The sequence below is a fragment of the Mycolicibacter sp. MU0083 genome, assembly GCF_963378075.1.
Classification (GTDB): Bacteria; Actinomycetota; Actinomycetes; order Mycobacteriales; family Mycobacteriaceae; genus Mycobacterium; species Mycobacterium kokjensenii.
This window is the reverse complement of the sequence record NZ_OY726394.1, coordinates 342903-399902: the sequence shown is the minus strand read 5'-3', so window position 1 is coordinate 399902 and position 57000 is coordinate 342903. Positions and strand designations below refer to the sequence as shown.

Genomic DNA, 57000 nt, shown 5'->3' with positions numbered 1-57000 from the left:
CCATGGCCTCGGCGATCAGGTCGCCGATGGTCTGGTCGCCCGCGGAGATACCGGCGGTGGCAGCGATCTGCTCCTTGGTCTCGACCTCCTTGGCGGTGGCCAGCAGACCCTCGGTGATCTTCTGCACGGCCTTCTCGATGCCGCGCTTCAGACCGAGCGGGTTGGCGCCGGCGGCCACGTTGCGCAGGCCTTCCTTGACCAGGGCCTGGGCCAGCACGGTGGCGGTGGTGGTGCCGTCACCCGCGACGTCGTCGGTCTTCTTGGCGACCTCTTTGACCAGCTCGGCGCCGATCTTCTCGTACGGGTCCTCCAGCTCGATCTCCTTGGCGATGGACACACCATCGTTGGTGATCGTGGGGGCGCCCCACTTCTTCTCCAGGACGACGTTGCGGCCCTTGGGGCCCAGCGTCACCTTGACCGCGTCGGCGAGGGCGTTCAGGCCCCGCTCGAGGCCGCGACGGGCCTCTTCGTCATACGCAATTTGCTTAGCCATTGCGAAGTGATTCCTCCGGTTAGGGGGTGCACGTCTTGTCGGTCGGGTGCAGTGCCCGCGACGGACGGCGTTGGGTGTGCTCCGCAGGTGCGGCCCCGTGCCTCACCGTCCCGACCTAGCACTCACCGGTCGCGAGTGCCAACGTCATTTTTAGCACTCGCCTATGGAGAGTGCAAGGTCGATCGCGGTGCCCGGTCCGTATAGTCACGCCCAATCCCGGCGATCGCCGTCGTTTCCCCCCAGGGCAGCTCAGGAGTGTTCCGTGGCCACGTGGACTACCAGCGACATCCCCGACCAGAGCGGCCGGGTCGCCGTCGTCACCGGGGCCAACACCGGCCTGGGTTTCGAGACGGCCGCCGCCCTGGCCGCGCACGGCGCCCGGGTGGTGTTGGCGGTACGCGACCCGGATCGCGGCCGGCAGGCCGAGTCCCTCATCCGTCGTCGCAACCCGGACGCCGACGTGTCGGTGCAGCGACTCGACCTGGCGTCGCTGGCCTCCATCCGAGACGCCGCCGCACAGATACGGTCCGCTCATGAGCGCATCGACCTGCTGATCAACAACGCCGGGGTGATGTTCCCGCCCAAGTCGACGACGGTCGACGGGTTCGAGTTGCAGTTCGGCACCAACCATCTGGGGCATTTCGCGCTCACCGGGCTGCTGCTGGACCGGCTGCTGCCGGTCGCCGGCTCCCGGGTGGTGACCGTCAGCAGCATCGGTCACCGATTCCGCGCCGACATCCACTTCGACGACCTGCAGTGGGAGCGCCGCTACAACCGCTTCGAGGCCTACGGGCAGTCCAAGCTGGCCAACCTGCTGTTCACCTACGAACTGCAGCGGCGGCTGGCACCGCACGCGACGACGATCGCGGTGGCCGCGCACCCCGGCGGCTCGAACACCGAGTTGATGCGTCACCTGCCGCGCTGGGCGGCGGCCGGCTATCCGCTGATCGCGCCGCTGTTCCAGGATCCGGCGATGGGCGCCCTGCCGACACTGCGCGCGGCCGCCGACCCGGCGGCGCTCGGCGGGCGGTACTTCGGGCCGGACGGCTTCGCCCAGGGCCGCGGCTACCCGAAGGTGGTGGGCTCCAGCCGCCGGTCGCACGACGTCGCACGGCAACGTCGACTCTGGGCGGTCTCCGAGGAGCTGACCGGCGTGCGCTACCCGGTCGGCTGATCCGGGCCGCTCACACGTCGAGCAGTTGCTCGTAGAACCCGCCGAACCCGCGTTCGGTGTCGGCCAGGTGTATCTCGAGGATCCAGTGGCAGACCCGGCCGGTGGGATCGGTGCGGCGCATCGGCTCGTCGGATCCGGGCGCGACGTAGAAGCGGGCGTCGTCGCCGGAGATCTTCTTGTGCGGGAACTCCCCCAGCAGATGCCCGGCGATCGGCGCGCCGAACCGGTAGCCCTCATCGCGGGCCAGCCCCACGACGTGGTCGTAGAGCTGGGCGCCGGTGACATCCGGGTGCGCCTCGAAGAACTCCCGGCCGCCGTGCCAGACCCGCGGCAGCGCGTCGCGCAGCGCGCACTTGGCCGGGTCGTCGCCGAGCACGAAGGTGCGGCCGAAGTCGGCTTCCCAGTCGGCGAAGATCGGCCCCAGATCCAGGTAGGCGATGTCGTTGTCGACCAGCACCCGGTCCGGCGGGTCGGCGTGGAACGGCAGCAGTGAGTTCTCCCCGGCCCGCACCACCCGCTTATGCCAGTGCCGGGTCACCCCGAACATGTCGGCGGCCAGATCACGGATCTCGTCGGAGAGCGCACGCTCGCCGACCCCCGGACGGACCAGCCCGCGGCGCTCGATCTCGTCGAACAGCGCGGCGGCCTTGGCCTCCGCATCGCGGAGGCGCTCGACGCGGACGGATTCCGGCTCACCCGGGGTGGACACACCGACGATGCTAGCGGCTTGCCCTAGACTCACAGACCGATCAGATAGGAGACCGGGTGCGGGCTGAAGCAGCGCCCAGCACCCGGGCTTTGCGGGGCTGGCAACGCCGGGCTCTGGTGCGGTATCTCACCGCCAAGCCACGAGATTTCCTGATGGTGGCCACCCCCGGCGCCGGTAAGACGACGTTCGCGCTGCGGATCGTCGCCGAACTGCTGGCCGATCGCACCGTCGAGCGGATCACGATCGTGGTGCCCACCGAACACCTCAAGGTGCAGTGGGCGTCGGCGGCCGCGGCGCAGGGCATCGCGCTGGATCCGCGGTTCTCCAACTCCGACTCACAGACCAGTTCGGAGTACCACGGAGTCGTGGTCACCTACGCCCAGGTCGCCAGCCACCCGTCACGGCACCGGGTGCGCACCGAGGCGGCCAAGACACTGGTGATCTTCGACGAGATCCACCACGGCGGCGACGCCAAGAGTTGGGGCGACGGCATCCGGGAGGCGTTCGACGACGCCACCCGGCGGCTGGCGCTGACCGGCACCCCGTTCCGCAGCGACGACAGCCCCATCCCGTTCGTCAACTACGAACCCGACGGCACCGGCCATCTGCGCTCGGTGGCCGACGACAGCTACGGCTACACCGATGCGCTGGCCGACGGCGTGGTGCGCCCGGTGGTGTTCATGGCCTATTCCGGCGAGGCCCGTTGGCGCGACAGTGCCGGCGAGGAGTACTCGGCCCGGCTCGGCGAGCCGCTGACCGCCGAGCACACCGCCCGGGCGTGGCGCACCGCGCTCGACCCGAACGGTGAGTGGATGCCGGCGGTGATCACCGCCGCCGACACCCGGCTGCGGCAGCTGCGCGATGGCGGCATGTCCGACGCGGGCGGCATGATCATCGCCTCGGATCAGAAGACGGCGCGGGCCTACGCCAAACTGCTGACCACCCTCACCGGCGAGGAACCCACCGTGGTGCTCTCCGACGATCCGACCGCCTCGGACAAGATCGAGCAGTTCTCCAAGGCCACCAGTCGCTGGCTGGTGGCGGTGCGGATGGTCTCCGAAGGCGTCGACGTGCCGCGGCTGGCGGTCGGGGTCTACGCCACCAGTGCGTCCACCCCATTGTTTTTCGCCCAGGCCATCGGCCGGTTCGTGCGGTCGCGGCGCCCCGGCGAGACCGCGAGCATCTTCCTGCCGTCGGTGCCGTCACTGCTGGGCCTGGCCAGTGAACTCGAGCAGCAGCGCAATCACGTGCTCGGCAAGCCGCATCGGGAGTCCGAGCGCGATGAATTCGCCGAAGCCGAGCGCCGGCGCGACGAGCCGTCGGAGATGGAGAACGGCTTCGAGTCGCTGGGCGCCGACGCCGAATTGGACCAGGTGATCTTCGACGGCGCCTCGTTCGGCACCGCGACCCCGGCCGGCAGCGAGGAGGAGGCCGACTACCTTGGCATCCCCGGGCTGCTCGACGCCGATCAGATGCGAGATCTGTTGCGGCGCCGCCAGGAAGAGCAGCTGGACCGGCGATCGAAGGCCGTCGCGTCCGGTGGGGCCGGTCCGAACCCGGCGCCGGTGACCACGCACGGACAGTTGCGTGCACTGCGCCATGAGCTCAACGCGCTGGTGTCGGCGGCACACCATCGGCTCGGCAAGCCGCACGGCTGGATTCACAACGAGCTGCGCCGGATCTGCGGCGGTCCGCCGGTGGCCGCGGCCACCTCCGATCAGCTCAAGGCCCGCATCGAGGCGATCCGGCAGCTGTAACCGGTATCGCTCGTTACTGGGAGCTTGTTACCAAACGGCTGCGATGACGCTCCGGGCCCGGATTTAACGGACCAAACATCGTTAAAGTCTCGGGCGGTCAGCTGATCGCATCCGAAAGGGCCTGGGAGATGGCTTTGCCCACCACACCGAATTCGACCGAGCCCCGCCACGTCGCGATGCTCACCCCCGCCCAGATGGCCCAGGCGGCCGAGGACGCGCTGTTCGCCAAGGCCACCTACCCGCCGCACAAGTCGTTCCTGTTGGGACTGACCGCCGGCGGCTACATCGCGCTGGGCTTCATCTTCTACGTCACCAGTCAAGTCGGCGCCGAGACGCTGCCGTGGGGAGTCGCCAAGGTGCTGGGCGGTTTCGTCTTCGCTACCGGCCTGGCCCTGGTGGTGCTCACCGGGGCGGACCTGTTCACCTCCTCGACCATGACACTGACCGCGCGGGCCAGCGGCCGGATCAACACGCGCCAACTGTTGACGAACTGGGTGGTGGTGTACTTCGCGAACTTCCTCGGCGCGCTGACCATGGTCGCGCTGGTCTACTTCGGCGGGAGCTGGCACAACGCGAAGGGCGCCTGGGGTGCGGTGGTGCTCAACACCGCGCTGACCAAACTGCATCACACCTGGCTCGAGGCGTTCTGTCTCGGCGTGCTGTGCAACCTGATGGTCTGCCTGGCGGTGTGGGTGGCCTACGGGGGACGCACCACCACCGACAAGGTGCTGGCGGTGACGATGCCGATCGCGCTGTTCGTGGCCTGCGGATTCGAGCACTGCGTGGCCAACATGTTCATGGTCCCGCTGGGCATCGCGATCCGCGGCGGCGCCGGCGCTGATTTCTGGGCGGCCACCGAGTTGGACCCGGCGAAGTTCGCCGGCCTCACCTGGTCGAATTTCGTCACCGAGAACCTGATCCCGGTGACGCTGGGCAATATCGTCGGCGGCGGGCTGATGATCGGCATCCTGTACTGGACCATCTTCTCGTTCCCGGCCCGCCGAACCCCCGACGCGCCCTAGCCGAAGCGCGCGTCGGGGTTCGGCGTGCCACCCGCGGGTCAGGGCTGGCCGGGTGTTCCGGCCTGCCCCGCGGTGCCGTCGGCGCCATGTGCCCCGGCGGTGCCGTCGGCACCGTCGGCGCCGTCGGCGACAATCGCACCGCTGGGACTGCCCGCGGTCCCGCCGGATCCGCCCGATCCTGCGGCGCCGCCCGCCGCGCCGGCGCCGGCCGTGCCCGCACTTCCGCCGTCACCCGCGGTACCGGCGCCGTCGGCACCGGTGCCGGCGATCCCGCCGTTACCACCGTCGCCGCCATCACCGCCGTCGCCGCCGGCACCGCCATCGCCGCCATCACCGCCGTCACCGCCGATGGACGTCTCGCCGTTGCTGGCAATGCCGCCGCTGCCCCCGTTGCCGCCGACACCGCCGACGTCACCGTCCGCGCCGTTGCCGCCGTCGCCGCCGATCCCGCCGTTGCCGCCGACACCGCTCACCGTTCCGCCGGCACCTCCGGCACCCCCGGCGCCGCCGTTGCTGCCGCCGGTTCCGCTGGCGCCGTCCCCGCCGTTACCGCCTTGGCCGCCGGCCCCGCCCAAGGCATCGCCGACGCCGGAGGTGTCGCCGTAGCCGCCGTCACCGCCGTTTCCACCGGCGGCCCCGGTACCGCCGTTACCGCCGTTACCGCCCGCACCGCCGGTACCGTCACCGCCGGCGCCGACGTCGCCGTTGCCACCGTTGCCACCGTTACCGCCGACGCCGCCGGCACCACCGTCACCGCCGTCACCGCCGATCCCACCGGTGCCGTTGACCCCCGGCTCGCCGTCGAACACCGTGCCACCGAAGCCGCCGTGGCCACCGGCGGCGCCGAGACCACCGTCGCCGCCGTCACCACCGTTGCCACCGATGGCGTCGTCGGTCGGCCCGAAGAACGTGCCACCACTGCCGCCGCGGCCGCCGGCCTGCCCGGGGGTGGCCCCATTGCTGCCGTCACCGCCGTCGGCTCCGATACCGCCGGGCTCCCCCTCACTGGCGGGCACGTCGGTACCGGCGTCGGCGGCCGGCGGGATGTTCTGCGCCGGCGGGTTGCCGCCGGTTCCGTCGACGCCGCGCCCCCCGTTGCCGCCGTTACCGCCGTCGCCGACCAAGCCGGCCGACCCGCCGGCGCCACCGTTGCCGCCGTCCTGGGCGATCGCGCCGTCCTCGGTGTCGACGACCTGACCGTTCGCGCCGTCACCACCGTTGCCGCCGTTGCCGACTGCGGTGGCGGCGGCACCCGCCGCCCCGTCCGCAGCGGTGCTGCTGCCGTCACCGCTGACCCCACCACTGCCGCCGCTGCCGGCGGTACCGGCGTCGCCCGCATTGCCGCCGTCACCACCGTTGCCGGCGGTGTCCGCTGTGCCGCCGGCCGCACCCGCGCCGCCGTCGCCGCCGTCGCCGGCATTACCCGCGGCGCCGCCGTCGCCGCCCCGGCCGCCCGCGCCGGCCGCACCGTCGCTGTACCCGTCGGCCTGGGCCACGCCACCGGCACCACCGTTGCCGCCGGCCGCACCGGTGCCACCGTTGCCGCCGCTGCCGCCGTCGGTGCCGTTGCCGCCGTCGCCACCGGTTCCCGCGTCGGCGTCGGCGCCGTCGGTGCCCTCTACACCGTCGCCACCGGCACCACCGCTACCGCCGTTGCCGCCCGCGCCGCCGGCCCCCGCGTTACCGGCGCCGGCCCCGCCGGCACCGCCGTCACCGCCGCTGCCGCCGCGGCCGCCGTCGGTGCCGTTCCCGCCGTCGATGTCGGTCGCGGTTCCCGCGCTGCCCGCGGCGCCGTCGGCACCGCTGCCGCCGGCGCCACCGTTACCGCCGTCGCCGTACTCACCGCCGTCACCGCCGGCCCCACCGTTGCCACCGATCGCGCCGGCCGCCGCGTCGGCGTCGGTCGCCGCGTCGTAGCCGTCACCGCCGTTGCCGCCGTTACCGCCGCCGCCGCGGGTTCCGTCGCTACCGCCGGCGCCGAACAGGGTCGCTCCAGTGCCCCCGGCGCCCCCGGTGCCGGGGGCCGCGCCGCTGCCGCCGTTGCCGCCGTTGATGTTCGTCGCCGTCCCCGCTGCTCCCGCACCGCCGTTGCCCGCCGCCCCACCGGCACCGCCGTTGCCACCGATGCCCAACAGCGACGAGCCGGCGCCACCGTTGCCGCCGTTGCCGCCGTTGGTTCCGTTGCCGCCGTTGCCGTCTCCGTTGGTGAAGGACCCGGCGGCTCCGGTGTAGCCCGCGCCGCCGATGCCGCCGTCGCCGCCGTTGCCCACCGCTCCCATACCGAAGAAGTCCTGGGCCTGACCCGACGAACCGCCGTCGCCGCCGTTGCCGGCCGCCAGGGTCGCGGTGGCAGCACCGCCGTCGCCGCCGCGGCCGCCGTGACCCCACATCTCGCCGCCGTGACCGCCGTTGCCGCCGTCGGCGCCCAGGCCGCCGGCACCGCCGTCACCGCCGTTGCCCCAACCACCGGCATGACCGCCGTTACCGCCGGCCACCCCCTCGACGTCCGAGGTCCAGCCGTTGCCGCCGTCGCCGAACCACAGCCCACCGGTCTGGCCGTCGACGCTGTCCTCGGTGCCGTCGGCACCGTTGCAGATCAGGCCGCACGCTCCCTCGGTCAGCGGCGCGAACAGCGCATTGATCACGCCGTTGACCTGGGCCCCGAAGTCGGAGTTGATCCAATCCTGCAGGCTGTCGTGCAGGGGCGTGTAGAAGTAGGTGTCCCACATCTGGGCCAGTTCCGCTCCGGATTCGTCGGCGGCGCCGGCGATCCCGTCGGAGTCGCCGAACAGGGCGTCGAACCCGCCGGACGGCGCGCTCCAGGAAGTGGGGTCCAGCAGATCGGTCAGGAAGTCGTCGATGTCGGCCTGTGCCACCGGCGCCGCGCTCAACGGCATCAGGCCGAACGCCAGGAACGCCCCCGCCGACGCGGCGGCACCCATGGCCCGTTCCCGTCGACCCGCCCCCGCCCGGCCGGACCGCACTTCACGCCGAGAACCACTCATCCCTGCACCCCTATCTGCGATAGAAAACTCAGCCAAATATTAGTTAGGGACCATAAATGATGTTATGCCGACCCCGGGTCGCTTTGCCGAATTCAGCCCGTCGCCGCTTGGCGCCGGCCCCGCCCGAGGCGCGCTCCGGCGCACTGTTAGCGCCAAAAGTGCTTGAGTCGAACAACATTGACGCGACACGCGCCGCACGAAATCTGCCGCTTCGCCCGAGTCCGCGGGTAGCCTCTTTGCGCTTCAGTGCCCCCAGGCGAATTTAACGTGCACGCCGATTTACTATGCGATTCTCAGATTCCGCCTTAGCGCATAATCTTCCACGAAGGGCCTTCGATTGGCCCGATCCGGCGCCGCGTCGCTAGCGCACCCAGTGACTGCCCGCCACCCACGGCGAGGCTTCGGCCGCCACCGACCAGGCCCACTCCGCGGGCACGTCGATCACCCGGTAGGCCTTGACGCCCGCGGCGGTCGCCGCGATCAGGGTGGCCACCCCGGCCCGGCGCTGAAACCAGCTCTGTCGGACCGTCCAGCCGACGATGCCCGCGGTTTCGATGCAGTACCGGCGCTGCTCCCAACTGCCGGTACGGGCGGTCAGCCACCGCGAGTCGACCCGATGCCCCAGGGCTCGCACCCGGTCGGCGGCCAGCAGCGCCGCGCCCACCGTCAATGCCGCCCACGTCGGCCAACCCCAGGACGGGGCCACTCCGACCACCTGCGCGACGAGCAGACCGATCCCTGCCGCCGCCGGCAGCAGCAGGGCCCGGGTCCAGCGCCTACGGGTGGCCGCCGGGCCGTGCCGGCGCAGTGGGCCGGCGACCACCACCCGATCTCCCACCAATCCGGTCAGCACCTCCTCGGCGGTGGCGCGGGGACAGGGCGGCAACAGGATCGAGGACTCGCCTTCACCGTTGACACCGGTCATCGCCGCATCCAGCCGGGCGCCGCCGAACAGACGCACCAGCAGCGGTCGACGCAGGGTGCCGCCACGCAGCCGACGCATGTCGTAGTTGTGCTCGCGCACCCGCAGCATGCCGTAGCTCAGCGCCAGCACGTCGCCGTGCGCACCGGAACGCCTGGACAGCACCAGGTTTCCGTAGGTCACCAACGAGCGCAGCACGGCCAACAGCATCGAGATCACCACCAGCAGGGCGGCCAGCACCGCGATGCCCTGCTGGACGCCGAACCGTTCGGCGGCCAGCACCCAGGAGCCGGTCACCGGCGAATCCTGCAGGGCCGCCCAGACTCCGCTCTGCAGCAGCGCGCCCACCGCCGCGGCGACCATCACCAGCCCGGACAGGCTCAGCGGGCTGTAACGCAGCCACGACGGCTGCCACCGGGCCAGCACCTTCGAGCGCGCCGGCGCCGCCGTGCGCTCGGGCTGTCCGGTGTGCGCCAGCAGCGCCGCACGCAATACCGGCACCTGGGTGCTGTCGACCGCGTTGAGTTCGAAGGCGCCGTCACCGGCGGCGTGTTGGCCGGTGCTGACCCGCAGCACCGTCAGACCCAGCAGCCGGTGCAACAGCCGGGCGTCGGTCTCCACCGAGCGAATCCGGTTGCGCGGCACCGAGAGCACCTTGCGGCCCAACAAGCCCGTCCGCAACTGCACCCGGCCTTCGGGGTCGGGGTCGATGCGGTAGCTGGTGGTGAACCAGCGCGTCACACCCACGACGGCGATCACGCCGATCACCACCGGCAGCCAGAACCTGTTATCGGTCGCCGAGCCGAACACCACCACCGCGATCAGCAGCGGCAGTTCGCGCAGCGCCTCGTGCAGCGGATGCACCAGCAGCATCCGCGGGCTCAGCCGCAGCCAGCCCGGCTCCCGGGCCATCAGGTGGCGTCCTCGATGCCCAGGGCGGCGCTGTCGGTCAACTGCGCCACCACCCAGTCGGCGACCGCGGTGTCCAACGCCACGATGTGCACCGCGCCCGCCGACGACGCGGTGGTCACCCGCACGTTGGCCAACCCCAACAGGCGGTCCAGCGGTCCCCGGTAGGTGTCGACGGTCTGTACCCGCGAGATCGGTGCGATCCGGCGCTCCTGCACCAGCCAGCCGGTGCGGGTGTAGACCGCCTGATCGCTGATGTCCCAGCGGTGTACGCGATAACGCCACAGCGGCGCGACCACCGTCGAGACCACCAGTCCCAGTGCGGTGACGACGAGCGCGCCGACGTGCAGCCAGGCGAACCGCTCGTCGGCGACCGCCCAACCCAGTTGCAGCACGGCCAGGATCAGCCAGGGCACCGCGCCGATCATCGCCCAGACCAGCGGGGCACGGGAACTGGGAGGATTGGTGGGATCGACCAGGGTGATCGCCGTCGGGCGGTCTGCGTGCTCGGCCATGTAGGAGAGGATGTCAGGACTCGGGACGGACCGCATCGTCGCGGGCGTGCGTATCGTTTGATGCATGGGTGTCCGGAGCAGGTGGACGGCTTCCGACGTACCGGATCAGACCGGCCGCGTCGCGGTAATCACCGGCTCCAATACCGGAATCGGCTATCCCACCGCCCTCGCACTCGCCAAGCACGGTGCGACGGTGGTGCTGGCGGTGCGGGACGCCGACAAGGGCGCCGCGGCAGCCGACCGGATCAGGCGATCCTGCCCGCAGGCAGCGGTGGAAGTGCAGCCACTGGATCTGAGTTCACTGGAGTCGGTCCGCGCCGCCGCTGCCGCACTGAAAAGCGCCCACCGGCGCATCGACCTGCTGATCAACAACGCCGGCGTCATGTACACCCCCAAGCAGACCACCGTCGACGGGTTCGAATTGCAGTTCGGCACCAATCATTTGGGACATTTCGCGCTGACCGGACTGTTGCTACCGCAGCTGATCCGGGTCAAGGGTTCCCGGGTGGTGACGGTCAGCAGCATGGCGCATCGGATCATGGCGGCGATCCACTTCGACGACCTGCAGTGGGAGAACGGCTACAACCGGATCGCGGCCTACGGGCAGTCCAAACTGGCCAATCTGATGTTCACCTACGAGCTGCAGCGGCGGCTGGCCGCCAAGCGCAAGCCGACCATCGCGGTGGCGGCGCATCCCGGCACCGCCAACACCGAGCTGACCCGCTATCTGCCGCCGTTCTTCCGGCCCGCCGACCGACTGCTGATGCCGTTGGTCATCCAGAGCGCCGCCATGGGCGCGCTGCCGACGTTGCGGGCCGCCACCGATCCCGAGGTCACCGGCGGCCAGTATTACGGCCCGGGCGGCATCGGCGAGCAGCGCGGACATCCCAAACCGGTCGAAGCGAGCAGGCAGGCGCACGACATCGAGTTGCAGCAGCGACTCTGGGCGGTCTCGCAGGAGCTGACAGGAATCCGTTTCCCCGTCTAGGCCAGACTGTCGACATGCGTTCCGTCGAAGAGCACCAGCGGGCCGTCGCCGACCTGATCCAGGGCCGCCCGCCGATCACGGTCCCCCTGTCCGACGCCGAGGGCCTGGTGCTGGCCGCCGACGTGATCGCTCCGATCTCACTGCCGGTCTTCGACAACTCCGGCATGGACGGTTACGCGGTGCTGGCCGACGACATCGCCTCGGCAACTCCCGAAGCGCCGGTGCGGTTGCCGGTGACCGAGGACATCCCGGCCGGGCGCACCGACATCCCGACGCTGACGCCGGGCACCGCGCACCGCATCATGACCGGCGCACCGCTGCCCTACGGCGCGGACGGGGTGATCCCGGTCGAGTCCACCGACGGCGGTGTGGACACCGTGGCGATCAGCGCCGCCACCGCCCGGGGTCGCCACATCCGCCGGGCCGGCGGCGACGTCGCCGAGGGCTCGACGGTGCTGTGGGCCGGGCAACGGGTCAGCGCGCCAGCCGCCGGGCTGGTCTCGGCGCTGGGCCTGGCCGAACTCACCGTGCGTCCCCGGCAGCGGGTGCTGGTCATCTCCACCGGCACCGAGCTGATCAAGCCGGGCACACCGCTGCAACCGGGCCAGATCTACGAATCCAACGGGGTGATGCTGGCCGCCGCGGTCCGCGAGGCCGGCGCCGAGGTGGTGGGCGCGGTCACCGTCGCCGACGACACCGCCGCGTTCACCGGGGTGCTGGACCGTTACGGCGTGCGCGACGGCGCGGTGGATCTGATCATCACCAGCGGCGGGGTCAGCGCCGGCGCCTACGAGGTGGTCAAGGACGTCTTCGGCCGTGACGGCGACCAGGGCGTGCACTTCGTCAAGGTGGCGATGCAGCCCGGCATGCCGCAGGGCATCGGTCGGGTCGGGCATGCCGCGATCGTGACGCTGCCCGGCAACCCGGTCAGCGCCCAGGTGTCCTTCGAGGTCTTCGTGCGGCCGGCGCTGCGCCGCGCCATGGATCTCCCCCATCCGGAGCGCCCGCGCCGCACCGCGGTGCTCAGCGAGAAGCTGGTGTCGCCGGCCGGCAAGCGGCAGTTCCGTCGCGGCCTGCTCGACTACGAGACCGGGACGGTCACCAACTACGGCCCGCCGGCCTCCCATCACCTGCGGTACCTGGCGTCGGCGAACTGTCTGCTGGACATCGCCGACGAAGTGACCGAATTGCCGCCGGGGACCGAGGTGGAGGTCTGGGACCTGACCGGGTGAGTCCGACGCTGACCCCGCCGGGTGTCACCGGCAGCTTCTAAGATGGCCCAATGGCCCGACGCCCCCGCGCAGCAGATGATCCCGGCGGCCTTCGACATCTGATCGAGCTGGTGCGCTCGACGGTGCCGCCGATGCACCCCGCCGGTCTGCCGTTCGTCGGCGGAGCGCTGGGGCTGGCATTGGTGGGTCACCGGCTGCCGTGGCTGCGTGGCGCCGGTCTGGTGGCCGCGGGTGCCTGCGCGGGATTCTTCCGGCATCCGCATCGGGTGCCGCCGACGCGTCCCGGCGTGGTGGTCGCGCCCGCGGACGGCGTGGTCTGCCTGGTCGATACCGCTCCTCCGCCCCCGGAACTGGACCTGCCCGACGCACCGCTGCAGCGCATCAGCATCTTCATGTCGGTCTTCGACGCGCACGTGCAGCGCGCCCCGGTCGGCGGCGAGGTGCTCGAGGTGCTGCACCGGGCCGGCCGGTTCGGGTCGGCGGACCGCCCCGAGGCCACCGAGGACAACGAACGCAACAGTGTGCGCATCCGCACCGCCGGCGGCGCCGAGGTGATCGCCGTGCAGGTCGCGGGATTGGTCGCGCGCCGCATCCGCTGCGATATCCGGCCCGGCGATCATCTGGCGATCGGTGACACCTACGGCTTGATCCGGTTCGGGTCGCGACTGGACGTCTACCTGCCGGTGGGCACCCGGCCGCTGGTCGGTATCGGCCAGCGCATGGTTGCCGGCGAGACCGTGTTGGCCGAGCTGTCATGACGAAGTCAGCCCTCCCGGACCGCGCCACGGACCGCCCCCGGGTGGGGCTGCACATCCTGCCCAGTTCCATGACGGTGCTGGCGATCTGCGCCGGCCTGACCTCGATCAAGTACGCCCTGGACGGGCAGCCGCACCTGGCGATGGCCCTGATCGCGGCGGCGGCCATCCTCGACGGCCTGGACGGGCGGGTGGCGCGGATCCTCGACGCCGAGTCCCGGATGGGCGCCGAGATCGATTCGCTGGCCGACGCGGTCGACTTCGGGGTGGCGCCGGCGGTGGTGATCTATGTGACGCTGCTGTCCACGCAGCCGGCGGGCTGGATCGTGGTGCTGCTGTATGCGGTCTGTGTGGTGCTGCGCCTGGCCCGCTTCAACACGCTGCTCGACGACGCCACCCTGCCCGCCTACACCCGGGAGTTCTTCGTCGGGATGCCGGCGCCGGCCGGGGCGATCACGCTGCTGGGCCTGCTGGCCGCCAAGCTGCAGTTCGGCGAGGGTTGGTGGACGTCGCAGTGGTTCACCTGCGCCTGGGTGGTGGGGACCTCGATGATGCTGGTCAGCCGGATCCCGATGCGCAAGATGCACGCGGTGGCGGTGCCGCCGCATCTGGCGGCGGTGCTGCTGGCGGTGCTGGCCCTGGTGGCGGCCGCGGCGTTCCTGTTCCCCTACGTGCTGGTGCTGGTGCTGATCGTGGCCTACCTGTGCACCATTCCGTTCTCGATCCGCAGCCAGCGCTGGGTGGCGGCGCATCCGGAGGCCTGGGAGGACGCCCCCAAAGAACGACGCGCCGCCCGGCGGGCGATCCGCCGGGCGCAGCCGAGTCGCCGTCCCGGGGTACGGCGCATCCGGCGGCCCAACGGGCAGTCGATGGCCCGGCTGCGGCTGCGCAAACCCGGGCGGTAGCGGCGCGGTCAGCGCGGGCAGTAGTCCCGCGTCGCCGCGGACAGCGCCTGCCGGTAGAACTCCTCGAGATGATGTGCGTCGCCGACGGTTCGGGTCGCGGCGTCCAGTTCGGCGGCGCAGTCCGCGGAGTGCAGCAGCTCCCAGTGTGCCCCGATCTGGGCGAGCATGGCCCGGTTGAATCCGTCGATGCGGGCCCGGGAGTCCGCCAGTTCGGGGCCGGTCTGCGGGGCGGCGTCGGGATCCCGGGTCCACTGGTCGAATCGGTGGTGCTCGGCGGCTTCGGTCGCCGCGATCTGGTCGGTGAAGATCCGCCGCACATAGTCGGGGTCCAGGCCCGCGCCGGCGGCGTCGGCGGTCAGCGCCTCCAGTTGTCGGGCGACCCGGGCCGGATCCTCGATGGCGGCTCCGGTCCGCCATTTGACGGCCGCCACGTCGTCGGCGACCAGTAGCCGTTGGGCGGCGGCGTCGACGAGTTCGGTCAGTGGCGGCGGGTCGTCGGCGCGGGCCGCCGGTACCGCGGCGAGCAGGGCGACCACGCCGATCGCCGACGTCAGCCCCGCTGCGTATGTCGATAATGACCGCATGGGTTCTATTGAAGAGCACCGGAACGGCGACGCTTCCCGGGCCTCCTCCCGGCACCTGACGCTGATCGCCCGGCTCAACACCTCCGCCGTCGACGCCCGTCGCGGCGTGGTACGGCTGCACCCCGAAGCCGTTGCGGCCCTGGGCATCCGGGAATGGGATGCGGTGTCGCTGACCGGTTCCCGTACGACGTCGGCGGTGGCCGGCCTGACCGGACCCGACGCTCCTGCCGGAGTGGCGCTGCTCGACGACGTGACGTTGTCCAACGCCGGACTGCGGGACGGGACCGAGGTGGTGGTGTCCGCGGTGACGGTCTACGGCGCCCGGTCGGTGACCCTGAGCGGTTCGGCGCTGGCCGCCCAGACCCTGTCGCCGACCACGCTGCGCCAGGCCCTGCTGGGCAAGGTGATGACCGTCGGCGACGCGGTGTCCCTGCTGCCGCGCGATCTGGGCCCGGGCACCTCGACGTCGGCGGCCACCTCGGCGTTGGCATCGGCGGTGGGCATCAGCTGGACCTCGGAGTTGTTGACGGTCACCGGGGTGGACCCGGCCGGCCCGGTCAGTGTGCAACCGAATTCGCTGGTGACCTTCGGCGACGGCAGTCCGGCACCGGTGGCGACGACCGCCAAGTCCGTCGCTCCGGCCCGGATCGCCATCGACGAGCTCAAGGGCTGCGAGGCGCAGGCGGCCAAGCTCGCCGAATGGCTCAAGCTGGCCCTCGACGAACCGCAACTGCTCAAGACCCTGCAGGCCGGGACGAATCTGGGGGTGTTGGTGTCGGGTCCGGCCGGTGTCGGCAAGACCACGCTGGTGCGTGCGGTCTGCGAGGGGCGCCGTCTGATCGAGTTAGACGGCCCCGAGGTCGGGGCGCTGGGCGCCGATGACCGGCTGGCCGCGGTCCGTGCGGCGGCCGGGCGGGTCTGCGACGGCGGCGGGGTGCTGCTGATCGCCGATGTGGACACCCTGCTGCCCGAGCCGGCCGAGCCGGTGGCGACGCTGATCCTGGCCGAGTTGCGCAACGTGGTGGCCACCGAGGGGGTGGCGTTCGTTGCGACCTCGGCGCTGCCGGATCGCGTCGATCCGCGGTTGCGGGCACCGGAGCTGTGCGATCGGGAGATCCGGTTGAGCCTGCCCGACGGCGCGACCCGGGCGGCCCTGCTGACCACCTTGCTCGTCTCGGTGCCCACCGCGGAGCTGAGTTTGAGCGAGATCGCTGAGCGCACACCGGGTTTCGTTGCCGCGGACCTTGCCGCCCTGGTGCGGGAGGCGGCGTTGCGGGCGGCATCGCGGGCCAGCGACACCGAGGAGGAGCCTCAGCTCACCCAGGAAGACCTGGTCGGGGCACTCAGCGTCATCCGCCCGCTGTCCCGCTCGGCGGCCGCCGAGGTGTCGGTCGGTTCGGTCACCCTCGACGACGTGGGCGACATGGTGGCCACCAAACAGGCGTTGACCGAGGCGGTGCTGTGGCCGTTGCAGCACCCGGACACGTTCACCCGGCTCGGCGTCGAGCCGCCGCACGGGGTGCTGCTCTACGGCCCGCCCGGATGCGGCAAGACCTTCGTGGTGCGCGCCCTGGCCGGGTCCGGCCGGGTCAGCGTGCATGCCGTCAAAGGCGCGGAGTTGATGGACAAGTGGGTGGGTAGCAGCGAACGCGCGGTGCGGGATCTGTTTCAGCGGGCCCGCGACTCCGCGCCGTCGCTGGTGTTCCTCGACGAGATCGACGCGCTGGCGCCGCGGCGCGGGCAGAGCTTCGACTCGGGCGTGACCGACCGGGTGGTGGCGGCGCTGCTCACCGAACTCGACGGCGCCAACCCGCTGCGTGACGTGGTGGTGGTGGGCGCCACCAACCGTCCCGATCTGATCGATCCGGCGCTGACCCGGCCGGGCCGGCTGGAGAAGCTGGTGTTCGTCGAACCGCCGGACGCCGATGCCCGCCGGGCGATCTTGAAGGTGGCCGGGAAATCGGTGCCGCTGCATGCCGACGTCGATCTCGACGCGCTGGCCGCCGACCTGGACGGCTACAGCGCCGCGGACTGTGTGGCACTGTTGCGCGAGGCTGCGCTGACCGCGATGCGTCGCGATATCGACGCCGCCGACGTCACCACCGGAGACGTCGCCGCTGCCCGCGAAAACGTGCGCCCCTCACTGGATCCCGAGCAGGTCGACGCGCTGCGCGCCTTCGCCGACAACCGGTAGCGTCGCGGCCGTCAGGAGATCTCGGCCAGGGTGGCCAGCCGCGACAGTGACGCGGCAAGCGTTGCGGCCGTGGTGGCCTGCGCCCGCGGCAGCCGGTTCGGGTCGGTCAGCGCCGACCAGTCGTAGATGTGGGTGACCCGGGTGCGCGCCGGCCCCACCGGTTCGAGCTCCCACCGCCACAGGTGCCCGGCCGGCGGACGGCCGGGATCGGCGGGACGCCAGGCGATGCGGCGGGCCTCCTCGAATTCGACGACGTGGTTCTCCCGGATCCCGCCGGTCGTCAGCTCCATCGTGAAGACGTCGCCGACGGCATGAACCCGTTGTCCCGGTGCGGCTTCGGCGAGGTTGGCGTTGCCGTCCCAGCGCGGCTGCCACGCCGGGTCGGCGATGTAGCCGAAGATCCGTTTCGCCGACGCTCCGATCACCCGAGTGGAACTGACAACCTTGACCGGCAGCGGCGAGCCGACCCGGTGCAGGGTGCCCTCGGGATCGACATAGCCGAACTCCCTGAGCCGGTAGTCGGTGTCGGCCGGTTCGATGAAATATCCCGGAACCCCCGAGGCCGTCCACTCCGCGAAGAGCGCATCGGCATCGTCGACGTAGATGTAGACGCTGGCGGCGGTGCGTTTCGGATCATGTTCGGCCCATTCGGAGATGTGCAGCGACACCGCGCCACGATCGGCGAATCCGTATCGCGCCGGACCGTTGTAGGCCCGGACGGTGAAGCCCAGCAGTTCGTAGCGCTGCAGCGTGCCGTCAAGGTCTCGCACTCCGATGATCGGGGCGACCGAGGTGAACTCGATGTCGGCCATAACGCCAGGTTACGTCGGTTCGCCACGGGTCAATCGCCGGTGTCCCGACCGTATGCCTCGGTGAGCCGGTACACCGCCCGTTCCAGGCTGGGCAGTACCTCGGTGATGGCGATCTCGCCGGCGACGAACCGCGCGGACAGCCCATAGACCAGGTTGGTGATGATGATGTCCAGGTCGGCGATGAAGGCGTCGTCGACGTCGGCGAGCAGCGCCTGCGCGGCCGGCACCACCACATCGAAGCCACGCCGGGCCAACTGTTCGCCGCCCGGCGCCGAGCGGGCCCGCACATAGGCGGCCAGGATCGCCGGATGGCGTTCCCACGGCTCGAAGATGGTGCGGTACAAGCGCATCAGCGCCGCATACACCGATTCGCCGGGCTCGCGGGCATGCGGTGCGATCCCGGAGTAGCGATGCCGGGCCATCCAGGTGTCCAGGGCGGCCAGGATCAGCTCGTCGCGGGTGGCGTAGCGCTTGTAGATGGTCGCCAGGGACACCCGGGCCCGTCGGGCGACTTCCCGCAGTTGCACCGCGTCGTAGCCCTGCGATTCAAGGATCTCGACGACGATGCCCAGAATCCGTTCTTCCGGCCCGTCCAATGAACCCCCTTGTCGACGTTGAGTAACACGGTTACTGTACCCGCATGGGTTCACTCGACGGGAAAGTCGCGTTCATCACCGGGGTGGCGCGCGGCCAGGGCCGCAGCCATGCGGTGCGCCTGGCCGCCGACGGCGCCGACATCATCGGCGTGGACATCTGCGCCGACATCACCTCCAACGGGTATCCGATGGCGACCCGCGAGGAACTCGACGAGACCGTCGCCCTGGTGGAGGCCGCGGGCGGCAAGATGGTGGCCTCGGTCGCCGACGTCCGCGACTTCGCGGCGCTCAAGACGGCACTGGACGCCGGGGTCGAGCGGTTCGGCCGCCTCGACATCGTCTGCGCCAACGCCGGTATCGCCGCGATGGCGTTCCGCGAACTCACCGACGACGAAGACCTGCAGATGTGGACCGACGTGATCGACGTGAACCTGGTCGGTTCGTTCCACACCGCCAAGGCCGCCATCGGCCACCTGATCGCCGGGGGCCGCGGCGGGTCGATCGTGTTCACCAGTTCGACCGCCGGGCTGAAAGGCTTCGGCGGCCTGCAGGGCGGCGGCCTGGGTTATGCCGCCTCCAAGCACGGCATCGTCGGCCTGATGCGCACCCTGGCCAACGCCCTTGCACCCCATAGCATCCGGGTCAACACAGTGCACCCGACAGCGGTCAACACCATGATGGCGGTCAACCCCGCGATGACGTCCTTCCTGGAGAACTACCCGGATGGCGGTCCGCATCTGCAGAACCCGATGCCGGTCGGGATGCTCGAACCCGAGGACATCAGCGCGGCGATCTCCTACCTGGTCTCCGACGCCGCCCAGTACGTCACCGGGGTCACCTTCCCCGTCGACGCCGGCTTCTGCAACAAGCTATGACCGGGCGGGTATCGGGCAAGCGGGTGCTGGTGACCGGCGCCGCCCGCGGGATGGGCCGCAGCCACGCCGTCCGCCTGGCCGAAGAAGGCGCCGATCTGATCCTGGTCGACATCTGCGCATCGCTGCCGGAGATCGACTATCCGCTGGCCGGCACCGAAGACCTCGACGAGACCGCGGACCTGGTGCGGCAGTTGGGTCGCCGCGCGGTCACCCACGTCGTCGACGTCCGGGACGCGGCCGCGCTCACCGCGGCGGTCGAGGACGGAGTGGCGCAACTGGGCGGGCTGGACGCCTCGGTCGCCAACGCCGGGGTGATCACCGGCGGCACCTGGGACACCACCACCGGCGAGCAGTGGCGCACCGTGGTCGACGTCAACCTGATCGGCACCTGGAACACCTGCGCTGCGGCGTTGCCCCATCTGGTCGACCACGGCGGCAGCCTGGTCAATATCAGTTCGGTCGCCGGGATCAAGGGCAGCCCGTTGCACACCCCCTACACCGCGTCCAAGCACGGCGTGGTCGGCATGAGCCGGGCGCTGGCCAATGAGCTTGCCGGGGTGAACGTCCGGGTCAACACGGTGCATCCGACCGGGGTGGAGACCGGGATGCGACCGGACGCGCTGCACGCCCTGCTGCACGGGTCGCGGTCCGACCTGGGCCCGATCTTCCAGAACGCTCTGCCGATCGTGATGACCGAGGCCCGCGACGTCAGCAACGCGGTGTTGTTCCTGGTCTCCGACGAGTCCCGGCATGTGACCGGGCTGGAGTTCAAGGTGGATGCCGGTGTCACCATCCGATGAGCCCGGGCGCGGCGCCCGCGCCTTCGCCGAATTGATGGGCAGGCCCGCACCCGGTGCGGCCGGCGCCGCGGCGGGGACCCTGCTGGATTTCGTCTTCGCCGAGGTCTGGCGACGCCCCGGGTTGAGCCGCCGCGATCGGTGGTTCGTGGCGCTGCCCTGCGTCGCGGCGGCCGACACCGAAGTGCCGTTACGCGAGCACATCCATGCCGCGCTGGTCGGCGGCGACCTGACCATCGACGAAATGCGGGAGACCGTCCTGCATTTCGCGGTCTACTCCGGCTGGCCCAAGGCCTCGCAGTTCAGCATGACCGTCGACGAGGTGTGGGCGCGCATCCACACCGAGCGCGGCGATCCCGTCCCGCCCCCGACGCCACTGCTGCCGTTGACCACCCCCAGCGATCCCGAAGAACGGCTGCGTACCGGCGAGCAGGCCTTCCGTGACGTCAACTGCCTGCCCTTCGTCCCGACCCGCGACGACCCGTATTCGGGCGCGGGCATCTTGAATTTCGTCTTCGGGGAGATGTGGCTGCGCCCGGGGCTCGGCATGAAGGAGCGCCGGCTGATCACCGTGGCGTGTGTGGCGTTTCAGGACGCGCCGTACCCGATCATGAGCCACGTCTATGCCGCCCTGAAGAGCCGAGACGTATCGTTCGACGAGATCGACGAGGTGGCCCTGCATTTCGGCGCCTACTACGGATGGGCGAAGGCGTCCCGGCTGATGGAATCCATCGAGGAGCAGAAGCAGCGAGTCGCCGCCGAGTGGGCCGCCGAAAGCACCCCATGACACTGCCCCGCGAACCGGTCGGACTGCTGATCGGCGATGCCCGGATCACCGCATCGTCGGCGTCATCACATGCACACATCTATCCGGCAACCGGCCGACCGAACGCCACCGTCACGCTGGCGGGCCACGCCGAGATCGACCATGCGGTACGCGTCGCCGGCGAAGCACAGCGGGAATGGATTGCGCTGACGGTCGACCGGCGTCGCGACCTGCTGATCGACCTCGCCGATGCGGTGCACCAGCACCTCGAGGAACTCGCGGTGCTCAACGTCCACGACTACGCGGTTCCGATGTCGTTCGCCGGGAACGCGATCCTGCTGGAGCGATTCCTGCGCCACTTCGCCGGCTACGTCGACAAGCCGCACGGTTCGAGCACGCCGGTGGACGGCTCTTTCGACGTCAACCTGGTCGAACGCGAGCCGTACGGCGTGGTCGGTGTCATCGCCCCGTGGAACGGTGCGCTGGTGGTCGCCGGATCGTGCGTCGCCCCCGCGCTGGCTGCCGGAAACGCGGTGGTGTTCAAGCCTTCTGAGCTGGCACCGCTGGCCGCGCTGCGTTTCGGTGAGCTGTGCCTGAAGGTGGGCCTACCGCCCGGCCTGGTCAACGTGGTGCCGGCCGCCGCGGAAGGCGGTGACGCACTGGTGCGCCATCCCGGGATCGGCAAAATCCATTTCACGGGCGGGGATGCGACCGCTCGCGCGGTGCTGCAGGCCGCCGCGGCCAACCTCACCCCGGTGGTCACCGAACTCGGCGGCAAGTCCGCGAACATCGTCTTCGCCGACGCCGATCTGGATGCGGCGGCCGTCATGGCCGCACACCAGGGGCCGCTGATGCAATCCGGGCAGAGTTGCGCCTGCGCCAGCCGAATCCTGGTACACCACTCGATCTATGACGCTTTCGCCGCGAAATTCCTGGCGGTGATCGGCCATACCCACATCGGCGACCCGTTCGATCCGGAAGTGACGTTCGGTCCGGTCGTCAGCGAGCCCGCGGCCGACCGCATCCTCGGCATGGTCGAGCGCGCTGCCGCCGATGGCAGCGGCGAACTGCTGACCGGCGGCCGGCGACTCGGCGGTGATCTCGCGGCCGGTTACTACATCGAGCCGACGGTCTTCGGCGACGTCGACAACTCCGCACCGCTGGCCCAGAACGAGACGTTCGGCCCGGTGGTGTCGCTGATCAGGTTCGGCGACGACACCGACGCGGTGCGTATCGCCAACGACAGCCGATACGGGCTCAACGCGTTCGTGCACACCCGAGATCTGCAGCGCGCCCACCGGGTCGCCCGGCAACTGGAGGCCGGCTCGGTGTGGGTCAACACCTTCAGCGATATCGCGCCGCAGGGCCCCTACGGCGGTTACAAGCGGAGCGGATTCGGGCGTACCGGCGGTGTCGAAGGACTGCACGAATTCCTGCGGGTCAAGAACATTCGTATCGGGATAGGCTGAACAGCAGCTACAGCTGCGTGTACACCGATTTGGTCTGCAGGAAGCTCTCCACGCCGTCGCGACCCCACTCGTGGCCCCACCCGGACTGCTTGTAGCCGCCGAAGGGCACCGAGTGGTCGAAGATCATCTGGCAGTTCAGCGAGACGGTTCCCGCCCGCAGTCGCTTGGCCAGCCGGTGGGCGCGGCCCAGGTCATTGGTCCACGCGGTGGCGGCCAGGCCGTACTCGGAATCGTTGGCCAGCGCGACGGCTTCGTCGTCGTCCTCGAACGGCAGCACCGTGACCACCGGCCCGAAGATCTCTTCCTGATACAGCCGCATGCCGGGGTCGACGTCGGCCAGCACGGTCGGGTGTACGAAATAGCCGCGGCGATCCAAGCGGTGCCCGCCGGTGATGACCTCGACCCTGTCGCGCTTGCCCTCGTCGATGAATCCCATCACCCGGTTGAGCTGCTTCTCGCTGATCAGCGGTCCTATGACGGCACCGTCATCCTTCGGCCCACCCAACTGAAGATTGTTGGCCACCATGGCGATTCCCTCGACCACTTGGTCGTAGACGCCGCGCTGCACAAAGATCCGCGACCCACAGATACACCCCTGGCCGGAGTGGATGAAGATGCCCATCGCGGCCGTCGTGATAGCCGTGTTCAGGTCGGCGTCGTCGTAGATCAACACCGGCGACTTACCGCCGAGTTCGAGGCTGACACGCTTGAGGTTTCCCGCCGACGCCGTAACGATCCGCCTGCCGACCTCGGTGGACCCGGTGAAGGCGATCTTCTCGACGCCCGTGTGTTCGACCAACGCCGCGCCCGCGGTGTGTCCGTAGCCGGTGACCAGGTTGACGACGCCGTCGGGAACCCCCGCCTCGGTGAGCAGCCGGTCCAGCACTAACGCCGACAGTGGCGTCTCTTCAGCGGGTTTGGCGACGCTGCTGCATCCGGCGGCCAGCGCCGGCGCCAACTTGGTGCAGGCGTTGAACACCGGGCCGTTCCACGGGAAGATCAGTCCGACCACCCCGTAGGGCTCTTTGAGGGTGTAGGCGTGCAAGTCGGCGTGCGCGCCGGAGATGCCACCGGTCATCTGCACCTGGTAGGCCTCGCCGTTGAGTTTGGTGCACCAACCGGCGTAATAACGGAAGATCTCGGCGCAGGTCGGGGCGATCATCTGGGCCTGCATCAGCGGCATCCCGGTGTTGGCCGAGTCGATCTGGGCAAGCTCGCCGGCGTGCTGATCGATGAGATCTGCTATCCGCCACAAGACCTTGGCGCGTTCCCGGGCCGGGATATCGCTCCAGACACCCGATTCGAAGGACGACCGGGCGCGCTCGACCGCGGCATCGACGGCCTCGGCACCCCCATCGTTGAATTCGCCGATCTGTTCCTCGGTGGCCGGATCGATGATGGGTATCACCTCACCGGATCCGGGACGCATCCGCAGTTCATCCAGGACGGAGCTGACAGACATCGGGATCCTTTCAATCTGCCGGATAGGCGTTACCCCTCGACGGGGTCGAATTCGATATGCAGCTCGGTCAGCCCACGTAGCAGGAAGGTCGGCTCGTAGGTGTAGCGGCGCGCCCCGGCCGGGCCGTGGTGGTCCTCGCTGATCCGGATGTCGCGCATCCGCTCGAGCATCCGCTGAACGGTGATCCGCCCCTCCACCCGGGCCAGCGGGGCCCCGGCGCAGGTGTGGATACCGCGACCGAACGCGATGTGCTCACGGACGTTCTTGCGGTCCAGCCGGAACTCGTCGGGGTCGGCGAACTTGCGCGGATCCCGATTCGCCGCGCCCAGGCACAGCATCAGCACGGTGCCGGCCTTGATCGGTACCCCGCCCAGCGTGGTGGTCTTGCGGGCGAGGCGGAAGTCGATCTTGGTGGGGCTCTGGATGCGCAGCGCCTCCTCGATGAAGGCGGGGATCAGTTCGGGGCGCGCACGCAGCGTCTGCTGCAGTTCGGGCCGCTCCCCGAGGGTCTGCACCGCCGCCCCCAGCAGTTTGGTGACGGTCTCCTGGCCCGCGCCGAACAGGAACGTGGCCGGGTGGACCACCTCGAGCAGTTCCGGCGTGGAGCCGTCGGGGTAGGTGGCGGCGGCCAGGCTGCTCAGCACGTCGCCGCGCGGCTCGCGTCGCCGCTCGGTGAGGTAGCCGCTGAACTTCTCGTCGAGGTATTCCAGCGGGTTGAGCGCAACCGGTGTCCCGTCCAGGGATCCGACGTGCTGGCCCTCGTGATACCCGGCGCCCAGCGCCCTGCGGAATTCCGCGCGGTCCTCCTCGGGCACACCGAGCAGGTCGGTGATCGCCAGGGTCGCATAGGGTTTCGCGTAGTCGAACAGGAATTCACAGCGCCCGGTCCCGATGAACTCGTCGAGCTGGGTATCGGTCAGCCGCCAGATGAACTCCTCGTTCTCCTTCAGTCGTTTCGGAGTGAGCAGCCCGGTCAGCAGTGACCGGGCCCGGGTGTGCGCGGGCGGGTCCATGACGACGACGTGCTCGAAGATCGGGAACTGGTGCCGGTGTGCCTCGATCTGCTCGGTGATGTCGTCACCTTCGGGCTCGAACGGCAACGGGGGGAACGGTCCGCCGATGGCGTTGACCGCCGAGAAGCAATCGTGGTTCTTGAACGCGGCCAGCACCTCGTCATATCCGGTGACGGCGACGACGCCGTGATGCGGCTCGGCGAACACCGGCCCGTTGGCCCGCAGGTATTCGTAGTAGGCGTAGGGATCCTGGGTGACGGCTGCATCGGAGAAGTAGTCCACCGTCGCGAGATCCGTCATGCTCCGAACACATCCTTCGCTCGTGCCACAGCCTGGCTGTGTTGATCGATCGATCAAATTGCTAGAATGCGTCATGCCTACCACGCGCGGCGCACGCCGGTCAAGCATTCAGCGGCCCGGGACGGCCTGAATGAGCGCGCCGCGCAAGGCCAAATCCACCGACAACGCCACCCGGCGGCGCCTGATCGAGGCGACGGCGCGACTGGTGCGCGACGAGGGCTACGCCTCGGCGACATCGCGGCGCGTCGCCGCCGAGGCCGGCGTGAAGCAGGCCCTGGTTTACTACTACTTCCCCACCATGGACGACCTGTTCGTCGAGGTGCTGCGCGCCGGCGCCGACGTCGCACTGGAGCGGATGCGGGCCGCCCTGACCGCCGACGACCCGCTGCGCGCCCTGTGGACCATCAACAACGACGACCGGATGACCAGCCTGAATACCGAGTTCATGGCGTTGGCCAACCACCGCAAGGCAATCCGCACAGAGCTGAGGACCTACGCCGAGCGCGTTCGTGACATCGAGACCGCAGCCGTCACGGTGGCGCTGCGGGCCAATGGTGTCGACCTCGAGGAGTTCCCGCCGGTGGCGATCTCGATGCTGATCGCCCAGACCGCCCGCAACCTGGGCAACGAGAGCTCCGTCGGGGTCACGCGCGGACACGAGGAACTGCGGGCACTGATCGATCGCCAACTCGACCGCCTGGCACCGCCCGCCGACGCGCCCTGACCCCGATTCGGCGCCGACGGTTGACAACCGCACCGACCCGGTGCCACCGTTACCTCCATTGCTGATCGATCGATCAATTTCACGGAGGTGCGCAGATGAGCGGAAGAGTCGAGGGCAAGGTCGCCTTCATCACCGGTGCGGCACGGGGCCAGGGCCGCAGTCACGCCCGACGCCTGGCACAGGAGGGTGCCGACATCATCGCCGTCGACCTCTGCGGGCCGGTCAGCGCCAATAGCCCGATCGCACCGTCGACCCCCGACGATCTGGCCGAAACCGTGGACCTGGTCAAGGGTTTGGGGCGGCGCATCGTCGCCGAACAGGTCGACGTACGCGATTTCGACGCGCTCACCGCGGCGGTGGACGGCGGCGTCGAGCAGTTGGGCCGCCTGGACATCGTCGTCGCCAACGCCGGGATCGGCAACGGCGGGGCGACACTGGACAAGACCTCCGAATCGGACTGGACCGACATGATCGACGTCAACCTCTCCGGTGTGTGGAAGACGGTGAAAGCCGCGGTGCCGCATCTTCTTTCCGGCGGACGGGGCGGATCAATCATCCTGACCAGTTCGGTGGGCGGACTGAAGGCCTACCCGCACACCGGTCACTACATCGCCGCCAAGCACGGCGTGGTCGGGTTGATGCGCAGCTTCGCCGTCGAACTCGGCCAGCATTCGATCCGGGTGAACTCGGTGCATCCCACCAACGTGAACACGCCGATGTTCATGAACAACGGGACGATGAAACTGTTCCGGCCCGACCTGGAGAACCCCGGCCCCGATGACCTGAAGGTCGTCGCGCAGCTCATGCACACCCTGCCGGTGGGTTGGGTGGAGCCGGAGGACATCAGCAACGCGGTGCTGTTCCTGGCCTCGGACGAGGCCCGCTACATCACCGGGCTCCCGGTCACCGTCGATGCCGGCAGCATGCTCAAGTAACACCCCGCCCGACCGTTGACATTGCGCTGGGGCGACGTCAGCGGGATGTGCCGAAGTCGAGCCGCGCCGACACCGTCTCGATCCCCTCGTACACCGCTGCCATCCGCTCGGCCAACGACGGCGCCGACAGCACCGCATACCGGTCGGCCTCGCCCATCGGCACCCGGCAGGCCAGCGAGTACAGCCGCTGCTCGGGGTCCAGTGAGCGCAGTCGCCGGCCACCCGCCAGGCTGCCGCGGCCCGGCAACGTCCAGCGGCGACCGGCCTGGGCCATCCGCTTGTGCAACAACACGATGCGGTCTTCCAACTCACGAAAGGCGTTGTCGTCGACAGGTTCTCCCGGCTCGTCCGGCCACGCCTGCACGATCGCCCGCGGATAGGGGTCATCGGCCAGCCATTCGCGGACCCGGATCCGCTCCCCGGTCAGGCAGCGCAACGCATACCGGCCCGCCCCGAGTTCGTCGCAGTGGGTGATGCGGGCCATCGCGCCGACGTCGTTGCGCTGCTCGCCGCCGCCGACCTCACGTCCGCGCGCGATCAGCACCACCCCGAATCGGGGGTCGCCGCTGCGCATCAGGTCGCCGACCAGCACCGTGTACCGCAACTCGAAGATCCGCAGGGCCAGTTCCTCGCCGGGCAGCAACACCCACTCCAGCGGAAACATCGGCAGTTCGGTCACGAGATGTTGAGCTCCGCCACCAGCGCATCGACCACGGCACGCAGATCGCCGTCGTGTTCCTCGGCGACCCGGCGTTGCCGCTGATACGACGCACCCGTCCGATAGATGTCGGAGACGGCGGCCAGTTCGTCGGCGCAGTTCAGCCGCGCGGCGACCGGTTCCATCCGGTTCAGCAGGTCATCGAGGTCGTCGGTGACCAACCGTTCGTTGCTGTCGGCGTCCAGGATGATCTCGGCGTCCAGACCGTAGCGGGCGGCCCGCCATTTGTTCTCCTGCACATGCCAGGGCGGCATCGTGGGCAACGGCTGGTCGGCTTCCAGCCGCCGGTCCAGATCGACGATCAGGCAATGCGTCAACGCCACCAGCGCGCCCAGTTCCCGCAGATTCGAGACCCCGTCGCAGACGCGTACCTCGATGGTGCCCAGATGCGGCGACGGCCGGATGTCCCAACGGATCTCGGTGGTGTGATCGATGATTCCGGTCTTCTTCTGGTCGTAGACGAAACCCTCGAACTCCGCCCAGGTCTGGAACTGGAACGGCAGGCCCGCGGTGGGCAGTTGCTGGAACATCATCGCGCGGTTGCTGGCGTAGCCGGTGTCGTGGCCGCCCCACCACGGCGACGACGCCGACAGTGCCAGCAGGTGCGGGTAGTACTGCAGCAGCGACGAGATGATCGGCATCACCTTGTAGGCCGACGAGATACCGACGTGGACGTGCACCCCCCAGATCAGCATCTGGCGGCCCCACCACTGGGTACGTTTGATCAGCTCGGCGTAGCGCGGCGCATCGGTGAGTTGCTGCGCCGACCACTGCGCGAACGGGTGCGTACCCGCGCCGAACAGTTCCATCCCGCGCCCGCGCACGATGGGTTGGGTGGCGGCCAGGGTCTGACGCAGGTCCTCGATGGCCTCGCCGGTGTCCGCACAGACGCCCGTGACGAGCTCGACGGTGTTGCGCAGCAGTTCCTGGTGCACGCGCGGGTTCTCACCCAGCTCGGATAAGACCGCGCTGGCCTCGTTGCTCAGATCCCGGGTGCCGGCGTCGACGAGCGCCAGTTCCCATTCCACACCGATGGTGGGCCGCGCGCTGTGGGCGAACTCGATTCGGCTGGCGGCCCGGCTGTTCAGCGAACTATCCGGCGCGGATGACACCACATGCAATCCGCTTTCCGGCGTCTCCGGTGGTCAGCGTGGTCTGGTCGGGACCGGGGGTGCCGTTGACCTGGGTGTAGCGATCCGCCGGGATGTTGGCGAAGTTGTCGTCGTCGGCGTGGATGATCAGGGCCGTGCCCTCGCCGTCCAGCAGCTCCTGCTTGGTGAACGCGTCGGTGGTGGTCACCAGCAGCCCGCTGCCGTCGGAACGCACCTGCAACGAGGTCAGATCCCCGCTCTGCGGGTGCTGGTCGTGGCCGGGGGCCTGGAAGTGCCCGCCCGCGGACAGGAACGCGCCGGGCGCGCCGCCGCCGGGTGCCACCGACTCGGCCTCACACTTGCCGACCCCGTGGATGTGCATGCCGTGGAAACCGGGCGTGAGCACACCGCTGGCGGTGGTGCGCACGGTCACCGTGGCGAACTCCTTGCCGCCGGCCTTGCCGAACTCGAACGTCGCGGTGGCGACCTGCTCGCCGCCGGGGCTGGTCAGCGTCGCGACCAGGTTCTCCGAATTGCCCGACTCACCCGACTCGGCGGTCTCGCCGGACGGGGCCGGCGCGCCGGTCCAGACCGACGGCGTGGTGCCCGGTGCATCGGACGGCACCTCGTTGGGAGGACTGCACGCCGCCAGCAGCAGTGCCGGGGTGGCGAAGACGACGGCGGTAAGAGCTCTGCGGTGACCTGTGACCATGCGAGGAGCTTAACCCGCGACGACTACGACGATGCCCGGTGGCTGGTCGGCCACGTCGGGAATACGCGGCTCCACGACGGCACCCAGCACCTCGGCGACGGCGTGCGCCGAGTCCTGCTCGCCCTCGGCGTCGGTGAAGTACACCGTGCTCTGGGTGACTTCGGGGATCTCGAGGTTGCCGACCTCGACCACGTTCCAGCCGGCTTCCCGCAGTCGGTCGGCGGTCTGCCCGGCCAATCCGGCCACCTCGGAGATGTTGAAGACCCGTACCTCGGCCTTGTGCGGGGGCCGTTCGGCGCTGGTCGGCGCCGACGTGGTGACGGCCGGTTTGGCGGCCGGCGAGTGTGCGGTGTCGTCGTCGCCACCGGACGACCCGAGGGCTTGAAACCCGACCAGCAGAAAGACGATGCCCAGGAACAGCAGCACCATCACCATGGCCCGCAGCGGGAGCCGGGAGGAGTCGGGAACGTGGTCGTTCATTGCGCCAACTGTATCGAGGTACCGGCCGATGCCGGCAAACGCCCGGCAAACACCGTGGTCAGCGGATCAGGTGATCTCGAAACCGAGACGGCGTGCGGCACGCGCCTTCTGCCGACTGGACCGCAGCCTGCGGAGCCGCTTGACCAGCATCGGGTCGGCGGCCAGCGCTTCGGGACGGTCCACCAGTGCGTTGAGAACCTGGTAGTAACGGGTCGCCGACAGCGCGAAGCGCTCCTTGATGGCTTCTTCCTTGGCGCCCGCGTACTTCCACCAGTCCCGTTCGAAGGCCAGAATGTCGTGTTCGCGACGGCTCAGGCCGTCGGTGGGTTCCGAATCGTCCCCTGAGCGATTCGCCTGCGCCATGGCGCCGTCCATATCGTTTCCTGGACCCTTCCGGAAAGTTTTCTCGCTGCAAACGTTCGTGTGTTTTCGGCGGCGTGTTCTGAGCGAATATTGAATCACGCCAGACCGGGTGAATCCGGGAGCCCGCCCCGCGAGTCGCCGTGGCCACCGCAGTCGGCCGTTGCGGGACGCCTAAGATTTGCGGTCATGGCCGTCCTCCCCATTCGCATCGTCGGTGATCCCGTCCTGCACACACCGACCAGCCCTGTTCCGGTCGCCGATGACGGCTCACTGCCCGCCGACGTCCGCGAGCTGATCACCTCGATGTACGAGACCATGGATGCCGCGAACGGGGTCGGGTTGGCTGCCAACCAGGTGGGCGTGGGCCTGCGACTGTTCGTCTACGACTGCGCCGACGACCGCCACTCGAGCAGCCCGCGCCGCCGCGGCGTGGTGGTCAACCCGGTGCTGGAGACCTCCGAGCGACCCGAGACCATGCCCGATCCGGACAACGACGACGAAGGCTGCCTGTCGGTGCCCGGCGAATCGTTCCCGACCGGGCGGGCCGACTGGGCGCGGGTCACCGGACTGGATGCCGACGGCAAGCCGATCACGCTGGAGGGCACCGGACTGTTCGCCCGGATGCTGCAGCACGAGACCGGACACCTGGACGGCTTGCTCTACCTGGACATGCTGGTGGGACGGCATGTACGGGCCGCCAAGCGGATGGTGAAGTCCAACGGCTGGGGGGTTCCGGACCTGTCGTGGATGCCGGGAGACGTACCCGACCCGTTCGGCCACTGATCGCACCGGCGGCGACGCGGTGACCGACCGACCACCCGAACTACCCGAGATCGGGGTCCGGGTCAGCCTGCGCTACCTCCGGCCGCCCGGATCCGAACCGCCGATGGGCGACGTGGTGGGACATCTGGTGCAGTCCGGGCCGCTGGTGCGGATCCGCTCGGCCGACGGCGTGGTGCACGAATGCCGACACGCCGACGTGCTCTACGTGCGGCGCCTGACCGACCGGCCGGTGAAGAACTCCGCGATCCGCTCCGTCGAGCACGCCGCCGCCCTGGCCTGCACCGGTGATGACCACCTCTGGCTCGACGGCTGGCTGCTGCGCGCCGCACCCGGCGCCGGGCCGGCCGCCAACTCGGCCATTCCGCTGGACATGTTCGCCCACGTGAACACGGTTCCGGCGATCATCGACTGGTACGCCCACCGCGGGCTGCCGCCGTATCTGGCGGTGCCCGAACGCCTGCTCCGGCTACCGGAGGACCTTCCGGTGATGCACGAGACCCGCACCCTGGTGTGCGATCTCGGCCCCGGGACCGCGCCCGACGGTGTGGTGGTGACCTCCGACGGCGACGTCTGCGAGGCCTCGATACCCGGGGCGGCGTCGGGACGCGGCGCGGTCACCGACGGTTCCGACGGCACCCGGTGGCTGGGGCTGACACAGATCGAGGTGGCCGCCGAACACCGCGGGCGGGGCTGCGGCCGCCGGATCTGCACCGCGTTGCGGGTCTGGGGCACCGAGCGCGGAGCCACCCGCGCTTACGCACAGGTGCCCAGCACCGAGACCGGGGCGTTCGCGTTCTTCGAGGCGGTGGGGTTCGCCGGTCAGCACCGCACCCGCTACCTCGACGCACGGGCTCTAGGGTGGCTTGCGTGACTGCGCTGCGACTGGCCACCTGGAACGTCAACTCCATCCGCACCCGCGTGGACCGGGTGACCGACTGGCTGGCCCGCGCCGACGTCGACGTGCTGGCGATGCAGGAGACCAAGTGCACCGACGCACAGTTTCCGGCGCTGCCGTTTCACGAGTTGGGCTACGAGGTGGCCCATGTCGGCCTGAACCAGTGGAACGGGGTGGCGATCGCGTCGCGGGTCGGCCTGGCCGACGTCGAGATCGGTTTCCCCGGGCAGCCGGCGTGGGCCAAGGCCGACGCCGACCCGGTGGTGGAGGCGCGGGCGCTGGGCGCCACCTGCGGTGGGGTGCGGGTGTGGAGCCTGTATGTGCCCAACGGGCGCGCCCTGGACGATCCGCACTACACCTACAAGCTGGATTGGCTTGCCGCGCTGCGCGATTCCGCTGAAGGGTGGCTGCGCGACGATCCGGCCGCGCCGATCGCCCTGGTGGGTGACTGGAATATCGCGCCGCAGGACGACGACGTGTGGAGCATGGACTTCTTCGAAGGTTCCACGCACGTCTCCGAACCGGAGCGCCGCGCGTTCCAGGCGATGACCGACGCGCAGTACCTGGACGTGGTGCGGCCGTTCACCCCCGGGCCGGGCGTCTACACCTACTGGGACTACACCCAGTTGCGGTTCCCGAAGAAGCAGGGCATGCGGATCGATTTCATCCTGGGATCCCCGGAACTGGCGACGCGGGTCGCGCACGGCGAGATCGTGCGCGACGAGCGCAAAGGCAAGTCGCCGAGCGACCACGCGCCGGTGCTGGTCGAGATCCGCCGGGATTGACCCCGGTCACGGTTCTATGAATTCTGTGTGGATTTCGGGGCGGCACCGAAATCGCGCATAGGATGGTCGGATTACCCAATTGGCTCATTTTGAAGGGCAGGGAATTCCCATGAACGCCGTCGCAGGGACGGTACGGAAAGTGGCCGGAGCGGCGAACCGCGCGGTCATCATGACCACCGAGGCGGCCGGCGCGATCGGCGGGGCCGCTCTCAACGGAGCGATCGGCGGTATCAAAGGTGCGGTCAGCGGCGCGCAGCGCGGCTTGAGCACCGGCAGCCACTCGACGCCCGCGGCCGCACTGACCCTGGGCGCTCTCGGCGTCGCCGGGTTGGTCGAATGGCCGGTGCTGGTGGCGGTGGGCGGCACCGCGCTGGCGCTCAAGCAACTGTCCAACCGCGCCGGGAACGGCGCGGCGCCGGTCGCCGCACCGGCCAAGCCCGCGACCGCGGCAGCGGCAGCCGACCGGCCGCTCAAGGCGGTCAAGGCGACCCCCGCAGCGAAGGCGACCCCCGCGACGAAGGCGACCAAGCCGGCTGGTTCGGCCACCACGGCACGCCGCAGCCCGCAGCCGAAGAAGGCCGCGGCGCGGCGGACCGGCGCCGGCAGCACTCGCACCCGCCACTGATCGGGTGCGAGTGAACTCACGTCGTGCCGTCAGGCACTCATTGCCCTTGCGCGCAGTGAACTTCGGTGTCCAACTGACCTCTGCGCTCGTCGACGCCTCCGTGCAGACCGCGAACGAGGTGGCCAATGCCGTCCTGCCGAACGGCGACGGCCCGCCGGTGCTGTCGCGGCGGTGTTTCCGCGGCGACGGACGGGCCTGGGTCGAGGTCCGCGGGCTCGACGGACCGGCCGGAGCGGAACTGGCGACAGCGGTGCTGGCCGCGGCCGGGGCGCTGCCCGGTGTCGTCTCGACACGGCTGAACCACCCGCTGGCACGTCTGGTGGTGGGCCTGGACCCGGCCGCCGCAGACGTCGTCACCATGCGCGAACTGTGCCGGGTGGTGTCCGACACCGAGAATCGGTACCGGCAGGCGCCGCGCCGCCCGCAGCCACCGGTCAGCCTCCCCGGTGACGGGACGACCCAGGTTTTGCGCACGCTGACCGTCGGGGCCAACCTCGCCGGTCTGGGTGTGGCCACGGTCGGCCGGCTGCTGCGACTGCCGGGTCTTCCGTTGGGGCTGGAGGCCGGTGTCGTCGTCATCGACTACCAGCCGCGGCTGCGCCGCGTGCTGGAGGACAGCATCGGCAAGCAGGCCACCGACACGCTGCTGGCGCTGGCCAGCGCCGGCGTGCACACCCTCAACCGGGCGCCGACGTCGCTGGCGGTGGGACTGTCGGTCGAGGCGATGCGCGCCGGGGAGGAACGTGCCGAAGCACGCGCGTGGCGGCGCCGCGAACCCGAGCTCGCCGTCCATGCCGACCATCCGCCGTTGACCGTCCCGCCGCGGCCGGTGCCGCGACCCCCGGGCCCGGTGGAGCGGCACCTGACCCGCAGTTCGGCGGTGCAGGTCCTGGGCGCCGGGGTGATCGGGGCCGCGACGAGCAATCCCGACCTGGCCGGTACGGCCGCCGCGGTGACCGCGCCGAAGGCCACCCGCACCGCCCGCGAGTCCTTCGCGGCGACCCTGGGCCGCGGCCTGGCCGACAAGCACGACACGGTGGTGCTGCGACCGGGCAGCCTGCGTGAGCTCGACCGGGTCGACACGGTGATCATCGATCCCCGGGTGCTGTGCGGCGAGACGCTGCGGGTGATGCAGGTGCGCGGCGCCGACGACGACGAACTGCGCGCGGTGTGGGCGCAGGCCCAGAAGCTGCTCGACGACACCGGACTGACACCGGGCTGGCATCGGGTCGGCCGCCGGGCCGGCGTGCAGGCGTCGTTCCAGCCCGCGCTGCTGCCGTTGGCCGCCGCGGTGGTCACCGAGGCGCGGCGCGCCGACGTCGAGGTGGTTTCGGTGGAGATCGAAGCGCTGGGCGAGCTCCGGCCGATCTTCGACGACATCCGGCCGCTGGACGGCGCATCGGTGGATGCGGCGCTGGCCGCCGCCGTATCGGCCTACCAGAGCGACGGCCACGATGTCGCGGTGTTGTCCGCGGCCGCGGTGGACGCGTTGGCTGCCGCCGACGTGGCGCTGGGGTTGCTGCCCACCGAGGGCACCCCACCCTGGTGCGCCGACGTGCTGCTGACCGATCTGGCCGCGGTGTGGCGGGTGCTGCACGCCCTGCCGGCGGCCCGGTCCGCCAGCCACCGAGGCGTGGAACTGTCCACCGGTGCAACGATATTGGGGTCACTGCTGCTGTTGCCGGGGGTGCGCGGAAGCGGGCCGGGTCCGGTGACCACCGGCGCGGCGGCCGGTGCGCTGTCGGGCTATTGGCTGGCGCGGCGGGCCGTCGACGCCGCGGTGCCCCGGCCGGCGTCGGTGAACGAATGGCATGCGATGTCGGTCGACCAGGTGCGCGCGGTGTTGCCGACGCCGGAGCCGGCGGGGCAGCAGACCGCCCAGCACGGACCCGTCGCGCGGTCCGCGCCGCCACGGCTGCTGTGGCAGTTCGCCCAGGCGGTGCGCAGTGAACTGTCCGACCCGATCACGCCCGTGCTGGCGTTGGGGGCTGCGGCCAGTGCCGTGCTGGGTTCCCCGGTGGACGCCATGCTGGTCGGATCGGTGCTGGGCGGCAACGCGATGCTGGCGGCCGCGCAGCGGCTGATCGCCGAGCGCCGGCTCAGCGTCCTGCTCAACGAACAGGTTCCCCCGGCACGCAAGGTGCTGCCCGACGGCAGCCACTGCGAGATCGACGCCGAGCAGTTGCTTCCCGGCGATGTGATCGAGGTGCGCGCGCACGAGGTGGTGCCCGCCGACGGCCGGCTGATCGAGGCGATCGACCTGGAGGTCGACGAATCGTCGTTGACCGGCGAGTCCCTGACGGTGGTCAAGCAGATCGAGGCCACCCCGGGAGCCGACCTGGCCGACCGGGAGTGCATGGTCTACGCCGGCACCACCGTGGTGACCGGGACGGCGGTGGCGCTGGTGACCGCGGCCGGCGGTGATACCCACGGCCGTCGGGCCGCCGATCTGGTGGCCGGCGAGGCGTCCGCGGTCGGGTTGCAGCATCAGCTGAGCCTGCTCACCAGCAAGGCGTGGCGGATCAGCCTGGCCGGCGGCGCACTGGTGACCGGCCTGGGCATGGCCCGCCGGATCGGGTTGCGCCAGGCGGTGGCCAGCGGCATCGCGGTCAGCGTTGCGGCCATCCCCGAGGGGCTGCCGCTGGTGGCCACCCTGGCACAGCAGGCCTCGGCCCGCCGTCTGACGAAAGCCGGTGTGCTGGTTCGGGTACCGCGTTCGGTGGAGGCACTGGGCCGCGTCGACGTGGTGTGCTTCGACAAGACCGGAACCTTGAGCAAGAACCGGTTGCGGGTGTCGCAGGTGCACCCCGCGGCGGGCTGCACCGACGACGACGTGCTGCGGTTCGCCGCGTCCGCGGCGCCGGTGTCCAACGGCACCCCGCAGATCCACGCCACCGACAACGCCATCGTGGAGGCCGCCGTCCGGGCGGGCACCGATATTCCCGACGGCCCGGCGCTGCACCTGCCGTTCCGCTCGGGCCGACCCTTCTCGGCCTCGATCCGCGGTACCGAGCTGACCCTCAAGGGTGCACCGGAAGTGGTGCTGGCCTGCACCGGTGTCGGCCCGGCCGTCAAGAACTCGGTCACCGAGCTGGCCGGGAACGGCCTGCGGGTGATCGCGGTGGCGCGCCGCGAACTGACTGCCGCGCAACGTGCGTCGTTGGGAGAAGATCCCGAGCCCGACGAGATCGCCGCGTTCTGCCGCGACGGGTTGACCTTCGTCGGACTGCTCGGGATCTCCGACACTCCGCGCGACGAGGCAGCCGAACTGCTGGCCGACCTCAAGCGCCGCCGCATCCCGGTGCGGCTGATCACCGGTGACCACCCGCTGACCGCCACGGCGATCGCCCGGGAGCTGGGCCTGGATGTCAGCGCCGATCAGGTGATCAGCGGTGCGCAGTGGGATGCGTTGTCGCGCAAGGGGCAAGAGAGCGCGGTGGCCGACAAGGTCGTGTTCGCCCGGATGTCCCCGGAGAACAAGGTGCAGATCGTCCAGACCCTGGAGCGCACCGGCAAGGTGTCGGCGATGGTCGGCGACGGCGCGAACGACGCCGCCGCGATCCGGGCCGCGACCGTCGGGATCGCGGTGGTCGCGCACGGTAGCGAGGCGGCGAGCACCGCCGCCGACGTGGTGCTGCTCGACGAGCGGATCGACACGCTGCTCGATGCGCTCGACGAAGGCCGCGAACTGTGGCAGCGGGTGCAGGCGGCGGTCGCGGTGCTGCTCGGCGGAAACGCCGGTGAGGTGGCGTTCGCGATCATCGGGAGCGCCCTGACCGGCCAGTCGCCGCTCAACGCCCGCCAACTGCTCCTGGTCAACATGCTGACCGATGCACTGCCCGCCACGGCGCTGTCGGTGAGCTCCCTCAGCGAGTCGGCCACGGCCGGCGGCCACGGCCCCGATGAGCGCGCGCTGTGGCGCACCGTGGCGGTACGCGGGGTGACGACCGCCTCGGCTGCGGTCGGAGCCTGGGGACTGGCCTCGGTCACCGGGCGCCGGCAGCGGGCGTCGACGGTGGCATTGGTGTCGCTGGTGGCGACGCAGCTGGGACAGACCCTGCTGGATTCGCACGATCCGCTGGTGGTGGCGACCGCGGTCGGCTCACTGGGCGTGATGGGCACGCTGATCACCATCCCCGGTGTCAGCCAATTGTTGGGTTGCACGCCGATCGGGCCGCTGGGCTGGGCTCAGGCGCTGGGTACGGCGACGGTGGCCACCCTCGGCGCGGCCGTGGTCCCCCGGGTGTGGTCCGGTCTGCAGGAGCAGGCCGAGAAGCCGAAGGAATTCATCGTTCCCGGGCCGCGGCGAGCCGATGGCGCGCAGTCGACCGACGACCACTCGGCACCACGGCTGCGGCTTGTGCACAATGGGGACACTGGCTCTCGCCGCGCAACGGTCGCGGCCCGATCATCCGGCGACCAGTCGCCACCAGGAGGTTCATGATGGCGGACCAGCCGCGACGCAACGCGTCCCAGCGGGAAGCGGTGGCCCATATCCGCGATGCGGAGGGATTCGCGATCGAATTGCCGGTGTTCGGCAAGGTGACTGTCCCGCGGCCCGAGCAGCTGGCCTACTACGGCGGGCTGGCACTGCTGGCCGCCTTCGAGATCATCGACTGGCCGGTGGCCGTGGCGGTGGCTGCCGGCCACGTGCTGGCCAGCAACCACCGCAATGAGGTGCTCGAGCAACTCGGTGAGGCCCTGGAGGAAGCCTGAGCGGGGCCCGGCTTCGGTCGGGGCTCAGTCGTTGACGGTCAGCACTCCGACGCGCCACAGGAGTGCATACATCTGGTGCAGCGGGCCGCTGAGCAGCCGGGTGGTCATGTCGACCAGGGGGTCGCCGGCGGGCGCGGCGGGGCGACGGTCCAGCTTCTTCTCGGTGCTGACGGCACGCGGAGCCGGAGCCTGGATGTCGGTGTAGGCGATTGCAACCATGATGGCCTCCTAGTCGCGTAACGGCGCTAGGCGCTCAGCTGGAGGCGACGAATCGTGGCTCAGCTGGAGGCGGTATGCGACCGTTCGGATGGGGACGGAACAGAAGTCAGATATCGGCTCGGACTATCACCGGAACTCATGCGTCCCTCACCTCCTCTCGGTCGCGGGCGCGCCGCAGCGCGCCGGTTTCACCGCATGCTCGGGGAGGTAGCTCCGGCTGACCGCCGGAGGACCGCACCCCTCTCGTCAGAGCTTTGGCACTGCACGGCGTGTCCCTTTCGGGAAGCCACTTGGGCTCAACCCTTAAGCCGGGAGGAGCTGTCCTGACCCGGGGCGTCTTTCGACGTTCGGGGTCAGTGGCCTGTGTCCGTGCAGACGCCTCACCTAACGAGGTGCTTGCAAGACCCATAGTGCCTGACCGACAGGGCTGGGTCAACTCGAAAACAACGGCCGTGGTCGAACTGCAATCTTGTCACTCCAGTCACTTGCGCACCAGGCGGGAAAGCCCCGCACACCCGACCCGCCGACACCGGCGGGCCGACCGAAAAGGGGGCTTTCTTCAGTCCTCGGAACGCACTGTCTCGACTGCGTAGTGCCCCGGGTTCCGCCACGATGTGAGCGCCCCGAGCACCATCATCACGGCCGCCGCCCCGAACACCACCGCGAGACCGGCATGGAACGGCGCGGAGATCAGTTGCGGGAAGAAGCGGTGGCCGGTCAACGTCGCCGCGTCCACCCCGGGCACCGTCAGCGCTCCCGACGGCGCCAGCAACTCGGCGATCGGGTTGTAACCCAGAAACGCGGCGAACAGGCTGCCCACCGGCGGGGTGTTCGCCACCTGGTCGGCCACCGCCGCGGGCACGCCCTGCTGCTGCAGGCCGGCACCCATCGCGCCCGGCAGCGTGTTGGCCAGCCCGATCACCATCAGGGAGAAGAAGATACCGATCGACAGCGAGGTGCCGGCGTTGAAGAACGTGGCCCGTACGCCGGATGCCGCACCCCGTTGACCTGCCGGCACGCTTGACATGACCACGGCACTGTTGGGTGCGGTGAAGATCCCGCCGCCCAGACCGTTGAGGAACACCAGCGCCGCGAACACCCGGTAGTCGAAGTTCACCGGGAGCAGCACCAGGCCCACGAATGTCGCCGCCATCAACACCATGCCGCCCACGGTGAACGGGCGGGCGCCGTGCCGATCCGACAGCGAACCGGCCAGTGGCCCGGCCAGCAGGAAGCCCGCGGTCATGGGCAGCAGATAGATACCCGACCACAGCGGGGTGGACTCGTAGCTGTAGCCGTGCAGCGGCAGCCAGATGCCCTGCAGCCAGATGATCAGCATGAACTGCATGCCGCCGCGCCCGATCGCCGCCAGCAGTCCGGCCACGTTGGCCATGCCGAATGCCGGAATCCGGAACAGTCGCACGTCCAGCAGGGGTGCGGCCACCCGCAACTCGATAAAGCAGAACGCCACCAGCAGTGCCACCCCGAGGGCCAGCGAGCCCAGCACGACCGGACTCGACCAGCTGGTCGGCGACGTGCCGTGCGGCTGAATGCTGTAGGTGATCGCGGTCAACACCACCGTCAGCCCCAGCCCCAGCGTCACCGTGCCGGCCCAGTCCAGTTTGGCCGGCACGGCTGCACCGAGTTCGCGCAGCGAGCGCACCGACCAGACGGTGCCCAGCACCCCGATCGGCACCCCGACCCAGAACACCGCCCGCCAGTCCCATTCCGACAGCAGGCCACCGATGAGCAGGCCGACGAAGGATCCGGCGACGGCGGCGACCTGGTTGACGCCGAGTGCCATGCCGCGCTGATTGGCCGGGAACGCATCGGTGAGGATCGCCGACGACGACGCCATCAGCATCGCCCCGCCGACACCTTGGACCACCCGCCAGGCGATCAGCCACTGCGCTCCGCGGTCCAGGTCGAACGGGTCGATCGACAACGCGATCGCTGCGACCGTGAAGACCACGAAGCCCCAGTTGTAGATGCGTACTCGACCGAACATGTCGCCGAGCCGCCCGAAGAACACCACCAGCACGGCCGATACCAGCAGATAGCCCATCAGCATCCAGAGCAGGTAGCTGACGTTCGCCGGATCCAGCGGATTCAGGCCGATGCCGCGAAAGATCGCCGGCATCGAGATCAGCACGATCGAGCCGTTGATGGTGGCCAGCAGCACGCCCAGGGTGGTGTTGGACAGTGCGATCCACTTGTAGCGCGGGTGGTCGCGGTCGTAGCGGGGCCGGCGGCGTGCGGCACCCGCTCCGTCGACGACGCCGGGATCCCGGGTGCCGGAGGTCACCCGCTGGATCTGCGCCGCCATCTATCACCTACCGCATCGGCCGTAAGACTCCCGTAAAGCGCTTATGTTAGCTAAGCAAATATTCGATGCCTAATCGCGGTACTGCGGTCATGGCCGGCCACAGCCGGTCACGACAGGTCGGCCCCCTGCTCACCGGGGGCGCCGGCCTGCCCGTCGGTACCGCCTTTCCCGGCCAGGCCGTGCGGCAGGTAGCCCAGTGTGCCGCCGTAACCACCGCCGCCCCCGGCGCCGCCGGTACCCCCGTTCCCGGCCGCTCCCCGCTGAAACCGGTCGGGTGATCCACGGTTCCGCCGGCACCGGCGCCACCCCTGCCGCCGGTACCCCCGTCACCGCCGGTCCCGCCGTTACCGGCGAAACCGATCAGCAGCGGCCCGGCACCCCCGGTACCGCCGTTGCCCCCGTTGCCGCCGAATCCGCCCGGCCCGCCGGTACCGCCGTCGCCGTCCACGCCCGAATATCCGGCGCCGCCGACGCCGCCGGCACCGCCGTCACCGCTGTTGCCCACGATGATCGCCACGCCGCCGAGCCCCCCGGCCCCGCCGCCGGCACCGAGCCCGCCGGTCCCGCCCGCGCCGCCGACGCCACCGTTTCCGATCAGCCAGCCCCCGAGTCCCCCGGTACCGCCGGCACCACCGACGAATCCCGCGCCACCGTCCGCACCGTCGCCGCCGGCACCGCCGTTGCCGATCAACCCGGCGTTACCTCCGGTCATCCCCATCGCCGACGGGTTTCCGTCCACGCCGCCGTCGAGACCGGCGGCCCCGTCACCAAAGAGGAACCCACCGTCGTGCAGACTGCCCAGGTCGATGTGCAGATCGGCCATCAGCGGGCCCAGCAGGGAGTCATTGGTGCCGTCGAAGACCTCCCCGGTGGCGCCGCTGATCTCCCCGATCTCGATGCCGTCGCCCAACAGATTGCGGCCGAACACCTCGACGAACGGCACGTTGATGATGTCGAGCAGTTGCTGGTTGTCGTGCATCCAATCCTCGACCATGCCGTGGATCGGCAGGTACAGCTGATCGATCACGGTGGGGAACAGCCACATGTCCAGGGCGGTGACCGGATCCCGGGACCAGTCCAGACCGTCGGGTATCCCGGAATCGGCCGGCCCCGGCATCTCCATGCCGAACGGGTCGAACAACTCGTCTATATCGGCATGGGCCGTCGGTGGTAGCAGCGCGGCCAGCAGCAGCCCGCCACCGAATCCGAGTCGCGCCGTCCGCTCACAGTGTTGACGTATCGACGACATGGCGTCCTCCGTTCCCCCGGTGTTTCGACGGTAACGCCGACGCCTCGTTCGCACCGCCGTTCCGGGCCACTTACGTGCGGGACCGTGCTGCGATAGCGTGGCGGTGCAGGATTTGGCAGTGCAGAGAACTCACATGACCGCGGGAGCGCAGCCAGTGCGCTGAGAGGACGGCCGGGGCCGTCGACCGTACGAACCTGACCGGGTAATTCCGGCGAGGGAGAGGAAGAACATGACCGACGTCGTTGTCGAGCCGCAGGTGACCACCGGGCCCATCCCGTACAGCGAGAAGATCTACCGCGAGATCGAGGGGCCCGGGGGAGAGACGCTGCGGGTACCGTTCCGGCGGATCAACCTGACCACCGGCGAGCACTTCGACGTCTACGACACCTCGGGTCCCTACACCGATGACAATGCGGTGATCGACCTGCACCGCGGGCTGCCGCCGCGCCCCGGCGTGGTCAAGGATCGGGGCACCCAGTTGCAGCGCGCCCAGGCCGGCGAGATCACCGCGGAGATGGCGTTCATCGCCGCCCGCGAGGGCGTGCCGGCGGAACTGGTGCGCGACGAGGTCGCCCGCGGGCGCGCGGTGATCCCGGCCAACCACAACCACCCGGAGCTGGAGCCGATGATCATCGGCAAGGCGTTCAAGGTGAAGATCAATGCCAACATCGGCAACTCCGCGGTGACGTCCTCGATCGCCGAAGAGGTCGACAAGCTGGTGTGGGCCACCCGCTGGGGCGCGGACAACGTCATGGACCTGTCCACCGGCAAGGACATCCACGAAACCCGGGAGTGGATCCTGCGTAACTCGCCGGTGCCGATCGGCACCGTGCCGATCTACCAGGCGCTGGAGAAGGTCAACGGCGACCCCACCAAGCTGACCTGGGAGCTGTACCGCGACACCGTGATCGAGCAGTGCGAGCAGGGTGTGGACTACATGACCGTGCACGCCGGCGTGCTGCTGCGCTACGTGCCGCTGGCCGCCAAGCGGGTCACCGGAATCGTGTCTCGCGGCGGTTCGATCATGGCGGCGTGGTGCCTGTCCCGGCACCAGGAATCGTTCCTCTACACCAATTTCGAGGAGCTGGCCGACATCCTGGCCAGCTACGACGTCACGTTCTCCCTCGGCGACGGACTGCGGCCCGGCTCGATCGCCGACGCCAACGACGAGGCCCAGTTCGCCGAGCTGCGCACCCTGGGCGAGCTGACCAAGATCGCCAAATCCCGTGGCGCGCAGGTGATGATCGAGGGCCCGGGCCACGTCCCGATGCACAAGATCGTGGAGAACGTGCGCCTGGAGGAGGAATGGTGCGACGAGGCGCCGTTCTACACGCTGGGACCGCTGGCCACCGACATCGCACCGGCCTATGACCACATCACCTCGGCGATCGGCGCGGCGATCATCGCCCAGGCCGGCACCGCGATGCTGTGCTACGTGACCCCCAAGGAGCACCTGGGCCTGCCGGACCGCAAGGACGTCAAGGACGGGGTGATCGCCTACAAGATCGCCGCACACGCCGCCGACCTGGCCAAGGGGCATCCCGGCGCGCAGGACCGCGACAACGCACTGTCCAAGGCGCGCTTCGAGTTCCGCTGGTACGACCAGTTCGCACTGTCGCTGGACCCGGACACCGCCCGCGAGTACCACGACGAGACGCTGCCGGCCGAGCCGGCGAAGTCGGCGCACTTCTGCTCGATGTGCGGGCCGAAGTTCTGCTCGATGCGGATCAGCCACGACGTGCGCGAGTACGCCAACGAGCACGGCCTGGAGACCCAGGAGGACATCGACGCCGCCATCGCCAAGGGGATGGCCGAGAAGTCCGCCGAGTTCGCCGACCACGGCAACCGGGTGTATCTGCCCATCTCGTCCTAGCGGAGCCGAGCGAGTGGAGTTCCTGCCACTGGCCCCGCCGGCGGCGACCCCGGCGCGGGTGCTCACCATCGCCGGATCGGATTCCGGTGGCGGGGCCGGCATTCAGGCGGACATGCGCACCTTCGCACTGCTTGGTGTGCATGCCTGCGTCGCGGTCAGCGCGGTGACGGTACAGAACACCGTGGGAGTCAGCAGCTTTCACGAAGTTCCCGCCGATACCGTCGCCGCGCAGATCGAAGCGGTGGTGCCCGACATCGGGATCCAGGCCGCCAAGACCGGGATGCTGGCGTCGGCGCAGATCATCACCGCGGTGGCGGACACCTGGCGCAGGCTCGGGCTGACGGTGCCGCTGGTGGTGGATCCGGTGTCGGCATCCATGCACGGTGATGCACTGTTGGCGTCTTCGGCGCTGGACGCGTTGCGCGACAAACTGTTTCCGCTGGCGACCCTGGTGACCCCGAACCTGCACGAGGTGCGACTGCTGGTCGGTATCGACGTGGTGGACGCCGAATCCCAACGTGCGGCGGCCCGGGCGCTGCACGCCCTGGGGCCGCGGTGGGCACTGGTCAAAGGCGGGCATCTGCCGTCGGCGCAGTACAGCCCGGACCTGCTGTTCGACGGCACCGACTTTCACGAGTTCAGCGGGCCGCGGGTGGCCACCACCGACGATCACGGCGCCGGCGACACGCTGGCCGCGGCCACGGCGTCGGCGCTGGCCCACGGGTTCACCGTTCCCGATGCGGTGGCCTTCGCCAAACGTTGGGTGACACAGTGCCTGCGCGCCGCCTATCCGCTGGGCCGCGGGCACGGCCCGGTCTCGCCGTTGTTCCGGCTGTCGGCGAGCACTCGGTGAGCTCCGCGGAACTCGCCGACATCGCCGGTATCGCGCATTATCCCGACGGTACCGCCACCGGGATCGTGCTGTTGACGCACGGTGCCGGCGGTGACCGGGATTCACCTATGCTGCAACGGCTTTGCGATGAATGGGCGCGGCGCGGCTTCCTGGCGATCCGCTATGACCTGCCGTTCCGTCGGCGCCGCCCGAAGGGCCCGCCGGGCGGGAACGGGGCCGGCGACCGGGATGGCATCGTCGCGGCGATCGGATACGCCCGAACCCTGGCCGAGGGACCGCTGCTGGTCGGCGGGCACTCCTACGGCGGTCGGCAGACCTCGATGGTGGTGGCCGACGACGACGTTCCGGTCGATGCGCTGACGCTGTTCTCCTACCCGTTGCACCCGCCGGGCAAGCCGGAGCGGACCCGCACCGACCACCTGCCCCGAATCGGTGTGCCGACGGTGTTCACCCACGGCGGTTCGGACGGATTCGGCACGTTCGCCGAGATCCATGCCGCCGCGGCGTTGATCCCGGCACCGCACGAGGTCGTCGAGATCGCCAGCGCCCGTCACGATCTGGCGTCGAAGACACTCGACGTCCCGGCGCTGGCGGCGGATGCGGCGCTGCGGCTGCTCGGCTGACGGCCCCGGCCGGATCAGGGCAGCACAACGACGCTGGAGGCGTAGCTGAGCCCGGAGCCGTAACCCAGCAGCAGCGCCAGGTCGCCGGAGCGGGCGGCACCGGAGGACAGCAGTTGTTCCATCGCCAGCGGGATGGACGCCGCCGAGGTGTTGCCGGTGTTCTCGATGTCGTTGGCGATCACGACATCGGGACGCAGTTGCAGACTCTTGGCGAGGATCCCGTTGATCCGGCCGTTGGCCTGGTGCGGAATGAAGACATCGATGTCGTGCGGTTCCAGGCCGGCTGCTGTGATGGCGCGGGCACCCACGTCGCTCAGTTCGAATGCCGCCCACCGGAATACCGCACTGCCGTCCATGCGCAGGTACGGCCGGGGTCCGTCGGGTTCTTCGGTGTAGCTGATCCAGTCGATGTCCTGACGGATCGCGTCGCAGCTCTCGCCGTCACTGCCCCAGACGATCGAGCCGATCCCGTGCGCCGGAGTCTCGCCGACCACGACCGCGCCGGCACCGTCGCCGAAGATGAAGCAGTTCGACCGGTCCTCCATGTCGATGGTCGGCGAGAGCACCTCGGAGCCGATCACCAAGGCGGTGTCGATGGTCCGGCCGCGCAGCAGGTCGGCCGCCACCCCCAGCGCGTAGCCGAAGCCCGCGCAGCCGGTGGCCACGTCGAACGCGGGGACGCCGCCCGCCCCCAGCGCGACGGCCACGCTGGGTGCACACGACGGGGTCTGACGGAAGTTGGTGCTGGTGGCGACGATGACCGCGCCCACGCCGGCCCCGTCCAGCCCGGCCTGCGCCATCGCCGCCCGGCCCGCCTCGATCGCCAGCCCGGTGACGGTATCGGTCGATTCGGCGAACCGGCGGGTCTTGATCCCGGTGCGCGAATAGATCCACTCGTCGGTGGAGTCGATGCGCTCACAGATCTCGTCGTTGGTGACCACCCGCTCCGGCCGGCACACGCCGACTCCGAGCAGGCCGACCGGTCGGGTGGACGCAGGATGACGAATCTCGCTCAAGAACCCGTCTCTCGTTTGGTAGACAACTGGATAAATCGTCTAACCATACCGTCCGGGGTGAAGCGTCACCGGTCGTAGTCGTCCTCCCCGGACGGCACCGACTGATGTTGCTCGATCACGTCGGCGACGTCGGCATGGTCGCCGATCGAGATCTCGGGACCCGGAGCCTCGTCGTACTCGTCGCCGGCCATGGCCGGTAGCGCCTGGTCGGCCAGATCCACGTCGCTGGCGTCGAAATCGCGGCTGATCATCATCGCCTCCCGTAAGTCGCGAACAGCGGGCAACTCCCATTGTCCGCGCGAACGGCGACGCCCGCCGGGCGAATCCGAGCCGGGTCAGTCCTCGGCCGTGTCGAACACGATGGACTCCATCAGCTTGCGCAGACAGGCCTGCGCGTAACCGGCACCGCCGGCCATAAAACCCCGGCCCGGGATCTCGCCGCCGCGGGCCACCCGGCTCAGGTCGTCCACCAGTGCCGCCAGGGCGTGCACCAGGAACTTCGACTGCATCGCGCTCAACTCGGGTTTGATTTCCATCAGCGGACGCGACCAGGTCTCGATGAAGGCGCGTTCGGAATCGCGCAGCAGTTCCCGTTCGGACGCGGCCAGGTTGACCCGTTCGGTGTCATAGACCGCCGCCAGCTCGGGATTGGCGAACACCGTCGCGACGTACGCCTCGATCAGCCGGCGCAGGGCCTCGTCCGGTTCGGCGAAGACGCCCGCGATCGCCGACATCTCGCCGGCGATGCGGTCCACGGCGCGCTGCAGACCGGTTGTCAGGATGTCGCTCTTGCTGGAGAAGTATCGGTAGACGCCGGAGGCCGGTACGCCGACGGCGTCGGCGATCTCGGTGACGCCGGTTTCGGCATAGCCTTGTCGGCCGAACAGCAGGACCGCCGAATGCAGCAACGCTTCATACGGGCCGGCATCGGGCGTGAAGATACGCCAGACCGACGGCCGGTTGATGCCGATTTCGTCGCCGCGGGGGAGCTCGGTCGCGGTCACCGACCGTGCGATGGTGATGAGCAGTGGCCGGATCTCGTCGTCGGGAAGCTGCAGTCGGTGGCCGATGATGCTGCCGGCGACACTGATCAGGGCGATCGTCAGGGTCCACTGCTCCAGGTTGTTCAGTTCCGGCCGCAGCACCGACAGCGGCCGTTGCACGCGCCGGCTGACCGTGCGCAACTGGGCCATCAGCTTGACCTGATCGTCGGGCTGCAGGTAGCGGGCCTGCCACCGGAACAATCCGCCGGCCTCACGGTTGACCAGCGACGATGCGATGAGTCCGTCGACCAGTCGGTCCAGGATCGCGGCGGCGTCGTGTTCCACTTCGGCGTCGGAAAGCTCATCGATGAACGCGGTCGAGTCGACCAACTGCTGGCCGAGCGCGCCGACGACGACGGCGAACATCTCGTACTTGCTGGGATAGTGCCGGTACAGCGCCGGCGCGGAAATGCCAACCTTGGAAGCGATCGCTTCCATGCTGGTCGCGTGATAACCCTGCGCACTGAACGTCTCCGCGGCGGCGCGCGTGATCTGCGCCTTGCGGTCTTTGGGGCGCCGCTTTATCCGCGTGCCCGCACGTCCGGCCGGGTCGTTCGTTGCACCAAGCGTGGGAACCACCCCTCGATCACCTCAGGTCAGTCTTGTCACTTGCACAGCATTACTAACACAGTGAGATGAACGGACCGTGTAGCGGGCTTACCGCGAGCTTACGCGCCGCACCGATGGGTTTGTCGGCCGTTCCGGCACCGGGGCCGGCCGGCGGGGCCACCGCCGGACCGATTACGGCCGGGTGACGACATGGCGGGTGCGGTCGTCGCGCACCGGCACGCCGTTGCGCCCGCTGAGATCCTGCGCGTAGAGCCCCACCGCGTAGGGCACCCCGCCGCCGTTGATCGCCAGTTCGTCGCGGTCGATGTTCTCGACGGTGTCGCCCTTCTGGTGGTAGTTCGGGTCGAAGGGTTCATCGGCGGTACCGCCCCACAGCTTGGCCTCGTCCTCGGTCTTCTTCACCTCGGCGCCGGAGAACAGCCCGCCGGATGGGATCCCCGCCTGGGTGAACGCGTCGTAGTCGGAGCGCCCGTCGAACGAGGTGTCCTGCGGTTCCTTGCCGGCGGACTTGAGGTAGGCGGCCAGGGTCCGCTCGATGCCGGCCGATCCCTCCGGCACCACCGGACGGCCGCGCTTGTCGGCGGGCAGCGACTGGTCGCCGTCGTAGGTGAAGTAAGCCGGGTTGGGCGAACCGAGCATGTCGAAGTTCAGGTACAGCGCGATGTTCTTGAGCTGTTCGACGTCGAGGGAGTCGATGTATTTGGTGGAGCCGATCAGACCCAGTTCTTCGGCACCCCAGAAGCCGAACCGCACCGCGTTGCGCACCTGCGGTGAATCTCCCAGTTGCAGAGCTGTTTCCAGCACCGCGGCGACGCCGGATCCGTTGTCGTTGATGCCCGGGCCCTCCGGAACGCTGTCCAGGTGAGCACCGAGCATGACCACGTTCTCGGTCGATCCGGTCTTGGTCTGCGCGATCACGTTGCGCGACGGGATGTCGTCGGTGTGCGCGTCGAGCTTGACGGTCATCTCACCGTGCCCGTCGCGCAGTGCGGCGCCGTCGGACTTGGTCACGCTCACCACCGGCATTTTGACCTCGGTGGCCTCGCCCAGCGTGCCGCCCATCTTCTCTTCGTCGACGTTGTCGGCGACCACCATCGCCACGGCGCCCAACTCGGCGGCCACCGCCATCTTGTCCTTGAACGGGCAGGTGCCGCGATCCACCAGCACGACGGCGCCCTTGACCGGCAGTCCGTCGTAGTCTTCGGCGCTGCAGCCCGGGCTGTCGTCGGCCGGTGCGGCCACCAGCGGACCGCGCACCCCGTCGGGCGGGGTGCCGAGGCTGTACGACAGGGCGCGGGCCTCGACGGTCTTGTCGCCGAGCTGCACCGAACCGGGCTCGGATTTGAACACCCGGGCGATGAACTCGGGGGTCTCCACGTCGAAGCCCTGGTCCCGCAGGGCACCGGCGACGTAGTCGACGCTGGCGTCGTATCCGGGCGTACCGATGGCGCGGGTGCCGTCGTGGGCATCGGCGATCTCCTGCAGCTTGTGCAGGTGGGCCATCATGGCGTCGACGGTGACCTTGTCGCGCAGGCCGGTGGCGAACTCGACTGCCGCGGCGGCATCCGCATCCTGCTCGACGTTCTCCGTACTACGGCTGCAGCCAGCACTGAACAGCGCGGCGACCAGCACTGCACCGAATACGGGCATCAACTTCGACTTGAACTCCACCGTGTCCACGTTAACGGGTAACCGGTGCGGCCGAGGTCAGGCCCGGCCGCCCAGCTGCGTGACGACCATCTCGGCGACCGCGGCCATCCCGGCGGCGTTGGGGTGAAACGGCCACGGCCGCCACGGCAGCGGCAGGCCCGCACCCACCGTCCACGGTCGCGCCGACCACGGGTGGTGCTCCCGGCTGGCCTGCCCGGCACGGACGAGTCCGCATCCGGTGGCGGCCGCCGCCGCGGCGGTGTGCCGCTCCAACCTGTCGGCGACGTACCGGGCCAGGTCTACGACGTGCCCGGGCAACCGCCCGGCCCGAATCCCGGCCGGCGGCATCAGGGTCAGGTAGTCGACGAAGAGCACCCGGGCCCGCGGCGCCCGCTCCCGTACCCCCGCCCCGACGGCGATCAACGACGCCTCGATCTGCCCGAGCGCCTGCTCGCACTGCCCGGGATCCAGCAGCGCGGCGACGGCCGGCAGTCGGCGTGCCGCCGCGGGCAGGGTCGCGGCCATCAGCAACGGCACGTAGCCGACGTCGTTGCCGCCGATGGTGACGGTCACCAGGGCTTCCGAACCGTCGAGCGCGTCGAGTTGCGGCGGCGCGCCGCGCTGGCGCTCGCCGAGTAGCTGCGCCGTGGTGGCGCCGGAGAACGTGACGTCGACCAGGTCGAGGTCCGCCGCCGCGGCCACCAGGTGCGGATAGTTGCGTCGCGAACGGCCCGACCCGCGGGGTGCGCCCGCGGCGCGCGGCCGGATGCCGGGGCCGGCGGCCATCGAACTTCCCAGTGCGACGTAGCGATTCATGGCCGCGAGCGTGCACCGTTGTACAGATTGCCGCGGCGTGTCGCGGGCAGACACGCACGCTGGCCGGGGTGGTGGCGGGGTGCCGCGCCGGGGTGGGGACTCACAGCGCCGGACTGGACGCCTGCGCCCAGAAGCGTTTCGGGATCCGCCCGGCGCGCCGCGCCAGGTACCCGGCGGTGACGGCCGCCGCCATCGCCGCGGCCATCGCGGGCGGGTCGGCGGCCCGGGTCACCGCGGTGGCCAACAGCACCGCGTCGCAACCCAGCTCCATCGCCAGCGCCGCATCGCTGGCGGTGCCGATCCCGGCGTCCAGCACCACCGGAACCCCCGCCGCGGCGACGATCATCTCGATGCTGTGCGGGTTGGCGATGCCCAGCCCGGTGCCGATCGGCGACCCCAGCGGCATGACGGCCGCACAGCCGGCGTCCTCGAGCCGGCGCGCCAGCACCGGATCGTCGTTGGTGTAGGGCAGCACCACGAACCCGTCGTCGACCAGCTGTTCTGCGGCGCGCACCAGCTCGACGGCATCCGGTAGCAGGGTGCGGTCGTCACCGATGACTTCGAGTTTGACCCATTCGGTACCGAGCGCCTCGCGGGCCAGCTGCGCGGTCAGCACCGCTTCGGCGGCGCTGCGGCAGCCCGCGGTGTTGGGCAGCGGCGTGATGCCCAACCGGCTCAACAGGTCCAGCATGCCGGTCCCGCCCTCGGCGTCCACCCGACGCATGGCCACCGTGGTCAACTCGGTCCCGGAGGCCACCAGCGCCTCCTCCAACGCGGTAAGGCTTTGGGCGCCACCGGTTCCCATGATGAGCCTGGAGCTGAACTCCCGGCCCGCGATGGTCAGCTTCGCCTCGTCAACCACCCTGCACCGCCGCCAGCACGTCGATCCGGACACCGTCGGACAGCGCGGTGTCCCACTCCGACCGCGGCAGCACGGTGTGATCGATGGCCACCGCGATACCGCGGTCCGGGTAGCCCAGCGATGCCAGCAGCGCCGCGACGGTGGTCGCCTCGGCAACTTCCACCGGTTTCTCGTTGAGGTTGATGATCATTGCTGTACTCCAACCGGAAGTAGTTCGGACACAACCTGTTCGGCGGTCCACGGTGCTAGCAGGAAACCGTTGCGGCCATGCCCCGCCGCGAGGTAGGTCCGCTCGTCGAGGCGGTGTACCAGGGGCAGGTTGTCGGGCGTCATCGGCCGCAGACCCGCCGCGCATTCCGCCAGCTCGTACTCGCCCAGAGCGGGGACCAGGGTGCAGGCGTCGTCGAGCAGGTCCCGCACCCCCGAGACCGCGGGCGCGGTGTCGCGGCCGTGTTCGTACTGGGTGGCGCCCACCACCACGCCGTCCGGGCGCGGCACCAGATAGACCGCCCGGCCGTGCACGCGGGCCCGGATCACCCGTTGCGGCGGGGGCAGCGCGCCCTTACGCCAGCGCAACCGCAGGACCTCACCTTTGACCGGCCGGATCGGCAGACCGGGCCAGAGCGCGGGGGCGTCGATGCCGTTGGCGATCACCACCGCGTCGTCGGCCGCGACCTCCGTCAGGTCGCCGACCGGCCCGGACCAGCTCACGCCCAGCTCTTCGCAGGCCGCCTCCAGCGCGCCGACCACGGCGCGGTTGTCCACCGCCAGTTCGGTGGGCGCCCGGAACCCGTGCCGGATCCCGCCCGCCAGCAGCGGTTCCAGCTCGCGGGCCGCCGACTCCCAGATCACCGGATGGCCCTGGGCGGTCAGCCAATCGGCGACGGTCCGCAGGTCGGCGACATCGGCCCGGTCGGCGGCCACCACCAGTGATTCGCGGGCGGTGACGACCTCGGCCGGCAGCCCGTCGAGGAAGTCGTGCCAGCACGCCAGCGAACGCAGCCCCAGCCGCAGGTGGGCTTCCTCGCCCGGCCACCCCTCGCTGTGCGGGGCCAGCATGCCGCCGGCCACCCAGGACGCACCGCGATCAGCAGCCCGGTGCACGCGCACCGTCCACCCGGCCCGGGCAGCCTGCCGGGCGACCGACAACCCGATGACCCCGCCGCCGATGACGGCCAGCGAACCGAGCGAGGGTCCGGGCATGCGCTGCTCCCTTCCACCTGCTCGCCTGTCAACTCACCAAGCTAGCCGCTAGCGTCGCGGTGTGCATAAACGCTCCGGCCAACCCGCCAGCCCGCGCTCCGATCGCCTCGACCGGCTCGCCCGGGCGCGGCTCTACCTGTGCACCGACGCCCGGCGCGAACGCGGTGACCTGGCCGAGTTCGCCGACGCCGCCCTGGCCGGCGGGGTGGACATCATCCAGCTGCGGGACAAGGGCTCACCGGGCGAGCAGCGGTTCGGTCCGCTGGAGGCCCGCGGTGAGCTGGCCGCCTGCGAGATCCTGGCCGACGCGGCACGCCGGCACGGTGCACTGCTGGCGGTCAACGACCGCGCCGACATCGCCCGGGCCGCCGACGCCGACATCCTGCATCTGGGTCAAGACGACCTGCCGCTGGCCGCGGCGCGGGCGATCATCGGGCCGGAGATGCTGATCGGCCGGTCCACCCACGACCCCGGCCAGGTGGATGCGGCGCTGGCCGAACCGGTCGACTACTTCTGCACCGGCCCGTGCTGGCCCACCCCGACCAAGCCCGGCCGCTCCGCACCGGGGCTGGAGCTGGTCCGCTACGCCGCGGGGCGGCAGACGGCGAAGCCGTGGTTCGCCATCGGCGGGATCGACGCCGAACGACTGCCGGAGGTGCTCCGGGCCGGCGCCGGCCGGGTGGTGGTGGTGCGGGCGATCACCGCCGCCGCGGATCCGCGGGCGGCCGCGCAAGCCCTGCGGGCCGGCTTGGCCGCGAGCCACTAGAGCCCGCGCAGCATCTCCCAGCTGGCGGCGAAACCCGGGTGCAGCGGCAGCTCCGCCACCTGGTGTTCGTCCACCCAGCGCAGTTCGGTGCTCTCCCCGTTGGGAACCACCGGCAGCAGTTCGTCGGCGTCGGCCAGCACGGTGGTGTAGGTCCAGCTGGTGCCGCTGGCGGAGGCCGTGACCACCGCCGCCCGCACCACGATCCGATCGGCCGGCAGACCGGCTTCCTCCTGCGCCTCGCGGATGGCGGCCTGTTCGGGGGTTTCGTGACTGTCCCGGGCCCCGCCGGGCAGCGCCCAGGTGCCGCCCTGGTGACTCCACCAGGCCCGGTGCTGTAACAGCACGGTGCGTGATCCGTCCGGACGAGGCGCCCTCAGCAGCAGCCCCGCCGCGCCATGCCGGCCCCAGAACCGGGCGCCGGTATCGGAAAACGCCCAGCCATCTCCGTCACCTCGCACGCCTGGAAGCGTATCGGGAGGGGCAAGGTCTCGGTTCCGGAGAGATCCCGCGACGTTTTCGACACCAATGCTCCGACGGGCGGCCGGACATCTCCTGCGCTCTTAGAATCTCTTTACTATCGTTGGTGACGCGAGCAGCCGCAGGGATGGGGTGACGAACAGACGTGACCGTTGAGTTGGCGCATCCGTCAACCGAGCCGGCGGGATTGCGGTCGCCGACCGAATCGGCCCGACCCCGCTGGTGGTTCTTCACCACCACGCCCGGGCGGATCCTGGCCATCGGACTCATCCTCGCCGCCCTGGGCGGCATCAGCGCCTTCGCCACCGCCACCACGATCAACAACCGGCAGAACACCTTGACCACGGTGCTCAACCACACCGAGCCGCTGGCCTACGCCGCCGGTCAGCTCTACACCACGCTCAGCGTCGCCGACGCCGCGGCGGCCACCGCCTTCATCGCCCAGGGCGAACCGCGGGCGGTGCGCGAACGCTACGAGCAGGCCATCACCGACGCCGCGGTCGCGGTGACCCGGGCCTCCGGGGGGCTCAGCGACGAGCCGCTGCTGCAGTTGCTGGGTCGCATCAACGCCGAGCTCGCCGTCTACACCGGCCTGATCGAGACGGCGCGGACCAACAACCGCTCGGGCGACCCGGTCGGTTCGTCGTACCTGTCGGAAGCCTCCGAGCTGATGCAGCACACGATCCTGCCCGACGCCCAACAGCTCTACCAGGCCACGTCGGCCACCGTGGACGTCCAGACCACGGCGTCGACGCGGGTGCCGGCGCCGGTGATCCTGGTGGTGGCGACCACGGTGCTGTTCGGCGCGTTCGCGCACCGCTGGCTGGCCAAGCACACCCGGCGACGGATCAATCCCGGCCTGGTCGCCGGCGGACTGGCGATTCTGCTGATGATCATCTGGGTCGGCACCGTCCTGGTGATCTCGACCGCCGGCAGCCGCAGCGCCAAGGACACCGGTGCGGAATCCCTCAAAGCGATCACCAACCTGGCCATCACCGCGCAGCAGGCCCGTGCCGACGAGACGCTGTCGCTGATCCGTCGCGGCGACGAGGAGAGCCGCAAGCAGATCTTCCATCAGCGCCTCGACACCATGCAGAGCCAGCTGGAGGGCTACCTGGAACGCGGCGACACCGTCGACAAGGCCGACTTGGCCGATGCCGGGCAGCTGCTGGCCCGGTGGCGGCAGGCCAACGACCGGATGAACTCCTACATCGGCGTCGGCAACTACCGGGCGGCGACCCAGGTGGCGCTCGGCGGCAGCGGCGACGACTCGACGCCGGCGTTCGACCAGCTCGACGCGGCCCTGGACAAGGCGCTGCAGCACAGCCGCAATCAACTGCGCGGCGACATCCTCAACGCCCGCCGGGTACTGTCGGTGGCCCCGGTCGGGGGCGCGGTGCTGTCCATGGGCGCCGCGATCGCGGTCGCACTGGGATTGTGGCCACGACTGAGCGAGTACCGATGATGAACCGACGCCGGCCCCGGCTGCTGCTGTGCGCACTCAGCGCACTGCTGGTGCTGTCCGGTCTGACCGGCTGCGGCCGCGCGGAATTCGTCAGCACCACCGCCGCGCCCACCCTGCCACCGCCCACCCCGGCCGGTATGCAGGAGCTACCCCCGAACCGCCCCGGCCCCCCGAACCCGGTGACCAGGACTGCAACGCCACCGCCAGCCTGCACCCGTTCCGCACCAAGGCCGAGGCCGACGCCGCGGTGGCCACGATCCGCAAGCGCGGCCGGCTGATCGTCGGATTGGACATCGGCAGCAACCTGTTCAGCTTCCGCGATCCGATCACCGGCGAGATCACCGGATTCGACGTCGACATCGCCGGCGAGGTGGCCCGCGACATCTTCGGCACCCCCTCGCAGGTCGAGTACCGGATCCTGTCATCGGCCGAACGGATTGCGGCACTGCAGAAATCCGAGGTCGACATCGTGGTCAAGACCATGAGCATCACCTGCAGTCGGCGCCAGCTGGTGAACTTCTCCACGGTCTACCTGGTCGCCAATCAGCGTCTGCTGGTGCCCCGCGACTCCGCCATCCGCCAAGCCGCCGACCTGTCCGGCAAGCGGGTCTGTGTCGCGCAGGGCACCACGTCGCTGCGGCGTATCCGCAGCATCACCCCGGCGCCGATCATCGTCTCGGTGGTGAACTGGGCCGACTGCCTGGTGGCACTGCAACAGCGTCAGGTCGACGCGGTCAGCACCGACGACTCCATCCTGGCCGGGTTGATGTCGCAGGATCCGTACCTGCACATCGTCGGGCCGAGCATGGACGAGGAACCGTACGGCATCGGGATCAACCTGGAGAACACCGGACTGGTGCGCTTCGTCAACGGCACCCTGGACCGCATCCGCCGCGACGGCACCTGGAACACCTTGTACCGCAAGTGGTTGACCGTGCTGGGCCCGGCGCCGCTGCCCCCCGCGCCGAGGTATTCGGACTGATGGCCCACGACGACGCAGCCGCCGCCGAGAACCCGACGGTGACCGAACCGGACGACGACGGTCCGGCCACCCAGCGCGCGGACGTGCTGGCCGAGTCGTCGTCGGTGCGTCGGCCGATGTCGACCCAGGCGATCTTCCGGCCTCGCGAAGGTTCCGGACCCGCGGATGCGGGCGATTCCCACGACACGACCGCGGTGCGCACCGTGGCCCCGCGGCGCCGCCTCGGCGGTGGTCTGGTGGAGATCCCCCGGGTACCCGAGATCGATCCCGAAGCCGCCCTCATGGCCGATCCGGTGGTGGCCGAGTCCAAGCGGTTCTGCTGGAACTGCGGCCGCCCGGTGGGCCGCTCGACCGGGGACGCGGAGGGGGCCTCGGAGGGCTGGTGCCCGCACTGCGGCAGCCCGTATTCCTTCCTGCCGCAGCTGAAGCCGGGCGACATGGTGGCCGGACAGTACGAGATCAAAGGTTGCCTGGCGCACGGCGGGTTGGGTTGGGTGTATTTGGCCGTCGACCACAACGTCAACGAACGTCCGGTGGTACTCAAGGGCCTGGTGCATTCCGGCGACGCCGAGGCACAGGCCATCGCGATGGCCGAGCGCCAGTTCCTGGCCGAGGTCACCCACCCCTCGATCGTCAAGATCTTCAATTTCGTCCAGCACCCGGATTCGCACGGCGACCCGGTGGGCTACATCGTGATGGAGTACGTCGGCGGGCAATCGCTCAAGCAGCGTCGCGGCAGCCGGCTTCCGGTGGCCCAGGCCATCGCCTACATGCTGGAAATCCTTCCGGCACTGGGTTATCTGCACTCGCTCGGCCTGGTCTACAACGACCTCAAGCCGGAGAACATCGTGTTGACCGCCGAGCAGCTGAAGCTGATCGACCTGGGCGCGGTGGCACGCATCAACTCGTTCGGCTATCTCTACGGC

General features: G+C 70.0%; 53 protein-coding genes, 2 pseudogenes and 1 riboswitch (2 of these 56 running past the window's edge). Of the genes and pseudogenes, 27 read left to right on the top strand and 28 right to left on the bottom strand.

What is annotated here, in order from left to right; all coding sequences use genetic code 11:
- On the bottom strand, positions 1-493 hold the start of the coding sequence (gene groL, locus RCP38_RS01910) for a chaperonin GroEL (protein ID WP_308475050.1). It extends 1133 nt beyond the left edge of the window; only the first 493 of its 1626 coding nucleotides appear in the window; its start codon is at positions 491-493; its stop codon lies off the left edge, out of view.
- A 262-nt stretch (positions 494-755) separates the two neighbouring features.
- On the opposite strand from groL, the gene RCP38_RS01905 reads away from it, so the two are divergent.
- Positions 756-1667, top strand: a complete 912-nt coding sequence (locus RCP38_RS01905) for an SDR family NAD(P)-dependent oxidoreductase (protein ID WP_308475049.1) — start codon at positions 756-758, stop codon at positions 1665-1667.
- Positions 1668-1677: 10 nt separating this feature from the next.
- On the opposite strand, the gene RCP38_RS01900 is transcribed toward RCP38_RS01905, so the two are convergent.
- Complete coding sequence (locus RCP38_RS01900; protein ID WP_308475047.1) at positions 1678-2376, bottom strand: M24 family metallopeptidase; 699 nt, start codon at positions 2374-2376, stop codon at positions 1678-1680.
- 56 nt (positions 2377-2432) lie between these two features.
- On the opposite strand from RCP38_RS01900, the gene RCP38_RS01895 reads away from it, so the two are divergent.
- Positions 2433-4133, top strand: coding sequence for a DEAD/DEAH box helicase (locus RCP38_RS01895; protein ID WP_308475045.1), 1701 nt, complete (start codon positions 2433-2435; stop codon positions 4131-4133).
- Between the two features lie 128 nt (positions 4134-4261).
- Positions 4262-5155 carry a formate transporter FocA gene (focA, locus tag RCP38_RS01890; RefSeq protein WP_308475043.1) on the top strand — a complete coding sequence of 298 codons (894 nt, stop codon included), beginning with the start codon at positions 4262-4264 and terminating at the stop codon, positions 5153-5155.
- Positions 5156-5193: 38 nt separating this feature from the next.
- Here focA and RCP38_RS01885 read toward each other — a convergent pair whose 3' ends face one another.
- The 3 genes from RCP38_RS01885 to RCP38_RS01875 all read right to left on the bottom strand — a co-directional run bounded on the left by RCP38_RS01885 (position 5194) and on the right by RCP38_RS01875 (position 10506).
- Positions 5194-8160 (bottom strand): PGRS repeat-containing protein, encoded by a 2967-nt coding sequence (locus tag RCP38_RS01885; RefSeq protein ID WP_308475042.1) that lies wholly within the window; start codon positions 8158-8160, stop codon positions 5194-5196.
- 361 nt (positions 8161-8521) lie between these two features.
- Positions 8522-9994 (bottom strand): PH domain-containing protein, encoded by a 1473-nt coding sequence (locus RCP38_RS01880; RefSeq protein WP_308475041.1) that lies wholly within the window; start codon positions 9992-9994, stop codon positions 8522-8524.
- On the bottom strand, positions 9994-10506 hold the full coding sequence (locus tag RCP38_RS01875; RefSeq protein WP_308475040.1) for a PH domain-containing protein: 513 nt from the start codon (positions 10504-10506) through the stop codon (positions 9994-9996). Before RCP38_RS01875 ends, RCP38_RS01880 begins: the two co-directional genes overlap by 1 nt.
- Positions 10507-10570: 64 nt before the next feature.
- On the opposite strand from RCP38_RS01875, the gene RCP38_RS01870 reads away from it, so the two are divergent.
- Genes RCP38_RS01870 through pssA form a run of 4 tightly spaced genes read left to right on the top strand, consistent with a single transcriptional unit; the run spans position 10571 to position 14386 of the window.
- Complete coding sequence (locus RCP38_RS01870; RefSeq protein WP_308475039.1) at positions 10571-11494, top strand: SDR family NAD(P)-dependent oxidoreductase; 924 nt, start codon at positions 10571-10573, stop codon at positions 11492-11494.
- A 14-nt stretch (positions 11495-11508) separates the two neighbouring features.
- Positions 11509-12726, top strand: a complete 1218-nt coding sequence (gene moeA, locus RCP38_RS01865; protein ID WP_308475037.1) for a molybdopterin molybdotransferase MoeA — start codon at positions 11509-11511, stop codon at positions 12724-12726.
- A 50-nt stretch (positions 12727-12776) separates the two neighbouring features.
- Positions 12777-13484 (top strand): phosphatidylserine decarboxylase, encoded by a 708-nt coding sequence (locus tag RCP38_RS01860; protein WP_308475035.1) that lies wholly within the window; start codon positions 12777-12779, stop codon positions 13482-13484.
- A complete protein-coding gene (gene pssA, locus RCP38_RS01855; RefSeq protein WP_308475033.1) occupies positions 13481-14386 on the top strand; it encodes a CDP-diacylglycerol--serine O-phosphatidyltransferase in 906 nt (301 codons plus the stop codon). Before RCP38_RS01860 ends, pssA begins: the two co-directional genes overlap by 4 nt.
- An 8-nt stretch (positions 14387-14394) precedes the next feature.
- Here pssA and RCP38_RS01850 read toward each other — a convergent pair whose 3' ends face one another.
- The gene (locus RCP38_RS01850; protein ID WP_308475031.1) at positions 14395-14970 is read right to left on the bottom strand and encodes a chorismate mutase; all 576 of its coding nucleotides are present in this window, start codon (positions 14968-14970) and stop codon (positions 14395-14397) included.
- Between RCP38_RS01850 and RCP38_RS01845 the strand changes: the two genes are divergently transcribed.
- Entirely contained in the window at positions 14969-17164 is a 2196-nt protein-coding gene (locus tag RCP38_RS01845) for an AAA family ATPase (RefSeq protein ID WP_308475029.1), read from the top strand. The two genes, RCP38_RS01850 and RCP38_RS01845, sit on opposite strands and share 2 nt — an antisense overlap.
- An 11-nt stretch (positions 17165-17175) precedes the next feature.
- Here the strand turns inward: RCP38_RS01845 and RCP38_RS01840 are convergent, their stop codons facing one another.
- The 3 genes and pseudogenes from RCP38_RS01840 to RCP38_RS01835 form a co-directional block, all read right to left on the bottom strand.
- On the bottom strand, positions 17176-17619 hold the full coding sequence (locus tag RCP38_RS01840; RefSeq protein ID WP_308477019.1) for an SRPBCC family protein: 444 nt from the start codon (positions 17617-17619) through the stop codon (positions 17176-17178).
- Positions 17620-17967 (bottom strand): annotated as a pseudogene (locus RCP38_RS19945) (bleomycin resistance protein); the annotation flags it as partial. It abuts the gene before it with no gap.
- Between the two features lie 38 nt (positions 17968-18005).
- On the bottom strand, positions 18006-18572 hold the full coding sequence (locus RCP38_RS01835; RefSeq protein ID WP_308475027.1) for a TetR/AcrR family transcriptional regulator: 567 nt from the start codon (positions 18570-18572) through the stop codon (positions 18006-18008).
- A gap of 44 nt (positions 18573-18616) precedes the next feature.
- On the opposite strand from RCP38_RS01835, the gene RCP38_RS01830 reads away from it, so the two are divergent.
- From RCP38_RS01830 to RCP38_RS01815, 4 genes are read left to right on the top strand one after another with little or no spacing between them, the layout of a single operon-like run.
- Positions 18617-19447, top strand: a complete 831-nt coding sequence (locus RCP38_RS01830; RefSeq protein WP_308475026.1) for a mycofactocin-coupled SDR family oxidoreductase — start codon at positions 18617-18619, stop codon at positions 19445-19447.
- Positions 19444-20247 (top strand): mycofactocin-coupled SDR family oxidoreductase, encoded by an 804-nt coding sequence (locus RCP38_RS01825; protein ID WP_308475024.1) that lies wholly within the window; start codon positions 19444-19446, stop codon positions 20245-20247. The genes RCP38_RS01830 and RCP38_RS01825 overlap by 4 nt, the downstream gene beginning before the upstream one ends.
- Positions 20225-21031, top strand: a complete 807-nt coding sequence (locus RCP38_RS01820) for a carboxymuconolactone decarboxylase family protein (protein WP_308475022.1) — start codon at positions 20225-20227, stop codon at positions 21029-21031. Before RCP38_RS01825 ends, RCP38_RS01820 begins: the two co-directional genes overlap by 23 nt.
- Positions 21028-22479 (top strand): aldehyde dehydrogenase family protein, encoded by a 1452-nt coding sequence (locus RCP38_RS01815; protein ID WP_308475020.1) that lies wholly within the window; start codon positions 21028-21030, stop codon positions 22477-22479. Before RCP38_RS01820 ends, RCP38_RS01815 begins: the two co-directional genes overlap by 4 nt.
- A gap of 7 nt (positions 22480-22486) precedes the next feature.
- Here RCP38_RS01815 and RCP38_RS01810 read toward each other — a convergent pair whose 3' ends face one another.
- Positions 22487-23941, bottom strand: coding sequence for an aldehyde dehydrogenase family protein (locus RCP38_RS01810; RefSeq protein WP_308475019.1), 1455 nt, complete (start codon positions 23939-23941; stop codon positions 22487-22489).
- A 29-nt stretch (positions 23942-23970) separates the two neighbouring features.
- Positions 23971-25254 carry a cytochrome P450 gene (locus tag RCP38_RS01805; RefSeq protein ID WP_308475017.1) on the bottom strand — a complete coding sequence of 428 codons (1284 nt, stop codon included), beginning with the start codon at positions 25252-25254 and terminating at the stop codon, positions 23971-23973.
- A gap of 130 nt (positions 25255-25384) precedes the next feature.
- Here RCP38_RS01805 and RCP38_RS01800 point away from each other — a divergent pair, with 130 nt between their 5' ends.
- Together RCP38_RS01800 and RCP38_RS01795 are read left to right on the top strand one after the other, a co-directional pair.
- Entirely contained in the window at positions 25385-25978 is a 594-nt protein-coding gene (locus tag RCP38_RS01800) for a TetR/AcrR family transcriptional regulator (RefSeq protein ID WP_308475015.1), read from the top strand.
- 95 nt (positions 25979-26073) lie between these two features.
- Positions 26074-26913, top strand: coding sequence for a mycofactocin-coupled SDR family oxidoreductase (locus tag RCP38_RS01795; protein ID WP_308475013.1), 840 nt, complete (start codon positions 26074-26076; stop codon positions 26911-26913).
- A 37-nt stretch (positions 26914-26950) separates the two neighbouring features.
- Here RCP38_RS01795 and RCP38_RS01790 read toward each other — a convergent pair whose 3' ends face one another.
- The 5 genes from RCP38_RS01790 to RCP38_RS01770 all read right to left on the bottom strand — a co-directional run bounded on the left by RCP38_RS01790 (position 26951) and on the right by RCP38_RS01770 (position 30289).
- Complete coding sequence (locus RCP38_RS01790; RefSeq protein WP_308477018.1) at positions 26951-27577, bottom strand: LON peptidase substrate-binding domain-containing protein; 627 nt, start codon at positions 27575-27577, stop codon at positions 26951-26953.
- An 11-nt stretch (positions 27578-27588) separates the two neighbouring features.
- Positions 27589-28719: a glutamate--cysteine ligase gene (locus tag RCP38_RS01785; RefSeq protein ID WP_308477017.1), complete on the bottom strand. Its 1131-nt coding sequence runs from the start codon at positions 28717-28719 to the stop codon at positions 27589-27591.
- Between the two features lie 4 nt (positions 28720-28723).
- Positions 28724-29434, bottom strand: coding sequence for a superoxide dismutase[Cu-Zn] (gene sodC / locus RCP38_RS01780; protein WP_308475011.1), 711 nt, complete (start codon positions 29432-29434; stop codon positions 28724-28726).
- 9 nt (positions 29435-29443) lie between these two features.
- On the bottom strand, positions 29444-29914 hold the full coding sequence (locus RCP38_RS01775; RefSeq protein WP_308475010.1) for a LytR C-terminal domain-containing protein: 471 nt from the start codon (positions 29912-29914) through the stop codon (positions 29444-29446).
- A 66-nt stretch (positions 29915-29980) separates the two neighbouring features.
- Positions 29981-30289, bottom strand: coding sequence for a DUF3263 domain-containing protein (locus RCP38_RS01770; RefSeq protein ID WP_308475009.1), 309 nt, complete (start codon positions 30287-30289; stop codon positions 29981-29983).
- A 174-nt stretch (positions 30290-30463) separates the two neighbouring features.
- Here RCP38_RS01770 and RCP38_RS01765 point away from each other — a divergent pair, with 174 nt between their 5' ends.
- The 6 genes from RCP38_RS01765 to RCP38_RS01740 all read left to right on the top strand — a co-directional run bounded on the left by RCP38_RS01765 (position 30464) and on the right by RCP38_RS01740 (position 38081).
- A complete protein-coding gene (locus RCP38_RS01765; RefSeq protein ID WP_308475007.1) occupies positions 30464-31060 on the top strand; it encodes a peptide deformylase in 597 nt (198 codons plus the stop codon).
- Positions 31061-31079: 19 nt separating this feature from the next.
- Positions 31080-31931 (top strand): GNAT family N-acetyltransferase, encoded by an 852-nt coding sequence (locus RCP38_RS01760; RefSeq protein ID WP_308475006.1) that lies wholly within the window; start codon positions 31080-31082, stop codon positions 31929-31931.
- A 5-nt stretch (positions 31932-31936) separates the two neighbouring features.
- Complete coding sequence (locus RCP38_RS01755; protein ID WP_308477016.1) at positions 31937-32740, top strand: exodeoxyribonuclease III; 804 nt, start codon at positions 31937-31939, stop codon at positions 32738-32740.
- Positions 32741-32849: 109 nt separating this feature from the next.
- The gene (locus tag RCP38_RS01750; protein ID WP_308475004.1) at positions 32850-33365 is read left to right on the top strand and encodes a hypothetical protein; all 516 of its coding nucleotides are present in this window, start codon (positions 32850-32852) and stop codon (positions 33363-33365) included.
- Positions 33366-33405: 40 nt separating this feature from the next.
- Entirely contained in the window at positions 33406-37809 is a 4404-nt protein-coding gene (locus tag RCP38_RS01745) for a cation-translocating P-type ATPase (RefSeq protein WP_308475003.1), read from the top strand.
- Positions 37806-38081 (top strand): hypothetical protein, encoded by a 276-nt coding sequence (locus RCP38_RS01740; protein ID WP_308475001.1) that lies wholly within the window; start codon positions 37806-37808, stop codon positions 38079-38081. Before RCP38_RS01745 ends, RCP38_RS01740 begins: the two co-directional genes overlap by 4 nt.
- 24 nt (positions 38082-38105) lie before the next feature.
- Here RCP38_RS01740 and RCP38_RS01735 read toward each other — a convergent pair whose 3' ends face one another.
- The 3 genes from RCP38_RS01735 to RCP38_RS01725 all read right to left on the bottom strand — a co-directional run bounded on the left by RCP38_RS01735 (position 38106) and on the right by RCP38_RS01725 (position 41875).
- Positions 38106-38300: an Rv1535 family protein gene (locus tag RCP38_RS01735; protein ID WP_308474999.1), complete on the bottom strand. Its 195-nt coding sequence runs from the start codon at positions 38298-38300 to the stop codon at positions 38106-38108.
- A gap of 231 nt (positions 38301-38531) precedes the next feature.
- A riboswitch (M-box (ykoK) riboswitch) is annotated at positions 38532-38699 on the bottom strand.
- Positions 38700-38859: 160 nt separating this feature from the next.
- A complete protein-coding gene (locus RCP38_RS01730; RefSeq protein ID WP_308474998.1) occupies positions 38860-40626 on the bottom strand; it encodes an MFS transporter in 1767 nt (588 codons plus the stop codon).
- A gap of 46 nt (positions 40627-40672) precedes the next feature.
- A complete protein-coding gene (locus tag RCP38_RS01725) occupies positions 40673-41875 on the bottom strand; it encodes a hypothetical protein (RefSeq protein WP_308474997.1) in 1203 nt (400 codons plus the stop codon).
- Between the two features lie 229 nt (positions 41876-42104).
- Here RCP38_RS01725 and thiC point away from each other — a divergent pair, with 229 nt between their 5' ends.
- The 3 genes from thiC to RCP38_RS01710 are packed head-to-tail and all read left to right on the top strand — an operon-like array spanning position 42105 to position 45224.
- Positions 42105-43748, top strand: coding sequence for a phosphomethylpyrimidine synthase ThiC (gene thiC / locus RCP38_RS01720; RefSeq protein WP_308474995.1), 1644 nt, complete (start codon positions 42105-42107; stop codon positions 43746-43748).
- Positions 43749-43761: 13 nt separating this feature from the next.
- Complete coding sequence (gene thiD / locus RCP38_RS01715; RefSeq protein WP_308474994.1) at positions 43762-44601, top strand: bifunctional hydroxymethylpyrimidine kinase/phosphomethylpyrimidine kinase; 840 nt, start codon at positions 43762-43764, stop codon at positions 44599-44601.
- Positions 44598-45224: an alpha/beta hydrolase family protein gene (locus RCP38_RS01710; protein ID WP_308474993.1), complete on the top strand. Its 627-nt coding sequence runs from the start codon at positions 44598-44600 to the stop codon at positions 45222-45224. The genes thiD and RCP38_RS01710 overlap by 4 nt, the downstream gene beginning before the upstream one ends.
- A 14-nt stretch (positions 45225-45238) precedes the next feature.
- Here the strand turns inward: RCP38_RS01710 and RCP38_RS01705 are convergent, their stop codons facing one another.
- The 8 genes from RCP38_RS01705 to thiO form a co-directional block, all read right to left on the bottom strand.
- Positions 45239-46240 (bottom strand): beta-ketoacyl-ACP synthase III, encoded by a 1002-nt coding sequence (locus RCP38_RS01705; RefSeq protein WP_308474992.1) that lies wholly within the window; start codon positions 46238-46240, stop codon positions 45239-45241.
- 65 nt (positions 46241-46305) lie between these two features.
- On the bottom strand, positions 46306-46491 hold the full coding sequence (locus RCP38_RS01700; RefSeq protein WP_308474990.1) for a hypothetical protein: 186 nt from the start codon (positions 46489-46491) through the stop codon (positions 46306-46308).
- 84 nt (positions 46492-46575) lie between these two features.
- The gene (locus RCP38_RS01695; RefSeq protein WP_308474989.1) at positions 46576-47862 is read right to left on the bottom strand and encodes a TetR/AcrR family transcriptional regulator; all 1287 of its coding nucleotides are present in this window, start codon (positions 47860-47862) and stop codon (positions 46576-46578) included.
- Between the two features lie 162 nt (positions 47863-48024).
- A complete protein-coding gene (locus RCP38_RS01690) occupies positions 48025-49503 on the bottom strand; it encodes a M28 family metallopeptidase (RefSeq protein ID WP_308477467.1) in 1479 nt (492 codons plus the stop codon).
- A gap of 57 nt (positions 49504-49560) precedes the next feature.
- Entirely contained in the window at positions 49561-50319 is a 759-nt protein-coding gene (locus RCP38_RS01685) for an SGNH/GDSL hydrolase family protein (RefSeq protein ID WP_308474987.1), read from the bottom strand.
- 100 nt (positions 50320-50419) lie between these two features.
- Complete coding sequence (gene thiG, locus RCP38_RS01680; protein WP_373692538.1) at positions 50420-51124, bottom strand: thiazole synthase; 705 nt, start codon at positions 51122-51124, stop codon at positions 50420-50422.
- Between the two features lie 49 nt (positions 51125-51173).
- Entirely contained in the window at positions 51174-51371 is a 198-nt protein-coding gene (thiS, locus tag RCP38_RS01675) for a sulfur carrier protein ThiS (RefSeq protein ID WP_308474984.1), read from the bottom strand.
- On the bottom strand, positions 51368-52384 hold the full coding sequence (gene thiO / locus RCP38_RS01670) for a glycine oxidase ThiO (protein WP_308474983.1): 1017 nt from the start codon (positions 52382-52384) through the stop codon (positions 51368-51370). The genes thiS and thiO overlap by 4 nt, the downstream gene beginning before the upstream one ends.
- Before the next feature lie 61 nt (positions 52385-52445).
- Between thiO and thiE the strand changes: the two genes are divergently transcribed.
- Positions 52446-53150, top strand: a complete 705-nt coding sequence (gene thiE / locus RCP38_RS01665; RefSeq protein WP_308474982.1) for a thiamine phosphate synthase — start codon at positions 52446-52448, stop codon at positions 53148-53150.
- Here the strand turns inward: thiE and RCP38_RS01660 are convergent.
- Positions 53147-53608 carry an NUDIX hydrolase gene (locus RCP38_RS01660; RefSeq protein WP_308474981.1) on the bottom strand — a complete coding sequence of 154 codons (462 nt, stop codon included), beginning with the start codon at positions 53606-53608 and terminating at the stop codon, positions 53147-53149. The two genes, thiE and RCP38_RS01660, sit on opposite strands and share 4 nt — an antisense overlap.
- A gap of 164 nt (positions 53609-53772) precedes the next feature.
- Here RCP38_RS01660 and glnX point away from each other — a divergent pair, with 164 nt between their 5' ends.
- The 3 genes and pseudogenes from glnX to RCP38_RS01645 form a co-directional block, all read left to right on the top strand.
- The gene (glnX, locus tag RCP38_RS01655; RefSeq protein ID WP_308474980.1) at positions 53773-55092 is read left to right on the top strand and encodes a protein kinase G-activating protein GlnX; all 1320 of its coding nucleotides are present in this window, start codon (positions 53773-53775) and stop codon (positions 55090-55092) included.
- A pseudogene (locus tag RCP38_RS01650) lies at positions 55089-56074 on the top strand (glutamate ABC transporter substrate-binding protein). Before glnX ends, RCP38_RS01650 begins: the two are co-directional and overlap by 4 nt.
- Positions 56074-57000 carry the beginning of a serine/threonine-protein kinase PknG gene (locus RCP38_RS01645; protein WP_308474978.1) on the top strand. Its footprint extends 1329 nt past the window's final position, so the window shows 927 of its 2256 coding nt (coding positions 1-927); its start codon is at positions 56074-56076; the stop codon falls past the right edge of the window. Before RCP38_RS01650 ends, RCP38_RS01645 begins: the two are co-directional and overlap by 1 nt.

Bases quoted from the DNA above. Each gene is read 5' to 3' on its own strand.
- RCP38_RS01730 (WP_308474998.1), bottom strand. From the start codon at position 40,626: ATGGCGGCGCAGATCCAGCGGGTGACCTCCGGCACCCGGGATCCCGGC.
- RCP38_RS01800 (WP_308475015.1), top strand. From the start codon at position 25,385: ATGAGCGCGCCGCGCAAGGCCAAATCCACCGACAACGCCACCCGGCGG.
- RCP38_RS01770 (WP_308475009.1), bottom strand. From the start codon at position 30,289: ATGGACGGCGCCATGGCGCAGGCGAATCGCTCAGGGGACGATTCGGAA.
- RCP38_RS01775 (WP_308475010.1), bottom strand. From the start codon at position 29,914: ATGAACGACCACGTTCCCGACTCCTCCCGGCTCCCGCTGCGGGCCATG.
- RCP38_RS01885 (WP_308475042.1), bottom strand. From the start codon at position 8,160: ATGAGTGGTTCTCGGCGTGAAGTGCGGTCCGGCCGGGCGGGGGCGGGT.
- RCP38_RS01685 (WP_308474987.1), bottom strand. From the start codon at position 50,319: ATGAATCGCTACGTCGCACTGGGAAGTTCGATGGCCGCCGGCCCCGGC.
- RCP38_RS01735 (WP_308474999.1), bottom strand. From the start codon at position 38,300: ATGGTTGCAATCGCCTACACCGACATCCAGGCTCCGGCTCCGCGTGCC.
- RCP38_RS01765 (WP_308475007.1), top strand. From the start codon at position 30,464: ATGGCCGTCCTCCCCATTCGCATCGTCGGTGATCCCGTCCTGCACACA.
- thiS (WP_308474984.1), bottom strand. From the start codon at position 51,371: ATGATCATCAACCTCAACGAGAAACCGGTGGAAGTTGCCGAGGCGACC.
- RCP38_RS01810 (WP_308475019.1), bottom strand. From the start codon at position 23,941: ATGTCTGTCAGCTCCGTCCTGGATGAACTGCGGATGCGTCCCGGATCC.
- RCP38_RS01870 (WP_308475039.1), top strand. From the start codon at position 10,571: ATGGGTGTCCGGAGCAGGTGGACGGCTTCCGACGTACCGGATCAGACC.
- thiC (WP_308474995.1), top strand. From the start codon at position 42,105: ATGACCGACGTCGTTGTCGAGCCGCAGGTGACCACCGGGCCCATCCCG.
- RCP38_RS01875 (WP_308475040.1), bottom strand. From the start codon at position 10,506: ATGGCCGAGCACGCAGACCGCCCGACGGCGATCACCCTGGTCGATCCC.
- RCP38_RS01850 (WP_308475031.1), bottom strand. From the start codon at position 14,970: ATGCGGTCATTATCGACATACGCAGCGGGGCTGACGTCGGCGATCGGC.
- RCP38_RS01750 (WP_308475004.1), top strand. From the start codon at position 32,850: ATGAACGCCGTCGCAGGGACGGTACGGAAAGTGGCCGGAGCGGCGAAC.
- thiG (WP_373692538.1), bottom strand. From the start codon at position 51,124: ATGGGAACCGGTGGCGCCCAAAGCCTTACCGCGTTGGAGGAGGCGCTG.
- sodC (WP_308475011.1), bottom strand. From the start codon at position 29,434: ATGGTCACAGGTCACCGCAGAGCTCTTACCGCCGTCGTCTTCGCCACC.
- RCP38_RS01860 (WP_308475035.1), top strand. From the start codon at position 12,777: ATGGCCCGACGCCCCCGCGCAGCAGATGATCCCGGCGGCCTTCGACAT.
- RCP38_RS01820 (WP_308475022.1), top strand. From the start codon at position 20,225: ATGCCGGTGTCACCATCCGATGAGCCCGGGCGCGGCGCCCGCGCCTTC.
- RCP38_RS01690 (WP_308477467.1), bottom strand. From the start codon at position 49,503: ATGCCCGTATTCGGTGCAGTGCTGGTCGCCGCGCTGTTCAGTGCTGGC.
- RCP38_RS01880 (WP_308475041.1), bottom strand. From the start codon at position 9,994: ATGGCCCGGGAGCCGGGCTGGCTGCGGCTGAGCCCGCGGATGCTGCTG.
- RCP38_RS01790 (WP_308477018.1), bottom strand. From the start codon at position 27,577: ATGTTTCCGCTGGAGTGGGTGTTGCTGCCCGGCGAGGAACTGGCCCTG.
- moeA (WP_308475037.1), top strand. From the start codon at position 11,509: ATGCGTTCCGTCGAAGAGCACCAGCGGGCCGTCGCCGACCTGATCCAG.
- RCP38_RS01795 (WP_308475013.1), top strand. From the start codon at position 26,074: ATGAGCGGAAGAGTCGAGGGCAAGGTCGCCTTCATCACCGGTGCGGCA.
- RCP38_RS01825 (WP_308475024.1), top strand. From the start codon at position 19,444: ATGACCGGGCGGGTATCGGGCAAGCGGGTGCTGGTGACCGGCGCCGCC.
- RCP38_RS01815 (WP_308475020.1), top strand. From the start codon at position 21,028: ATGACACTGCCCCGCGAACCGGTCGGACTGCTGATCGGCGATGCCCGG.
- RCP38_RS01805 (WP_308475017.1), bottom strand. From the start codon at position 25,254: ATGACGGATCTCGCGACGGTGGACTACTTCTCCGATGCAGCCGTCACC.
- pssA (WP_308475033.1), top strand. From the start codon at position 13,481: ATGACGAAGTCAGCCCTCCCGGACCGCGCCACGGACCGCCCCCGGGTG.
- focA (WP_308475043.1), top strand. From the start codon at position 4,262: ATGGCTTTGCCCACCACACCGAATTCGACCGAGCCCCGCCACGTCGCG.
- RCP38_RS01740 (WP_308475001.1), top strand. From the start codon at position 37,806: ATGATGGCGGACCAGCCGCGACGCAACGCGTCCCAGCGGGAAGCGGTG.
- RCP38_RS01845 (WP_308475029.1), top strand. From the start codon at position 14,969: ATGGGTTCTATTGAAGAGCACCGGAACGGCGACGCTTCCCGGGCCTCC.
- RCP38_RS01830 (WP_308475026.1), top strand. From the start codon at position 18,617: ATGGGTTCACTCGACGGGAAAGTCGCGTTCATCACCGGGGTGGCGCGC.
- RCP38_RS01725 (WP_308474997.1), bottom strand. From the start codon at position 41,875: ATGTCGTCGATACGTCAACACTGTGAGCGGACGGCGCGACTCGGATTC.
- RCP38_RS01700 (WP_308474990.1), bottom strand. From the start codon at position 46,491: ATGATCAGCCGCGATTTCGACGCCAGCGACGTGGATCTGGCCGACCAG.
- thiO (WP_308474983.1), bottom strand. From the start codon at position 52,384: ATGCCCGGACCCTCGCTCGGTTCGCTGGCCGTCATCGGCGGCGGGGTC.